This is a genomic window from Allobosea sp. (assembly GCF_030695125.1).
Lineage (GTDB): Bacteria > Pseudomonadota > Alphaproteobacteria > Rhizobiales > Beijerinckiaceae > Allobosea.
Window position 1 is genome coordinate 561,779 of record NZ_JAUYTP010000029.1, and the last position, 43,967, is coordinate 605,745.

Consider the following 43,967-nt stretch of genomic DNA (forward strand, 5'->3'; position numbering starts at 1 on the left):
CGCTCTCCTGCAGCCCGGCGAACCCGCCATCGATGCAGACGATCTGCTGCTGCGCCGACACCTCCCCGCCGATGAAGGGGTAGCGCCGCAGATAGGCCGGCGCGTGCAGGCCGCGCCAGCGGCCGTCCGCATCGACGAGCCCGTTTTCACCCGAGCGCATCCCGACCATGAACAGGGGCGAGACGCTGTCCTGCTCCTCGAGGAACAGGATCGGCATGTCGCGGCAACCGGCTGCGAATTCCGCCATCAGCGCCGGCAGCACATGGCTGCGGGCGGCGAAGGCATAGGGCGCCGCGGTCGGCGCCAGCCGGGACTGGCGGTGCGTGTCGCGGTCGAGCACGGCGATGCTGGAATAGAAGAGCGGCAGGGGGGTCATGATCCGATCCTTGGCGGAAGGCTGAGGGGTTCGATGGTCGGCGGCGTGTGCTCAGAGGCTCTTGCGCAGGCTGAGCCGGACATAGAGTTCGACATCGCGCTGCGAGGCCGAGACACGTTCGAGCGCATGGCCGAAGCCGCCCTCGAGCGTCGCCCAGTCGAGCGGCCGCCAGATCAGGCCGGCGCCGACCGCGGTGGCGCGGGCCGGGGCCACGACGCTGGCATAGGTGATGCCGTGATCGAGAAAGACGAAGGCCTCCAGCTGACGCAGCGGCTCCGGCAGCACGTAATGCAGCTCCGCCTGGGCATAAAAGCCCGAATGGCCGAAGGCCGCCCCGACGGGGTATCCGCGCACCGTGGTCGGGCCGCCGATCTGGAATATCTGGTCCCCCGGCAGCTGCCTATCGCGGCTGTGCTGCCAGGCGCCGACGAGCGAGCCGTAGATGTCGTCGGTGATGCGCCAGACCGTGGTGGTATTGCCGGTCATTAGGACAAAGTCCCGCTTGTCGCCGAAGATCAGGTTCTCATGGGTCACGCTGGCCCAGTTGGCCGTCGAAGAATGCTGGAGGGACGGCAGGCTGACCGTCAGCGCGGCGCCGGCCATGAGGCGGCGATAGCGGCTGTCGACGGTGGCGATGTCGAGCTGCTTGCTGCGTCCGCTGCCCAGCCCGTAGGAGCCGGTCGCCTGCAGCAGGACGAGATCGGTCGCGAAGATGGGCTGCGACAGCGTGAGCGATGCGCTCTCCGAGACGCCTTCGGGTCTCAGCTCGCGGATCTGGCCGGCGACGATGCGATAGGCCGACCGGTTGAAACTCGCTCCCAACCGCGTCCCCCAGGGCGAGACGGGCAGCGTGTAGCTGGCGCTGCCGAGCACGCTGCCCCTGACGCGCGACCCGTAGACGATCAGGCGGTCGTCAATGCCGAGCAGGTTGTGATGCCGCCAGAACAGGGTGCCCTGATAGCGCCCGGTCGAGATCACACCCTGATTGTCGAAGGAGAGCTGGACGATGTTGCGCGCCGGCTCGGTGATCGCGAAGTCGAGATTGGTCAGCCCGAAGCTGGCGCCCGGACCGAGTTGCGCCCGGACCTGAAGATCGTTCAGCCGGTTGAACAGCGAGACGGACCGGTTCAGCGCGGGTGCATCGACCACCTCGCCCTCTCCTGCCGGAATCTGCGCCCGGATGTACCAGGGCCAGGTCTGGACGGCGCCGGAGAGGCCGACCGTGCCGAGGCGTCCTTCGACCAGGCCGATCGTCAGCACGCCGCCATCGAGCTTCTGCGGCGGCAGCACGGCGCTGGCCGTGATCAGCCCCCGCTCCGCATAGAGATCGTTGACCGACTGCACGATCGCGCCGATCGCGGCGAGATCGACCTCGCGACCGACATGCCGGGCGCGGATCGCATCCAGATCGGCCGATGCCAGGAAGTGCGACGGCGCGAAGTCGATGCGGGTCAGCAGGATCTTCGTGCCGCCGGCCGGGAATTCGAGCCGTGGCCCGGGCGCAGGCGCGACCACACCCGGGCCGCTCTGGCGTTGCGGCCGGGTCTGGCGCTCGATGCCCAGCCTCTGGCGTTCCGCTTCGCTCTCGATCGTCCGCGACACGATCTGCGCCCGCACCGACGGCACGATGCCGCCGAATGCGAGCGCGAGAACCGCCAGCCGGGCCAGCCCTCGCGATCGGCTCAAGGCTGATCCTCGGTCTCGTCGAGGTTGACGAGGGGCTGGCCCAGCGGGAGCCCCGGAGCCCGCATTCCGTCGAGGCCCGGCACCGGACCGGGCTGGAACCCGAGGGGACCGAACACGAAGCTGCGCGCGGCATCGCGGAAGGACGGGGCGCTCCCCAGGAGAGGCCCCAGACGTTCGAGATCGAAGGTCAGCGACGCGCCCGAGGAGGGCGGGATATCGGCCACGCTGGCATCGAAACGCACGATGAAGGCGCTGGTCGTCAGGGCCTTGCCATCGATCGTGACGAAATACGACCGGTTGTTCGGGAAGAGCTGGACGTCGAAGCCGGCCCGCGGAACCGGGCTGCGGTTGTTGCTGAGGACGCTCATCACCGGTGTCGTCAGCGTGAGGCTGCCCGGAACGAAAGCGTTGCGGAGGTCGAGCCGTTGCGCGCTCGTCGTCAGACGCGCCTCGGTGGCGTCGAAGCGACCGGTCTCGAAGCGCGGCGCATCGATGCCGAGTTCGACGCTCTCGGCCGTTCGCTCACGCGCCCCCCCGATGTCGACCTGCAGGGGCAGGGTTCCGCCGGAGGGAAGCTGGACGATGTCGGCTGCGATCCGCGTGCCCAGAATGGTGATGCTCTCGCCGGCGCCGAACCGGCCCAGCCGCACCGTATCGGGGGCGGTGAATGTGGCGCGACGCGCCGCCCCGACCCCGATCGCGACGGAGCCGATGCCGCTGCGCCCGGCCTCGACGACGAGCGCGTCGGTTGCCGACAGGCGCTGAGCCGTGATCGCACCGGCCGCAACGAGCGCCGCCGACCCATCGATGGCAGCGTCACCGATAGTCAGATCACCCGATGCCGAAGCAAGGCTCAGATCGCCGCCCGTCGACAGGCTCGCAACATCCAGCCGCCCGCCTGCATCGAGCTTGGCGGAGCCCGCGGCCAGCAGCCGGCCGCCGTCGAGCGTCGCGGCAGCCGACAGCGTCACCGCTCCGGTCGAGGCGAGCGAGCCGATCGCGAGCGAACCCGCCGTCGAGACGGCCAGCACGTCGCGGGCCGCCACGGTGCCGAGAGCCATGTCGCCCGCCGCGGAGAGGGCGGCGTCGCCCGCCGCGTCGAGCTGCGTGGCCGCGATGCCGGCGCGCCGCGAGACGATGGTCAGCCCCCCGGACTCGGCACCGATGGTGCCCAGCACGATGGCCCCGTCAGCATCGATCGCCACCGCGCGCCCGGCCCCGACGGTCCCCATCGAGACCCGCTCGGCCCGGACGATGACATCGCGGCCGGCCCGCGCCGCGGCGAGCGTCATGGCGCCCGACGTCGAGAGGTTCAGCAAGCGCCCTGCCGACAGGGCATCGGCTTCGATGATGGCGCCTGAGACCGACAGGTCGCCCGCCGCGGCCACGTCCGTGCCGAGAACGATCGCTCCGGTGGCCGAAAGGCGCGCATCGTCGCCCGCCTGAAAGCCCGCCAGACGCAACGCACCAGCCCGTGCTGTCAGATTGGCGCGGCCGCCCGCCGCGAAGGAACCCGTGATATCGATATCGACGGCGCTGATCGTCGCCGCACCGGATACGCGGATGCTCCGCGCGATGAGGCTGCTGCCGGTGGACACGACGGACAGGTCGCGCGTCGCGGTCACATCGCCCAGCGTCAGGCCTGCCATTGCGAACAGAATCGCATCCTCGGCCGAATCGAGCGCATCCGCCACGATGCTCGCCCCGGTCGAGGCGATCGTCAGCCTGCCGGCCACCGTCGCCGCACTGGTGAGATCGATGGCACCACGCGCCGACAGGCTGGCCGTTCCTGCACGCAGGCTCGCCAGTTGCAAAGCGCCGTTCTGGGCTGTCAGGGTCGCTGTGCCGCCAGCGGTCAGGGCGCCGGTCATCGTGATGCTCGTCGCGGCGCTCAGGCTCGCATCGCCGGCCGCATCGAGCGCACCGGCCGTGATGCCGTCGCCTGCCGAGGTGATCGTCAGCCCGCCGGCCGTCGTCGTGGCGCCGGTCAGGTCAATCGCGCCGCTCGCCGACAGGCTCGCGTGTCCGACCCGAAGGCTCGCCAGCTGCAGCGCGCCGTTCTGGGCGGTCAGCGTCGCGGTGCCGCCAGCGGTCAGGGCGCCGCTCAGCGTGATGCCCGTCGCGGCGGTCAGGTTCGCATCGCCGGCCGCATCGAGCGCGCCCGCCGTGATGCCGGCTCCGGTCGAGGTGATCGCCAGCCCGCCGGCCGTCGTCGTGGCGCCGGTCAGGGCGACCGCGCCGCTCGCCGTGAGGGTGGCCGCCGCGCCGGACGAGAGCGCGCCGACGGTCAGCGCGCCGCCGGACGTCGCGAGCGTGGCGCTGCCGGCATTCGTCAGCGTATCGACCGTCAGGTCCCCCCCGGCGTCCAGCCGGATTGCGCCTGTGCTGGCGACGAGGGTCATCACATGCGTCGGGCCCGTCGTCGCCAGATGGATGTCCCCGGCCAGGCTGCTCGCCGACACGGATGGCGCGGCAAAGGCCAGGGCTGCCGCCGCACTGCCGATGCCCGCGCCGGCGACGAACGAGATGACGCCGCCGCTCTGGCTGGCATCGATGAGGGCGCCGGCGTCGCCGTTGCCGAGAAGGCTGCCGGCGGCGGTAAGCAGGATCGAGGCGCCGCCCACCGGCGCTACCAGCGCGCTGGTGACCGAGCCCAGGACCATGTCGCTGCCGGACGACAGCGCGACCCGGCCGGCAGCGCTGACGATTGCCCCACTGGCCATCGCGATCCGGCTCCCCGTCAGGTCGAGCGCGCCGCTCGTGGCGCGCGCCCGGCGCAGCACCTCGATGGCACCATCGGCGCTCGCCGTCAGGCTGACACCGGCCTCGAGGTCGCCGATCCTCAGCGCAGCGGGCGCTTGGCCGGCGATGGTCGGCGCCGCGAGCCAGGCCGAACCGCCGATCCGGCCCGAGATCTCGCCGGCCGCGCCGATCTGGACCGCCAGTGCCGCCGACAGGGAGCCGACATCGCCGCTGGTGTTGAGTTGGATCGTGCTGGCCGAAATTGCGACGCCCGGCAGGTAGCTCTGGATTCCCCCCGCCCCGGCAGTGAGCGAGACCGTGCCGGAGGCGAAGATGCGCCCGATCTGCGCGCTTGCCGCATTCGCCACGAGGTGGACGTCGCCCGCGGCAGCCGAAGCCGAGACCAGCCGGCCGCCGATCTGATAGGTCAGCGGCGTCGCGGCGGAGCCGATGCCGCCGCCGCCGGCGACCAGAACGAGGTCGCCGGCGGTCTGGATCTGGACGGCGTTGCGCGGCGTGGTTCCGTCCGCGCCGATCGCGACCGTGATCGCCTGTGGCGCCTGCAGATTGATGGTTCCCGTCGCGGTCACGCGGCCGATCGTCAGCGTGCCGCCGGCCGAGTTCGGGGTCGCGGTCGACTGCACATAGACGTCGCCCTGGGCGGAGCCCGAGAAGGTGCCGCTCGCATTGATGAAGAGCGGCGCCGTCTGCTTGACGTCGACCCGGACCAGCGTGACGCCGGCCGGCACCTGGTTGAGATCGGCGACCTCAACGAGGCTGCCGTCCTGCCGCTGTCCCATGATCCTGACCGTGCCCGGCGTGGTCGCGACGGCCAGCGCCGCGAGCTGGTCGCTGCTGATCGAACCGCTGCGGATATCCGAAAGCGCGACCTGCATGTCGGGCGCCAGCGAACCGATGCTGCCGGCGATGTTCAGCGTGACGTCATGGCCGATGACCAGCGCCGTGCCGTTGCCGACGACGCCGGAGGCCGGCTGCAAGGCCGATTGGTTGATCGCAGAGACGAGCTGCCGATCGGTCCAGACCGCGTCGCCCGCGATGCGGGTGGCAAGCCCCGTCGCCGCGTCGGCATCGGTGGTCCGGAAGCTGTAGTTGCTCTGGAGCGTCGCAGGCTGGAACCGCGCCTGCGTCGACCAGCCGGCGCCATAGGCCGTCTCGAAGGCGCCGGCATAGCTGGCGTAGCGCGCGGTGGCGTAGTCCTTGACCTGCTGGGCGCTGGCGGTGCGGCCGAGCGCGGCGTCGGCGAAGGCCTGGTAGAGCGGGACCGCGGCGTCGCTGAGCCGGAAGACGCCATTGACGTCGACGCTGCCATTGCGGATGAGCGCCGCGTAGAGCCCATAGGCCTGCGTCACCTGCAACTCGAAGGTGGCGATGCTGGCCAGCGCCGCAGCATCCGCACCCTCCGCCGAGGTCAGCTTCAGCGCGCGGGAGACCTGCGAAAGTTGCTCGGCGCTCAGCGCCTGCGCCGCGGTCTGGCCCGTGGCCGAGACGAGCCTGCCGGCATTGACGTCGATGCGGACATTGCCGGCGCCGCTGCTGATCTCGCCGACGCGCAGATCGCCCGTGAGCTGCGCGACGCCGATGTCGCCCAGCGCTGAGACATTGACGACGCCGTCGACGAAGGTGCCGTTCGGGAGCCGTGTCGCGACCGCCTGGAGCTTCATCAGGTTGGTCAGGGAGCCGATGCCGCCATTCTCGCTGGAGAGTGTGATGTTGCGGCCGATGACGTGGGTCGCAACCGAGGTCACGGCCTCGAGGCTGCCGGTGGCATGCACCTTGATGTCGCCATAGGCGTTCGGGTTGCCGTCGGCGCGCAGGGCCAGCACCCGGGCGCCGCCGGTGATGTCGAGATTGATTCCGCCACTGCCGGTGATGGCGCTGAGCTCGGCGCCGCTGGTCAGCGTCGCCTTGATCGCCGCCGATTGCGTGCCGATCGAGTCACGCGCGGTCAGGTTCAGGTTATTGCTGAGGATCGTGGCGTTATTCGTCTGGGTGATGCTGCCACCCGAGGCAACGATCGTCGTCGTGCCGCTCGGATTGACGATGGTACCGTTCTGCAGAACGGAACCGTTCGAGGTGATGTTGACGCGGCCTGCGGCATTGCCGGCGAAGCTGATCCCGAAGGGGTTGTCCGCCTTCACCGAGGCCGTGACCTGCACGAAGGCGCTGGTGGCGTAGTTGTAGTCCCAGACCGCCTGCGATGCGCCGGGCTGGCCGACGAAGCCGCGATCGCAGTAGTTCGGCGAGCCGCCCTGGCAGCCACCATAGCTGGCGGAATTGTTGATGAAATCGAGATGCCCGCCGGTGATCTCCTGGGTCAGGCCGACATGGGTGAGGCCGAGATTGTTGGTCAGGCGTCCCGAGACCCCCGTGGCGCTGGGCGCCTGGGCCGAGCGGGACCACCAGTAGCGCGGATCGGCGCCGGGGTTTGTGCTGGGCGACTGCGCGTCGACATAGACCCAGGGGTTGCTCGACGTGCCAGAGTTGTAGACCCAGTAGGAGACGACGTCGCGCTGGTTGCGGTTGGCGACCGTCAGGCCCACCTTCTCGAGCAGCGCCTGCTGCGTCCATTCGTAGCGCGTGCCGGCGACGGGGGTGTAGCTCGTCGTGTCGCCGGAGACGAAGACGACCGGCGCCGTGGTGCCGAGCACGGGTTGGGCGCCGTTGTTTGTCTTGTAGACGGCGATGCCGGAGCCCGGCGTATAGGCGTAGACCGTCGTGTTCGGCCCCGAGGTGATCAGGCGGTCGACGATGGTGATCTTGCTGACGCTCGCGGCGACGCCGACGCCCGTGCCGGTATTGACGCGGTTGACGACAAGGTCGAGCCCGGAGGTGTTGTTCAGGCTGACATCGCCGAAGCCGCCATTGATCTTGATCGAGCCGAGGGTGTTGGTGCTGATGATCTGGCCATCGAGCAGCACCGAGCCGCCACCCGAGGAGGCATTGACGTCCCAGAGGACCAGGCGATCGTTGGCGAGATCGTAGTAGAGTGGGACCGCGCTCTGGTTTGCCCAGGCGCCGCCCAAGGCCTCCTTGAGGCCGACTTCAACATAGCCGCGATCGAGGTAATCCTGGCGCAAGTTCCGAAGGCGCGCGGCCATGCCGGCATCGACCGTTCCCGACCAGTTGGTGATGCGTCCCGCCTCGATCGAGGCGTTGATGTTGATCGTCGTCGCCTTGATCGCGACCTGCGCGCCGTAGATTTTGGGTAGGCTGCCCGCGACTGTCGGGTTGCTCTCCCGGTAGGTCGGCACCGTCGGGATGACCCTGAAGTTGATGTCGTTGCCGATCGTGTAGCCACCGGTGCAGTTGTAACCGGAATCGGCGATGTAGCCGGCGCAGTTGCCAAAGAACTGCAGCGACCAGTTGCGTGTCGCGCCGTCGGCCTGCGTGCCGTAGAGAAAGTAGTTGAGGTTCGTTGCGCCGGCCGCAACCGCGAGCGCATTGGCAGCGGCGTAGATCGCCTCGTCGGCGCTGAAGCTGGAGGAGCCGGCTCCGCCGCCGGGATAGACGATATAGGCGCCGTATTCGCCCTGCGGCGAGCCCCCCGCATTATACATCCCGTTGGGTCCGTTCGAGGACACGGCCACGGCGCCGTTGGGAACGGTCGCGTTGAACTGGAGCGAGTCGATGCGCTGCCCCGAGAAGCCGAAGGAGCCGAGCGTGTTGTTGATCGAGACCACGCCGGCGAGGTTGGTGATGTCGCCCGCGATCAGCAAAGCCGGCCCCTGGCCGCTGCTGTCGAGCGCGCCCGCATAGGCGTTGTCGACGGTGATGACCGGCGTCGCGTCGGGGTTGCTGTTGCGCGTCAGGCCACCGGTGGCGCCGAAGATCTGGCCGCCCGTCGATTCCGGGATATAGGCCCCGCCATCCAGCACCAGATAGGCGTTGCTGCGGTTGACCACGGTGATTGAGGGACCGCCCCGGGCCGTCAACGTCCCGCTGCCCGAGACCGTGCGGCCGCCGACATAGACATTGCCACCGGCGGCATAGAGCTGGCTCAGCCGCACGGCCTTGACCGGCGCGCCGTTGACGCCTGCGATGAGCGTGCCGGCGACCGAAGCGTCATAGCGCGCATTGATGTAGGACACCGCGTCGAAGGCGGTGTTGTAGTTCGCGGTCACCGGCGCGCCGCTGACGAAGCGGATCGTCGGCGTATCGTTGACGCCGCATTGCTGCGCCGCATGGGTCCCGCAGCCGATCTCGATGCGCTGCGTGTTGTAGATGCCGGCCGTGGCCGTGCCGTTCATCACCAGCGTCGAGGAGGAGGAGGCTCCGGGGCTGCTGCTGCCGTTGGTGACGGGGATGAAATAGAGCTGGTAGCCATGGCCGGTGCCGTCGGCATTGGCGTTCAGAAGCCCGTCATAGCCGCCGAGCGTGACGTTCTGCGCGCTGGAGATGGTCGCGCCGGAGGCGACCTCCACACGGGCATGATTCTGCAGGTCGGTCGAGGCGTCGGCATCCGGCACCGCGATCAGCCCGCGCACATAGCCCAGCGCGGTTGCCCGGCCGGTGAGGCTGTTGGTCTTCAGCCCCGAGCCGTCGCGGCCGGCGGTGACGTTGACGTCGCCGAGGCCGAGCAGCGTCGCATTCGCGCCGATCGTCACGTCGTTGCGCGTCTTCACGGTCACGTTGGCATCGGCGACGCCAACGCCCGCGAGGCCGTAGGTGCTGACATAGGCGTTGGCCCGCACGTCGGCGGTCGTATAGGTGCCGAGATTGATCACGCCGAAGGAGGTCACGGTGCTGCGCAGCCCGAGCGTGACGGCGTTGTCGACTTCCGCGCTGTAGCGGGTGGTGACGCCGGCGCCCTGAAGCAGACCGCCCGTCGTCAGCGTCGCCGTGTCATCGCCGGTGAGTTCGCTCCAGGCCTGGATCAGGATCGGCCCGGGCGCCCCGGTCGGGCTCGTGCCGGCGGCCAGCACGACATCGTCGCCCAGCACGACTCGCGAGGTGCCGGAGAGGGTCGTGGTCGAGGTCGCGCCGGCGCCGTTGATGCCGCCGCCGGCCGCAGCCTGAACGGACGCGCCGAGATCGAGCTGTTCGAAGGCGTTGCGGCTCGTCAGCGAGATGGCTTGCACACAGCTCGACAGGAAGCAGCCCGCCGTGTTGGGACCGGCGGCGACGATGTTGGCGCGGGCGCCGAGCTCGGTCAGCACCGTGACGTTCGCCTCGGTCTTCGCCAGAGCGGCGCTGGCGCCGAGCGCAGCCGCCTGAAGGCTGTCGACGAGCGCGGCATAGCGGGTGGCATGGCTTGCGGCGACCGTGACGAGGCCGGTGTTGATGACGACGTCGCTGCCGAGCGAGGCCGTGACGGCGCCGTTGGCGGAGGTCGTGCCTTCGGCACCGGAGCCGGCGAAAATGCCACCGCTGCCGGCCTGCGCATGCACGATCTGGGTGTCGCTGCCCGTGGCCGCGACCGCGAGGCTGCCGCTGCCGGCGGCGTCCATCCGGACCCCGTCGCCGAGCGAGGCGGTGGTGCCGGTGTCGGCGCTGGCATCGGCCGTGACCGCGCCGATGGCGGCGACGCCGCCAAAGCTCACGCCGCTGGCCGTGGCGCCCTGGGCCGTGGTGTTGCTCGCCGCGACCGTGACGATGGCCGCAGGCAGCCGGACGAGATTGCCGACTGAGGCGGTCACCTGGGCGCCATTGGTGGCCGAGGCCCTGGTGCCGGTCGCGCTGACATAGTTGGAGCCCGACGCCGCGAGCGCCGAAGCGGCCGCCGAGAGGCCGCCGCGCGAGAAGCCCGCCGTCGAAGCGGACAGGTTGACGGCGTCGCCGAGCGTGGTGCCGAAAACCGAGCCGGTGGCGCGGACGGAGAAGGTGCCCGCCGTGAACTGCGCGACCGGGGGAAGGCCCGCATTGCCTTCGATCATCGCCTTCACGACCGGCGTGACCGTGGCGTTGGCGATGGCCGCCCCGACGGCGAGCCCGCCGGACACGGCCACACCCTGGGCCAAGGCCTTGGCGTCGGGCGACGCGTCGGCCCGCACCGCGATCGTGCCCGTACCGACATGGGCGCTGGCCCCGGTGCGGATGACGGCCTCGACGTTGGACGAGTCGGTCGCGTCCGCTCGGGCGCCGGCACCGGCCGCGAGCAGACCGCCCGCGCCCGCCACCGCCGCGGCATGGGCGGCGCCCTGGCTGCTGGCACCAAGGGTCAGCCCCGACCCGCTCAGCTGGGCGCCGGTGGCGAGACTGGCCGAAACCGTGCTGTTCGCCGTGCTCGTCGCCAGCGACACGCCGAGCGCGAGCCCGCCCGCCACCGTCGCGCCGAAGGCATCCGAGCGGCCGGTCTGGCTGTTGGCAGCGTTGACGGAGGTCGCGCCGGTGACGGTCAATGTGCCGCCGAGCCTGGCCGTCACGGTGTTGGTGAGCGAACCGGACGCGACCGCTGCGCCCGCCGCGGCTGCGAGCGCCCCGGCTCCCGCACGCGCCTCGACGCGGGCGGCCGAGCCCGCACCATCGGTCGAACTGGCGCTCAGCGCGATCGAGCCGGTGGTCACGGTGATCTGGTCGAGCGTGGCTGAGACGTTGTCGCCCACATTGGTGTAGGCGGTGGCCGCGCCGACGCCGGCCGCGCCGCCGACCCCGACGCCGGTGGCCAGGTTGGTGGTCGTCGTGAGCGACAGCGCGGTGACGGCGACCGAGCCGCTCGCGATGCTGCCGCCGGTGACGGTCGCCGCGGTGCGCGAACTGGCCGCGTCGAGCAGAGCGCTGGCGCTTTGCGAGACCGGCGCGACGATGCGGCTGCGATTGGCCGTGAAGAAGCTGTATTGCTGCGCCGCATAGCTGCGGACCTCGGCATCGGTCGCCGTCCGGCTAAGGGCCGCGCTCGCCTCGGCGCGATACGCGGCGAGGCCGGCGGTGCTCAGCGTCAGCACGCCGTTCGCGACAGTGCCATTGACGAGGAGACGGGCATAGGCGTCATTGGCGGCGCTGCGAATCTGGTCGTCCGTCGCGTTCGGCAGTGTCGCGGCAACGGTGGCGCGATAGGCGGAGACGCCGGCATCGCTCATCAGATAGGCGACGGTGCCGCCGCTGAGGGCGGCGTAGCGCTGGGCGGCCCAGTTGCGAACCTGCGCGTCGCTGGGGCTGGTGATGCCGAGCGCGGTCGCGGCCGTGCTGCGCAGGCCTGCCACACCCAAGTCGCCGAGCGTCAGCGCCCCGTTCGCCACCGTGTCGTTGGCGAGCAGCAGATCGTATTCGGCCTGCGCCGCGTCGCGCAGAGCCGTGTCCGTCATCGATGCGCCGGCCGTGCCGAGAAGGCTGCGATAGGCGGCGACTCCGCTGGCGCTCAAAACGAGATCGGCGTTACCGGCGGTGAGCTGGCTGACGCGCGCGAGCGTCCCGTCGCCATTGGCGTTGAGCTCTGCACCCGCGCCGGCCGGCGTGCCGGTGCCGACGGAGATCACCGCGACGGAGGCCCCGATGCCGGCCGAGCCGCCGACGCCGAGCGTCACCGTCCGGGCGTCGACGATCCGCTCCGACGTGGCCGAGGCCGAGACAGCGCCCGGCGCCGAGAGCGTCGAGCCTGCGATGTCGGCGAGCACGCGGCTGTCCAGGCTCGCGATGGTGGCGGCGGCGCCGGCGCCCATTCCGCCCGTCGCACCGGTTGCGGTGGTCGGCGTGATGCGCGTCGTCTCGGTCGCGGTGACGGCGACTCCAGCGGCGCTGCTTGGGCGCAGGGTCGCGACGACGCCGTAGAGCCCGGCGCGGGTCTCGTTCTCGACATCGATGAAATTGACCATGCCCGCGACGCCGGCGGAGCCGCCGGCCGCGCCGCCGGTCGCCAGCAGCGTGAAATCGTTGAGGCTACGCGCCGCCACGGCGAGCGCGCCGTTGAGGTTGAGCATGGTCTGGCCGGCGCCGCCGCCGATGGTGGCGAGCGTCGTGTTGCGGCTGGTGCCGACGGTGAAGGCACTGCCGAGCCCGACCCCGACGCCCGCAGCGCCAACCGTCGCCAGCCCGTAGAAGCCGTTGCGGCTCTCGGCGTTGACCGCGACGCGGCCGGCGGTGGCGAGGCCCTGGTCGAGCGTCGCCGCCGTCGTCGCCGCGAAGCTGTTGACGATGCCCGACGCCGCTGCCCCGGCCGCCCCGACGGCGAGGCCGATCACGGTCCCGGTGGCCGATTGCGAGGCGTTCGCCGCGATGTCGAGGGCCGTGACGCCAAGCCCGATGAAGCCCGGCGTCGTGGTGCCGAGCGTGCTGTTGGTCAACGCGGCGCGGGTGCTGCGCTGCATGATCGTGTTGGCGTCGGCGCCCGCCGCCGCGACGCCGCCGATCGAGCCGACGGTGATGAAGGTCGCGGCATAGGAATGGCTCGCGGCCTCGATCGCGACAGCCGTCGAATCCGTTCCCGAAAGACGCGTGTTGACGGCGCTGGCGTGAATCGTCGCGCTGGTGCTGCCGCCGAGCACAGTGCGGACGGGTACGACGGTGATGGCCGCCGAGATCGGGAAGATCGCGACGCCGCCGGTCACGGCATTGGCCAGGACCGATTGCTGGGAGGTGGCGACGACGCCCAGCCCATGAATGGTGCGCGCCGTCATCGCCAGCGAGGGCTGGGCGGCGCTCGGCCCGGTCGCCGTGCTCAGGTCGAACGCTGTGACCAGCTGGCCGGCTTCATAGCTCAGCGAGCCGGAGCCGCCGGCCCGCGCATCGACCGTGCTGCCGGCCCCGATCGAGGCCGCAGTCGTGCCGCCGATCGTGTTGTTGACGACCGACAGGCCGCCCGCGACGGAGGGCGCGCCCAGCGTCGCGCCGAGCGCGCCGGCCGAGACGGTGATGCGGTCCGTGTTGGCGGCAAAGAGGCCGAGATTGTTGCCGGCGAGGATGTCGGCGCCCGTCACCGTGGCGGCGACGTCGGTGGCGATGCTGTTGTTGGCGACGGAGCCGGCCAGCCCGACATTACGCGACATGGCGATGCCGATGGCGAGCGTGTCGATCGTGGCCGTCGAGGTTGCGCGCAGGACGACGTCGCCCGAGGCGCGGATCGTCGCATCGGCGACGGTGGCGTCGGCCTCGTTGGCGATGTCGCTCTCGACCACCGAGAGACCGATCGCTGCCGTGCCGATGCCGATGCCCAGCGAGCCGGCGCTGGCGCGGATCGTCGAGCTGACGGCGCCGGCGACCTCCAGGCCCGCCGCGGTGATGGACGTGGCGCTGCCGGCGATGCCGGCGCGGGCGATGTTTCCGATGGACTGCAGCACGACCGAGGCCGTGCCGGCGAAGGCACCCGTCGCAACGCCGAGCCCCACCGCGACGCCGGTGATGGTGGCGCCGTCCTGCGCGCGCACCCTGACAAAGCCGCCCGCCGTCAGGTCGACCTGGTCGATCGTGGCGAGATGCGACTGGGCGACGCGGTTGACCAGCAGCGAGACGCCGACATTGTTGGTGCCGCCTTGCGCCACGCCGGCGATGGCGACGATCGCCGCGCCGGTCGGGTTGGCGGTCCCGTTATTGGCGGCGGAGCCGGTGAAGTCGATCTGGCGGGTGTCGGTGCGGGCGAAGAGCTGGCGGCCGGTGATCAGCGCGTCGAGGGTGGCGTTACGGCTGCCATCAGACAAGACCAGCACGTCACCGCGCGTCGTGATCAAGGCGGGCGTCGTCGAGCCGCCGTCGATCATGGCCCGGATCGTCGGCGTCACGGTGTTGAAGACCAGCGAGCCTGCCAGCCCGTTGCCGCCGAGGCCTGCGCTGATCGCACTGGAGACGATGCGGCTCGCTCCCGAGGCGGTGACGCTGAGGCTCTGGACCGTGTCCAGCCGCGAGCGCGTCACCTTGGCGCTGACGGCGTCCTCGCCGTCGGGGTCGCCGATCTCGGTATAGGTCAGGGCGACGCCGATGCCGTTCTTCGCGCCGGCATAGGCGGCGCCGCCGCCGATGCCGATATCGGTCGTCTGATAGGCGTTGACCGCGACCGCGTTGGCACCGAGCGAGTAGGTGCCGGCGAGCAGCGTCGAATCCGAGATGGCCGCGGAGACACGGTCGGTCACCAGCCCGAGCGCGACCGACATCGCCGCGGCGCCGTTGCCGCCCGGCGCACCGGCGAAACCGAGCCCGACGGCGGTGATCCGCCCGCCCGCCAGCGCCTGGACGCTGGTGTTGCCGATATTGGTCAGCGTCGAGCCGGCGATATGGGCGTCGGTGCTGTTATCCAGCTTGGCATAGGCGATCGCGCCTGCGAGTGCGGCCGAGGGCGCACTCGCATTGGAGAGGTTAAGCGCGGCCGAGCCCGAGCCGATCTCGACGATGCTCGAATTCAGCGCCCTGACAGCCGTCGAGAGTGACTGAAACTTGTTTTCGATGCGCGCGCCGTCGATCCAGGCCGAGGTGCCGAGCCGGGTCGAGGCCATCGCGGCACTGCCCGCGAGCCCGAGGGAGGGACTGCCCCCGCCTTGTGCCGAGGTCGCCGCGGCGACCTTGGTAAAGAACGGATCGTCGCCGAGGACATCAATGGTTCCGTCGGAGGAGACGGGATCGATCGCCGCCGCCGCGATCGAGGCGGCTGTCAGCCGCCCCGTGGTCGCAGCCTGGATGGTGAGCGAGTCTGTTCGGATCAGCCCCTGTGTGATGCCCGTCCCGCGCAGCCTGTCGTCGGAGAGGTCGCCGGCGTTGTCGCCGATAAAGGCTCGGGTGATCGTGGTCGCATCGAGGCGTGCGACCGAGACGCCGAAGCTGCTGCCGCCGGAGCTCGCTCCCGCCAGGGCGCCGCCGAGCGAGAACAGCGAGACGAACTGCTCGGCGCGCAGATCGACGAGATCGGCGGTGATCAGCGCGCGGTTGCTGATCGAGGCGAGGGTCTGGTTGTTGAGCCCCGCCAAAGAGACCATGCCGTTGAGGGCGACGCCGGCGGAACGACCCGAGGAGGTCGCGACGACGAACATCTTGTCCGAGGTCGTCGCGGTCACCGCCAGCTCCCCGGCCGTGACGGTCGCGCCATCCGCGATGGCGGCGACGGTGCGGCTGCTGCGGCCGATGTCGAGCAGGGTCCCGCCCGCGGCCGAGCCGGCGCCGCCCTGGACACCGCCCGTGAAGCCGAAATTGCCGCCGCCGTCGATGCTGTGGACGGTGGTGTCGGCCGAGACGCTGACGGCCCGGCTCCAGGCCTGCTCGTAGCCGTCCGCCAGCGTCGTCCGCATACCCCCGCCCAGCGCGGCGGCCGTGATCGTCGCCCCGCTGGCGATATAGGCGGAAGTCTCGTTGTTGACGCGGAAATAGTCGACCGAACCGGCCAGCCCGAGCTGCGAAGAGGACGAGCTGGCATTGGCGTAGGTCGTCAGGATGTTGTTGACGACGCCGAGATTGCCGTTGAGGTGCGAGATGGCCTCCGACAGCCCGGCCCAGTCCGTCCAGGTGTTCGAGATCGGCATCTCGTTGGTCGCGCCGACGCCGACGCGGTAGGCGCTCACCGTCGCGTCGGGGCCGATATAGGCGGTCGAGTGGTGATCGTAGTTGCCGACGGCGATGCCGAAGGAGAGCGAGATCTGCGCCTGGGGGTTGGCGGCTGTCGGGTCCTTGGACGTGGAATTGGTCGAACTGTCCGCGATCAGGCGCACGCCGAAATCGGACTGGCGGCTTGCCACCGCGACATTGCCGTTGGCGTAGATGGAGGGCGCCGCTCCGCCCGCATCGGCCCCGATGAAGGCCTTGGCGCTGAGGCCACTCTCGGCGATCGCGATGGCACTGCCGACCTTGGCGGGGACGCTGCTGCTGCCGCTGCTGACCTTGCCGAGGATCTTGGTCAGGAGGTCCGACGCCGTCGAACCGGCATCGCCGGCGTTGAAGAGCGCGTTGTTTCCGACCGTTGTCGTGGCGCTGGTCGCATTCTTGGTGGTGTCGGAGACCGCCTGCACGGTGAGGCTCCCGACCTTGTTGGCGGCGCTGCCGAGCGAGGCGCCAAACTGCGCCTCCGTGGCCGCCTTGTAGTCGGAATAGGCGAAGGCGATGCCGCCGACGCTTCCCGCCGAGGCCATCGCCGTGGCCGAGGTCGAGAAGCTGTTGGTGGTGAGGGCCGAGACGCTGACGTTGGTCGCATAGCCGGCGTTGATGATCGCGCCGGAATGAACTTTGGCCGCGGTCGAGACGTCCACGGCGCCATAGGCGACCGTCGCCGCGACGAGGCTCTGCCCGGTCGTCAGCGTCAGCGCCGTGACGCCGAGCTTGATATCGTTCGACGCTCTGACGTCGAGATTTCCACCGACCGTGATCCGCGCGCCGGAGGCGACGTCCGCCTTCACCTCACCCGCGATCTCGCCGATCGAAACCGCGGCGCCCCAGGGAAAATTGCCCGAGAGCGTGATCGCCGGCAGCGAAGCCTCCTGCCGGCCGCTGGCGCTGACGACGACGTCCCGTCTCGCCTCGATCACCGCGGACGACTGGATCTCGACCTTCGACGAGAGCGTGCTGCCGACATAGGACCCGTTCAGCCCGAACATGGCGCCGCCCAGCGTCTGCGCGGCCAGCGCGACAAGCGTTTCCGCATTCGGATCGATGAAAGACGACACCGCGCGCGCATCGGCCGTCATCACGATGTCGCGGCCCATGATGGTGCCGGAGACCTTGATGCCCGCCTCGGCGTTGGCGGCCCCGGAGAGCAGCGTCTGCGATTGGCTGGCGGTGAGCGTCACATCGCCGGCCGAGAAGGCGCTGCCGGCGCTGACGCCCGCGAGCAGCTGGCCCGCGACCTCGATCTTGGGCGCTTCGAGCGTGATGTTGCCGGAGTTGCCGAGCGACGCATTGGTCGCGGAAAGGGCCCCCGCCTGGCGGTTGAAGTTGCGCGTATCGATGAGGCCGTCGCCCCGGATGGTGATGCTGTTCGTGGCCTCCAGCGACACATCCGTGCCGTTGGTGATCATGTTGGCGTTGCCGCCCGTGCCGATGACGATATTGACCGGGTCGATGTAGAGCAGGCCCGCCTTGCCGTTGCGGGCGGAGAGGTCGACGTCGATGGCGCCGAGCGTGACCGTGTCCCTGGCGCTGAGCTCGAGGAAGCCGCCATCGCCGCTCGTGCCGGCCGTTCCGCGGAAGATCGCACCGTCCGCGACATCGAGATTGGTGCCGGCGAAGACGATGGCCGAGCCCGCCTTGGCGGCGATGTCCCGCGCGGCGCTGACGTCGAGAATCGCGCCGCGATCGATCGAGATCGCGGCATCCGAGGTGATCGAGACCTTGCCGCCGTCTCCCGTGTTGACTGCTGGTTCCGCCGCGGCGGCCAGGCGAGGCAACGGGGCGGTGCCGGTCGCGGTGATCTTCGCCGCCGCGGCGATCGTGACGCCATTGGTCGAGCGGATGCTGACGGTCCCTGCGGCGCGGCGCCCCGTCGCGTTGGCGCTGAGCTGGCCCGACACACGGACCGTGTCGGCGGCGACGATCTCGATGCCGCCGCCCTTGCGGGCGACCATCGCCCCGCCATGCCGCAGCCCGGTCGTGTTGACGCTCTCGGAGAAGGCCGTGCGATGGCGCTGGCGGCGCTCGGCGACGTCGACCGGGGCGGCGTTCGCCCGGATCTGACCGGCGACGCTGACAGAATGGCCGTTCAGCGTCACGCCGCGCCGGGCATTGATCGTCCCGTCGATGGTGATCCGCCCGTCCGGCGATACCGGCACGTCATTCGCCTTGAGGCGGGTCGCCAAAGCCTCGTCGACGACCCCGTTGGGGCCGATCACCCGCTCGAGGAAGTCGCGCGTCGGCGTGTTGACGGTGAGCTGACCCGTGTTGATCACACCGTTGGGGCCGACGGTGAAGCCGGCTGAATCGGAGAAGTAGACATGGCCGCCGATCCGGCCGTTGCGATAGGAATTCAGGATGCCATCGATGACGACCGGCCCGTCCCGGACGATGTTGACCAGCACGCCGGTGTTCTGCGGCAGGTGCAGGTTGACGGTCGTTCCGGCGCCCTGCTCGAAACGCGAGAACGAATTATAGCCCGCCCCGCCGGAGATCGTCTGCGTCGTGATCGTCGTGGTCGTGCCGCTGACGGCGACGTTCGTCTGCGTCCGGCCGTCGGGCGTGATCAGGTTCTGCGCGAAGGCCGGCGCATTCCAGAGCGCCAGCGCCATCGCCTGCCCGACGAGACAGCGCTGCCGCGACGCCCGCAGCACCGAATGCAGCCGCGGCAAGCGCGGCCTGTCGGCCGCGGCGACGGCATGCGCCGCGGTGGTGTCTCGGGAGCGTGGAGCGCGGCGCGACGTCATGGCGTCAGAGCTTCTCTTTCGCGAGCGCGTCGAGGGCCGGGTCGAGCCCGCGGGGCGACAGCGGCAGCGCCACGTCGCGCCCGGCCGCGTCCTTGAACACGATGCGCCCAGCCTCGCTGGCACGGCGCCATTGCCGCAGCACCTCGTCGCCGACAGCCGCATCGGCAAAGCATCCCGCCGGAATGCAGCGCCGCCACCCCAATTCCACCGGCTTGGCGTCCTTGTCAGCCATGATGATTTGGACGCCGCTGGGGAACGACACACTGACCGGCATCACCGCCGTGACACGCAAGGGTTCTCCGGCAGTCAGGCGGCCCAGCGCGACCTGAGCGATCGGAGTTTGCTGGCCTTGTGCCTGCATCGACTGTGCGACCTCGCAGATCCGCGACGCCTTGCCGTTCTCGCCAACGCGCTGGCAGCGCAGCGTCCAGTCGCCAAAACTCGCGGTGGTGACGCTCGGCTCGGTCGGGACAGGCTGGGAAGCCGGAGCGGCAGGCGCCGCGGTAGCGCCCGGTCTCGGCGCCGGCGCCTGGGTCTGGGCGAGGCTGGTGGAGACCAGGGGAGCCAGGGCCATCAGCACCAAGCCGACACGAGTGCGATCCAAAACCCTGCTCCTTGCCCATGCTTCGCGAAGGCGGCGATCAGCGCGCCCGGACGGTTGATTTCTCAAAACCGTGCAGACTGTGCAATATGGGAGTCAAAAATGGTCACTGTGCAGCGCAGCAGGCTGCACCGGGCACAAAGCGCCGCGCTCAGGCCACGGCGAGCCGCGATCGACCTCGCGGACCCGCGGCGGCGATCAGGATCGCACTGAGCCCGAGGGCCAGCGCGATCGGCCCGAACATGCCCCAGACGCCGAGCTTGCTGAGCAGGGCGAAGAAGGCGAGAGGAACGAAAACCGAGACCAGGCGCCCGAGCCCCCAGGCCAGCGACGTCACCGAAGCGCGCGTCTGCGTCGGCACGATCTCCGCGGCGTAGACGCCGAGCACGCTGGCATAGACGGCGCTGCAGAAGGCGAAGGCGATGCCGATTCCGATGAGGACGGCGAAATCCTCGGCCATCGCGAAAGCGAGCCCCATCAGGGCCATCGCGCAGGCAACGGCGATCAGGCAGACGCGACGTTCGATCCGGTCGATCACAGGCGCGACGAGCAGGTTTCCGAGGATCGGCCCGATCATGATCAGGCCGGCTGCAACCACGGAATCGGCGATGCTGAAGCCCTTCTCCACCATCACCGCTCCGCTCATCAGGGGGAATCCGATCGTTGCCCAGGGCGCGAGGGCGTAGACACTGCACAGGAACAGCATGGGTCGCGGCTGTCCTCGCGACGGGTCGGGTTCTGTGGCCGGAGCCGGTGCATCGGGCGCGGGCTGGAGCGGCATCACGCAGCGCGCGCCGGATCTCCCGAAGCGTCGCAAGGCGGCCTCCGCTTCGGCGTGGCGGCCGGCCGCGGCCAGCCAGCGCGGCGATTCGGGCAGCAGCGCGAGCAGCGCCGCAGCGAGCGCGGCCAGAATGGCGCCCGAGCCCAGTGCCCAGCGCCAGCCCTCGATCTCCAGCCATGTCGGCGAGGTCGCGCGCATCAGGAAGATGATTGCGGGAGCGCCGATGAAGGCGAGCCCGGCACAGAGGAAGATCATCGTCCCGCGTCGGCGCGGCGGCATGACATCGGCCAGATAGGCCGCGATCAGAGGCGGGCACGCCCCGATGCCGAGCCCGGAGAGGAAACGGAAGCCGATCAGGGTCGAAGGACTCTGGCTGGCCGCTGCGCCCAGAGACCCGATCGCGACGAAGAGGAGCGCAGCCTGCAGCGACAGGCGCCGGCCGGCCCGGTCTCCCAACCTCCCGAAGACAGGGGCTCCGACGGCACCGCCTGCGAAGATGGCGGCGAGAAACAGCGACAATTCGGTCTGCGTCATCCTGCGCGGCGGAGCCTGGAAGACGGCTCCCAGCGCGTTGCCCAGCGCGACCTCGGCGATGTCGGCGAAGAGCGCCAGCGTCAGGACGGCGAATATCGCCAGCCGCATGCGGCCGAACGGCAGGGCGTCGAGGCGTGCTGCGACCGTCGCATCGGCTGCGGGCGAGGCGTCCCGTTCGGCCTCGCTCGGTCGCTCAAGGGGCGGGACTGCCCCACCCCTCGGCCATGGCGCTGGCGGCGACGATGGCGGTGGCGAGGCTTGGGATCGGGGCGTCTGTCGTTTCACGAAAGGCTTCGTCGATGATTGCGAGTTTGGCGGCCTGGAAGCGAGCATAATCGCCACGGAATGCGCGCGAGAGCCAGAGCCGCGAACGCCCGGGCTGGCCGCTCCATCCGATTGCACCAATCTCGATGGCGGCGGCGAGGATGCGGCCCGTATGCGTACGGGAGATGTTGAACGGGCGTGCCAGCGCCGAAACCGAGGTCACGTCGGTCAGGGCCCTGTCCTCGTGATCGGCGGTGGTGATGTCGAGACCGGCGATCAGCCGGTCCATCAGGTTCCCGCCTTCATCGACCGAGGCGAAAACCGCATAGGTCGCGGGTGGCGTGCGGATCAGGGGGCAAGCGAGGAAACGGTCCGCGACGGCGGGTTCGAGATCGGCCACGAGCGCTGCGCCATCCGCCTGCATGCGGGGGGCACGGCTGCCTCCATCAAGGCCGTCGATCACCGCAAGATGCAGCCGGTACCACTCGCTCAGGCCCCACAGCGTGGCTGCCGCCGGCTCGACCAGCTCGCCGCGCGCGCTGTCGCGCCTCACCGGCTGGATGATGCCGTAATGCAGCGCCTCGGCGAAGGAGGCGGCCGCCGTGTTGCGGCTCGACAGACCGTGGGCGAGCGCAAGATCGACGACGTCGCGGCGGGTGAGGCCGGCCTTGCCGTTGCGCAGCCCACGGAAATAGGCCCCGAGCGTCGCATGCGAGATCAGGCAGCGCTGCTGGGACGAGAACTGGGACGCCAGACGCGGTGCAAGGTTCTGGACCGCCAGAAACCCGCCCGCCAGACGGTGGACCAACCCGGCAAATCGCGGATTGGCCAGTATCTCTGCGACCCGCGCGTCCAATGTCGGCATCCCCCGGCAAGGCGTAGCTTTCAGTGGCCCTAGAACACATGGCGCAGTTTAGAGCAATATGTGAAATTGAAGGTGCGGCCGCAGCGGCCCGTTGGCTGACGCCGTCGCTTGCCGCCTGTCCTCTCCCGGTCGTTCAGGGACGCGGGTGGGCGGAACAATCCGCCATGCCGGTCGCGGTAATGTTGGGATGGGCCATGGCGCGGGGCTCGATCTGCGTTTCCGTCGCTTCCCGAAAGGCTGCTTCGATGGCCGCGAGCTTCGTCGCCTGCACGCGGGCAAAATCCTCCCGGAACGCACGCGAGAGCCAAAGCCGCGACCGCCCGGGAAGGCCGCTCCAGCCGATCGCGCCGCTCTCGATGGCGGCGGCGAGGATGCGGCCGGCATGCGTCCGCGAGATGTTGAACGGGCGCGCCAGGGCCGAAACCGAGGTCACATCCGTGAGGGCCCGCTCCTCATCCCGCGCGGTGGCGACATCGACACCGGTGATGAGCCGGTCCATCAGGCTGCTGCCCTCGTCGACCGAGGCGAAGATCCGATAGGTTGCCGGCGGGGTCCGGATCACGGCGTTGGCCAGGAAGCGCTCCGCCACGGCGGGCTGAAGCCTGGCCAAGAGCGTTGCGCCGTCGGCCTGCAGGCGCGTCGCCCGGTCACCGCCATCGAGGCCGTCGATCGCAGACAGATGCAGCTTGTACCATTCGCTCAGGCCCCAGAGCGTGGCTGCGGCCGGCTCGGCCGGACCGCCGCGGCCGCTGCCGGGCCTCACCGGCTGGATGATCCCGTAATGCAGCGCCTCCGCGAAGAAGGCCGCGGCCGTGTTGCGGCTGGACAGGCCGTGATCGAGCGCGAGATCGACGAAATCCCGTTGGGTGAAGCCGGGCTTGCCGCTGCGGAGGCCGCGGAAATAGGCGCCGAGTACCGCATGCGAGATCAGGCAGCGCTGCTGGGCCGCAAACTGCGAAACCAGCCGCGGCGCGACATTCTGGACCTCCAGAAATCCGCCGGCGAGACGATGGACCAGCCCGGCAAATCGCGGATCGGCCAGCATGTCTGCGACCCGCGCATCCAACGTCGGCATCCGACCCCCCCGGAACGGCACCCTCTGCAGCCACGCCTTGAACACAGGACCCAATCCAGAGCAACACAAGAAATGGTGCGCGGATCAGCGGTCTTATGCGACGTCAGGCTCGCGCCGGATGGCCACGCCACAGCGTCCGCCGCTGGCTTGCAGATCAGCTCCGGGTTTCCAGCAAGCCGTGCAGCAAGGCACCGACCATGGCCCGGTACCGCAGATGGATCTGGTCGGGGGCGATCGGGGGGAGGCTCTGATTGGTCCCGCGCGCGCCATCGGCGAGAAGCTGCGCGACCTCGTCTGCGGAGATGCCGGGTTTGAGCTGCAGCCGGTTCGCCGCCTGGAGTTCGACGAGAAAATCAGCCAGTTGCGACTGGAAGGAAACGGCGGACGCGATCATCAGATCGCGGCAGCGACGGAACGCCTGATCGTTCAGTTCGACCGCATGGGGCGAACTCGCGAGGCGGCGGCGGGTATGGCCGTAGCGGGTATCGAGAATGGTCGCGACGATCGTCACGACATCGCTGCCCTCGGCAAGTGCGGCGCGGCCGGCGGCCATGCCCTGCTCGACGGCCCTGTGGTTGACGTCCTCGATCAGGAGACGGAACGCATCCTCCTTGCCGCTGATGTGATTGTACAGCGTCCTGCGGGTGACATCGATCGCCTTGGCGAGGCCGGTCATGGTGATGTGCTCGTAGCCGTGATCGAGGAAGGCTCGCTCCAGCCGAGATGAGAGTTCCGCGCGTGTCATCATCTCACGTTCCCGATCACGGCCGGTCCATCGGTCAGGGCATCCCCTTCGCCGCGAGAATCCGCCCGGCTGTTCTTGCCCTCCTCCGAGGGGCGAAAGCAATCAATCCCCCAGCCGACCAAGCCATCATCCACTGGATCATGACGATAGGGAAGCGCGACGCCCTGCGCTCCCGGGCTGACGGCCGCTCGCGCAAAAACAGGTCAAGCCACCACGCATCAAAGCAGTCGCCCTGTTGTCGCAGTACATATTCCGGCTTCACACGGATTCCGGAACCTCCGGGCCACACCGCCCAGAGTGACTATTTTTGAATTCTTCGACACGCCCGAGGAACGGCCGTTGACGAAGAGCAGAAGCAAGTGAAATAGCGCGCAGCGTCGTGATGGAACGGCGTTGAACCTAAGGAATCATCATGAATATCAAGATTCTTACGCTGCTTCTCGGCGGCAGCCTTTGCTTGGCCTCGGCCGCCCATTCGCAGAGCGCCGACGACCGCAAATGGGTGGCCCAGTGCCTGAACGACAACCAGGCCGCCAAGGTGAGCACCGCGGTCGTGGCGACCTATTGCACCTGCATGAACAACAAGATGAGCGACGGCGAAACGCGATCGATCACCCAGTGGGAAAAGGCCAATCCGAACGCACGCCGCGCCTGCGAGCAGGAAGCCGGCTGGAACTGAGACACCGTCAAAGCCGCTTCATCGGTCGAGGCGCGCGCGACGCGCGGGCGCCTCTCTGACCCGCCTGACCCATGAAGACCAGCCGAAGACCGAGGCCGCCTGAACCCGACCTCAGGCCGCCAAAGGCGGCTCTGTGCGGGAGTGTCACTGATCGATCGAAAAAAATGGCGCGCCCGAAAGGATTCGAACCTCTGACCCTCAGATTCGTAGTCTGATGCTCTATCCAGCTGAGCTACGGGCGCGTATCGGGGCCACGGCGTTTGCCTGTCGCCCGATGTCGGCGGATTTAGCCGCTCTCCCCCGTCTTGGCAACCCTCAATGTCGCCGGCTCCGGAAAGTTTTGCCCGGGCCTCGCCGTCAGCACGCCTGCGCCCGATCGCGGCGCACTCCGGGGCCTTGCGAAGGCGCCCTGCGCCTCAGCCCTTGAGCGCGAGCAGCGGCAGCGCCGACGTCGCCCGGCGCGCGAGGGCTTTCCCCCGGCTCTTGGGCAGCTTCTCGGCGATGCCGTAGAGTTGCTCGCGGCGGTCCATCTCGCGCCAGACATCCTCCGGCGCGATCCCCATCTCGCTCCAGAGGACCACGAGATTGTAGATCAGATCGGCGCTTTCGAGGATCGTCCGCTGGCGGTCGCCCTGCACCGCCTCGAGCCCGACCTCGAACGCCTCCTCGGCCAGCTTCTTGGCCATTTTCGGCAAGCCTTCGCCTGCCAGCCTCGCGGTGCGCGACAAGGCCGGGTCGAGCGAGCGGGCGCCAAGGATGGCGGCATGCAGCCGGTGGATCGAATCAGCCATGACGGCAGAATCCGCGCGGCCGATGAGGATTTGATGACAAACGCACGACATCAGCCGCGGCGGCGCAGCCCGGCGCTCAATCCTCGATGAATTGCAGCCGGTGAAGCCGCGCATAGGCGCCCTCGCGCGCCAGCAGCGCCTCATGGCTGCCGGTCTCGACGATCCTGCCCTCTTCGAGAACGACGATCAGATCGGCCTCCCGCACGGTCGAGAGCCGGTGGGCGATGACCAGCGTGGTCCGGTTCTTCATCAACCGGCCAAGCGCCTGCTGCACCAGCCGCTCGGATTCCGCATCCAGCGCGCTCGTCGCCTCGTCGAGCAGCAGGATCGGCGCATCCTTGAGGATGGCGCGCGCGATCGCGATGCGCTGGCGCTCACCGCCCGACAGCTTCTGGCCGCGCTCGCCGACGGAGGAAGCATAGCCCTCCGGCATCGCCATGATGAAGTCATGAGCGGCGGCGTCCTTGGCGGCGGCGACGATCTCCGCGTCGCTGGCGCCGGGCCGCCCGAAGGCGATGTTGGCGCGCACAGTGTCGTCGAACAGCACGACATCCTGGCTGACGACGCCAATTTGGGCGCGCAGCGAGGTCAGTGTCAGCCCGCGCAGATCCTGCCCGTCGATCTCGACCCGGCCCGCGGTCGGGTCGTAGAGCCGCGGCACCAGCGCCAGCAGCGTCGATTTCCCCGATCCCGAACGGCCGACCAGCGCCGTGGTCCTGCCGCCCTGCGCCACGAGGTCGATGCCCTCCAGCGCGCGCGCATCGTCGCGATAGCGGAAGCGCAGCTGGCGGAAGGCGACCTCGCCCGGGCCGACCTGCAGCGGCCGGGCGTCCGCAGGCTCGACGATCTGCGGCTTCTCGTCGAGCAGAGCATAATAGCGCTTCAGCGACGCGCCGGCCTCCTGGACGATGGCGTTGAGGTTGCCCAGCGAGCGCAGCGGCTGCGCCGCCAGCAGAAGTGCCGAGACATAGCCGGTGAAATCGCCGACCGTCGAACCGCCGCCGGTGATGCGCACGCCGATCGCCGCCAGCACGCCCGCGACCGCCATTCCGCCGCCGACCTCGAGCAGCGGATCGAGCCGGCCGCGCGCATTGGCGGCTTTCATCTTGAGCGCCCGGATGGTCTCGAAGGCGGTTGCCGCGCGCCGCTCGAGATAGGGCTCGAGCGTGTCGGTCTTGGCGACGCGCGCGCCCTGCAGGCTCTCGGTGACGAGGCTCGCCATCAGCCCGGTCTGCTCCTGCTGCGAGGTCGCCATGCGGCGCAGCTTCCGGCCGATCTTGCCGATCGGATGCGCGACGATGGGCGCGATCAGCATAACGACCAGCGTCATCTGCCAGTCGATCCAGAACATCGCGCCCACCAGCGCGACCGCGGTGAGCACGTCGCGCACCGCAATGTTGATCAGCCGGGTCAGCGCCTCCTTGACGAAGGTGAAATCGGTGGTGAAGCGCTGTGTCAGCGAGGCCGGGTTTTCGCGATGCAGCTGCGCCAGATCGGCGCGGATCAGATGCGAATAGAGCGCCGTCTGCATGTCCGCCTCGATGCGGCTGACGACGCTGTTGGTCATCACAGTCTGGGCCAGCAGCGAAAACCCCTTCACCGCCGTGACGATGACGACGACGACTGCAACCGCGTTGACCACGCCGATCTCGATGCCGAGCGACTTGGAGACCAGCCGCTCCATGCGGCGGACGAAGCCGGTCGCCTCCGCCGTCATCGGGTCGGCGAAGGCATCGAACGCCGCCTTGATCAGCAGCGGGTAGAAGCTCGTCGTCGCCGCGATCACCACGACGAGGCCGAGGATCATCGCCATCTGCGGCAGATAGGCTTTGACCTGCTCGCGCCAGACGCGGAGGAGAAGCGCGAAGGTGTCGTCGGTGACGCGGCCTATCTTCATGGCGCGCGACCTATCATGGCGGTGGCGGGAGCGCTACCGGCGCTGTCGGGCCTTGCCCCGGACAAGAAGCTGGCGTCCCATGGTGGCGACCGATTCAGGAAAGCGCGACAGACCATGCCCTTGCATCCGCCGGCCCAGGCCGGCCAGAGCTTCAACGAGATCGACACCCCCGCCCTGATCCTCGATCTCGACGCCTTCGAGCGCAATCTCGTCACCATGGCGGCCTATACGCAGGGACATGGCGTCCGGCTGCGGCCCCACGCCAAAACCCACAAGAGTCCGGAGATCGCGCTGCGCCAGATCGCCCATGGCGCGGTCGGCCAGTGCGTCCAGAAGGTCTCGGAGGCGGAGATCCTGGTCGAGGGCGGTGTCACGGACGTGCTCGTCAGCAACGAGATCGCGGGCGCAGCCAAGCTCGACCGGCTGGCGAAGCTCGCCCGCCAGGCGAAGATCGGGCTCTGCGTCGATCATCTCGACGGGGTGCGCGAGGCTGCCGAGGCCGCCGCGCGTCAGGACGTGGTCCTCGACGTGCTGGTCGAGATCGATGTCGGTGGCCGCCGCTGCGGCGTCGCGCCGGGCGAGACGGCGGTGAGGCTGGCGGAAGCCATTTCGCGCAGCAACTCGCTGCGCTTCGGGGGCCTTCAGGCCTATCACGGCACCGCCCAGCACATGCGCTCGATCGACGAGCGCCGCGAGGCGATCGAGCGCGCGGCGCTCGGCACCCGCAACACGATCGAGCGGCTGACGCAGGCCGGCCTGAACTGTGCCGTTGTCGGCGGCGCCGGCACCGGCACCTTCGATATCGAGAGCCAGTCGGGCATCTGGAACGAGATCCAGGCGGGGTCCTACATCTTCATGGACGCCGATTATGCCCGCAACCGCACCGCCGACGGCACGCCGTTCCGCACCTTCGAGCACGCCCTCTTCGTTCTGGCGGGGGTGATGAGCAAGCCGGTGCCCGACCGGGCCATCGTCGATGCCGGCCACAAGGCGGCCGCGGTCGATTCCGGCATGCCGACACCCTATCGGCGCGAGGGCATCGTCTACACCAAGCCCTCCGACGAGCATGGCGTGCTGACGGGCGACCCCATCGCCATGCCCCATCGCGGCGACCGGATCCTGCTGGTGCCGGGCCATTGCGACCCCACCGTGAACCTGCACGACTGGTATGTCTGCGTGCGCGGCCTGCACACGGCGGATGCCCATGTCGAGGCGCTCTGGCCGATTGCGGGGCGCGGCGCCCTGACCTGACCTGACGCGCGGACGCGTCTTGCGCCGGCAAAGACGCGTCAACGGTTGAGCCGCACCGCCCCGCTGCTGGACAGATCGTAGCCGCCGAGCTCGCGCGCCCGGGCGGCCATCGCCGTGCCGCGCATCCAGCCCAGCAGGCTCTGAGCGGCCGGCTCGAAATAGCTCCGGCGGCGCATCACCAGATCGACATGCTCCCAGACCAGCGGCAGGAATTCGAGGCCGAATGCGGTCGCGATGGCGCGCGAGGCGACGCCGCAATCGGCGCGACCGGTGCGGATGGCGAGCGCGAGATCCTGGCCCGTGGCACAGATCCCCTCCGTGAGGACCATCGCCGTCGCGGTCAGCGCCTCGCGCTCGACCAGGCTGTTCAGGAGGAGTTGCGCGCCCGCGCCTGCCTGGCGCTGCGCGAACCGTGCCTGCTGGGTGACCGCCGACGCCAGGCCGGACAGGCCCAGCGGATTGCCGGGCGCAACCAGCAGACCCTGCTCGCGGCGCGCGAAGCCGATCACCACGGCATCGTGGAGTCCTGATTCCGCCATCACGGCCGCCGGATTGGCGCCGTCATCGTCGGGCGTGGCATGGAGATGGATGGCCGCGATCGCGACCTCGCCGCGCACCAGCCGGTCGAGCCCGGCTTGTGAGCCTTCGGCCAGCAGGGCCAGCCCGCAGGCGGAATCGCGTACCGCCACCTCGAGCAGGGAATCCTGGCTGCCGCCGATGATCGGCGGAGGCGATACCGGTTGCATCCCTTCCGGCCGGGAGAGCCCCGCCTCGAGCCAGCGGTCGAGCGCGGCGCGCGGAAACAGCCATTTGCCGCTGACCTTGGTGCAGGGCACGGCGCCGCTGGCGACGAGGTCGTAGAGCTTGCGCTCCTTCAGCCGGAGGTAACCCGCAGCCTCCTCAGTCGTCAGATAGATCTGATCCTGCACTGACATGCATTGACCTGCGTTGGTTCCCCTGTTGGCATTTGGTCGCATTGAATTCTAAGAAAGACAAGTCTTTGCAGGGAACCAATAACCAGGGAGCGGGCCAGCTTGGACTTCGGAGCGATCTTTTCGGCCGCCTTCGCCCTGATCGTCGGGCTTGATCCGGCGTTCCTCGCGATTGTCGGCCTGTCGCTGCGGGTCACGCTGACGGCGGTGCTGATCGCGGCTCTGATCGGCCTGCCGCTGGGCGCCGCACTGGCCCTGGCGCGCTTCCGCGGCCGCTCCGCGGTGATCGTCTGTCTCAATGCGCTGATGGGCCTTCCGCCCGTCGTCGCCGGCCTCGTCGTCTTCCTGCTGCTCTCGCGCTCGGGCCCGCTCGGGCCGCTCGGGCTGCTGTTCACGCCGACGGCGATGATCCTGGCGCAGGTCCTCCTCGTGCTGCCGATCGTCATCGCGCTGACCCGCCAGACCGTCGAGGATCTCTGGGGCGAGTATCGCGACCATCTGCGCTCGGTCGGGCTGGAAGGCGTCCGCGCCATCCCGACCCTGCTCTTCGACGGCCGCTTCGCGCTGGCCACCGCCCTGCTCGCCGGCTTCGGCCGCGCCAGCGCCGAGGTCGGCGCCGTGCTGATCGTCGGCGGCAACATCGCCGGCTACACCCGCACCATGACCACGGCGATCACGCTCGAAACCTCCAAGGGCGACCTCCCGCTGGCGCTCGGACTCGGCCTCGTCCTGATCGCCCTGACGCTCGCCATCAATGCGGTTGCCTTCGGCGCCAGCCGGATCGGCGCACGTTATGCCGGGTGAGCTTCATGCGTGACCTCGCCTCGATCCTGCCGCTCGACGTCCGCGCCGTCGCCTTCCATGGCGACGGGCGCCGGCTGGTCGACGGCATCAGCTTCCAGCTTCCGGCCGGCGGGCTGACCGTGATTCTCGGCCCCAACGGAGCCGGCAAGTCGCTGACGCTGCGGCTCTGCCACGGCCTGCTGACGCCGAGCGAGGGCAGGATCGCCTGGGCGCGCGGCGCGGAGGGGCGCAACCGGCGCCACGCCATGGTTTTCCAGAAGCCGATTATGCTGCGCCGCTCGGTCGAGGCGAATGTGCTGCACGCGCTGGCGGCGGCGGGTGTCGCCGGTCCCGAACGTCGCGAGCGCTGCCGCACCGCGCTCGAACGCTTCGGCCTCAGCGAGCGCGCCGGCCAGGCGGCGCGGCTGCTCTCCGGTGGCGAGCAGCAGCGGCTCGCTATCGCCCGCGCCTGGGCCCTGCGGCCCGAACTGCTCTTCCTGGACGAGCCGACCTCGCAGCTCGACCCCGCCGCCACCCGCCAGATCGAGGAACTGCTCTCCGGCCTGGTGGCCGAGGGCATCACGGTGCTGATGTCGACGCATGATCTCGGCCAGGCGCGGCGGCTGGCCTCGCGCGTCCTGTTCCTGCATCGCGGCCGGCTGATCGCGAATGCGCCGGCCGCCGACTTCTTCGCCGGCCCGGCCTCCCCCGAGGCGCGCGCCTTCCTCGCCGGAGAGCTGATCTGGTGACCCCTGCCATGACCCACAAGAACCCCAAGGAGACGACCATGACCACGACCCGACGCCTGCTCCTCGCCACGGGCTTCAGCGCCGCCCTGACCGGCCTCGCGCTAGCCCAGACCACGACCGCGACGCCGCCGGCCGCCTCGACCCCGGCCGCGACTGGTACCCGCTTCATCACGGTCTCTTCGACCACCTCGACCCAGGATTCCGGCCTGTTTGGCCACATCCTGCCGCTATTCAAGGCGAAGACCGGCATCGAGGTCCGCGTCGTCTCGCAGGGCACGGGCCAGGCGCTCGACACCGGCCGGCGCGGCGATGCCGACGTCGTCTTCGTCCATGCCAAGGCGCAGGAAGAGAAATTCGTCGCCGAGGGCTTCGGGCTCGAGCGCAAGCCGGTGATGTACAACGACTTCGTGCTGATCGGCCCGAAGGCCGACCCGGCCGGCATCAGTGGCACCAAGGACATCGCCGCCGCGCTGGTGAAGATCGCCGAGAAGGGCGCACCCTTCGTCTCGCGTGGCGACAAGTCGGGCACGCATTCGGCCGAACTCGCGCTCTGGAAGGTCGCGGGCGTCGATCTCGCCGCCAAGAAGGGCGCCTGGTACCGCGAGATCGGCCAGGGCATGGGTGCGGCGCTCAACACCGCCGGCGGCATGGGCGCCTATGTGCTGGCCGACCGCGGCACCTGGATCTCCTTCAAGAACCGTGGCGACCTCACGATTGCGGTCGAGGGCGACCGTCGCCTGTTCAACCAGTATGGCGTCATCGCGGTGAACCCGGCCAAGCACCCGCATGTGAAGATCAATGACGGGCAGGCCTTCGTGAACTGGCTGGTCGGCCCCGAGGGGCAGAAGGCGATCGCCGACTACAAGATCGAAGGGCAGCAGCTGTTCTTCCCGAATGCGACGCAGGCGGGCGCGTGATCCCATGCGCCACAGCCTTCTTGCAGGCCTGCTCCTGATGGGCGGCCTCGCCGCGAGCTCCGCCGCCCGCGCGCAGGAGCCCGTCCTCCTGCATGCGGCCGGCAGCCTGCGGGCCGCGCTCACCGAGGTGACTCAGGCCTTCACCGCCCAGAGCGGCCTTGCCGTGAAGCCGGCCTTCGGCGCCTCGGGCCTGCTGCGCGAGCGCATCGCCAAGGGCGAGGCGGCGGAGGTCTTCGCATCCGCCGATCTAGGCAACCCCCGCGCTCTGGCGAGGGAGGGGCGCAGCGGCGCGGTCGTGCTCTTCGCCCGCAATGAACTCTGCGCCTTCGTCCGTCCCGGCGTCGCCGCGACATCGGAGACGCTGCTGGAGCGCATGCTCGACGCGAACCTCAAGCTGGGCACCTCGACCCCGCGCGCCGACCCGTCAGGCGACTATGCCTTCCAGGTGTTCGCGCGGGCCGAGACGGTGAAACCCGGCGCCCGGGCGGCGCTGGAAGCGAAGGCTCTGCAGCTCACCGGTGGGCCGGGCAGCGCGCCGGCGCCGGACGGGCTCAATGTCTACGGTCACAACCTTGCCAACGGCACGGCCGACATCTTCCTCGCCTATTGCACCAATGCGGCGCCGATCGCGAAGGAGCAGACCGGGATCCGCCTCGTCAGGCTGCCGCCGGAGCTGGCGGTGGGCGCCGAATACGGGCTCACCGTCATGAACGGGGCCTCGCCAAATGCGGGGCGCCTCGCCATGTTCATCCTCGCGCAGGAGGGCCAGGCGATCCTGGCCCGGCACGGCTTCGCCGCGCCGACGCTCCCGCGCGAAGGCGGCTGACCGGAGACACCCATGGACTGGCAGGCGACGCGACCGGGCGAAACCAGCGCGCCCTTGCCCGACCGGCGGGACGCGCATCTCGTCTTCATCGGCCGCCTGCGCACGCCCTTCACCACGCGCAACCAGTGCCCGCGGCAGGGGGACGCCGAGAACGGCCCGGTCTGCCGCGCAGAGATCGACGACCCCTGGCAGGCCGCGCTCGCCGGCATCGAGGGCTTCGCCTGGCTCGACCTGCTCTACTGGATGCATCAGGCACGGCGCGACCTCGTCACCCAGACGCCGCGGGGCGGCGCGCCGCTCGGCACTTTTGCGCTGCGCTCCCCCGTGCGGCCCAACCCGATCGCGCTGTCGCGTGTGCGGCTGCTGGGCGTCGAGGACGGCGCGCTGCTGGTGCGCGGGCTCGACTGCCTCGACGGCACGCCGCTGCTCGACATCAAGCCGCATCGCTGCCTGCACAGCGCGAGACCGGAGCCCGGCCATGCCCCGTCCTGACCGCCGCGCCCTGCTGACCGGCCTCGCCGCGCTCGCGGCGTGGCCCCGCGCGGCGCAGGCGGCGACGGTGCGAGATGGCGCAGGCAGGGACGTCGCCGTCCCCGCCACCGTGACGCGCGTCTTTCCCGCCGGGCCGCCTGCCGCGATCCAGCTCTACACGCTCGCGCCCGATTTGCTGCTGGGCTGGCCGCGCGCCAACCGGCCCGAGGAGCGCGAATTCCTGCTGCCGGGCATCGGCGATCGCCCCGAGATCGGCCGCATCACCGGACGCGGCAACAGCGCCAATCTCGAAGCCGTGCTCCAGCTCAAGCCCGACCTGATCGTCGATTCCGGCTCGACGGGCAGAACCTATGTCGAGCTCGCCGAGCGGGTGCAGGGCCAGACCGGCATCCCCTATGCGCTGCTCGACGGCCGCTTCGGCGCGATCCCCGAGAGCTATCGCGTCCTCGGCCGGCTGACCGGCCGCAGCGAGCGTGCCGAGACGCTCGCGACCTGGTGCGAGACGACGATGCCGGCGATCCGCGGACGCATCGCCGGCATCCCGGCGCAACAGCGGCCCTCCGTCTACTATGCCCGCGGGCCGCGCGGTCTCGAGACGGGGCTCGGCGGCTCGATCAATGTCGAGACGCTCTCCTTCCTCGGCGCCCGCAACGTCGCCGACCAGCCCGGAAGCGGGCTCGCGCAGGTTTCGCTCGAACAGGTGCTGGCCTGGGACCCGGAGGTGATCGTCACCATCGACCTCGCCTTCTCCGAGAGCGTGCGCCGCGATCCCGCCTGGGCCAGTGTGCGGGCGGTAAAGACAGGCCGCGTCCATCTCTCGCCCAAGATCCCCTTCGGCTGGGTCGACTTCCCGCCCTCGGTCAACCGCATGGTCGGGCTCTGGTGGCTGGCCAAGCTGCTCTATCCGCAAGCCTTCCCCGAAGACATCCGCGCCATCGCGCGCGACTTCCACACGCTGTTCTATCAGGTCACGCCGAGCGAGCCGCAGCTCGATCGCATCCTCGCGGGGCGGGGGTGATGGCCGTGACACCGTCTGGGCGGCTCTGACCCCATGCGCCCCTCGCTCCTGCGCGGCAACGCCATCGCGCTCGCTTTGCTGGCGCTGGCCATCCTGCTCGCCTTCGGGGTCGGGCGCTTCCCGGTCGCGCCTGGCGATCTCGCGCGCATCCTCTGGTCGGGCCTGAGCGGCCAGCCCTCGGGCCTGTCGCCGCAGGTCGAGACGGTGATCTGGAACATCCGCGGCCCGCGCGTGCTGGCAGCGCTGCTCTGCGGCGCCGCGCTGGCGGTGGCGGGCACCGCCTTCCAGGGCCTGTTCCGCAACCCGCTCGTCTCTCCCGACATCCTCGGCGCCTCCTCGGGAGCCGCGCTCGGGGCCGTGCTCGGCATCTATCTCTCGCTCGGGCTCTTCGCGATCCAGCTCGCGGCCTTCGCCGGCGGGCTGCTGGCGGTGGGCGCCGTCTATGCGGTCGGCTCGACGATCCGGCGCGGCGACCCCGTCCTCGTCCTCGTCCTGACCGGTGTGGTCGTCGGCTCGCTGCTCGGCGCCGGCATCGGGCTGATCAAATACTGGGCCGACCCCTACAACCAGCTGCCGGCCATGACCTTCTGGCTGCTCGGCAGCCTGGCCGGCACCGACCGCTCGGATCTCGTGCCGCTGCTCGGCCCGGTCCTGGCGGGCTCGGCGGTGCTCATGGCGTTGCGCTGGCGCATGAACGCGATGTCGCTGCCGGAGGAGGAGGCCCGCGCGCTCGGCCTGCGCACCGGCCCGTTGCGGCTGGCCATCGTCGTCGCCGCGACGCTGGTGACGGCGGCGAGCGTCGCCGCGGCCGGCATCATCGGCTGGGTCGGGCTCGTCGTGCCCCATCTCGCCCGCTTCCTCGTCGGGCCCGACTTCAGCCGGTTGCTGCCGACGGCGGCCCTGCTCGGCGGCGGCTATCTGCTGGTCATCGACACGCTGGCGCGCACGGCAGGCCCGGTCGAGACGCCGCTCGGCATCCTCACCGCCGTGATCGGCACGCCCTTCTTCATCTGGCTGCTCGCCTCGGCCCGCGGAGGCTGGTCGTGAGCCTCGCCGCCGCCGATCTGGTCTACGGCTATCGCGAGCGCGTCATCGGCCGCGACATCGCGTTGTCGCTTGCCCACGGCGAGGTTCTGGCCCTGCTCGGCCCCAATGGCAGCGGCAAGACCACGCTGCTGAAGACCCTGCTCGGGCTGCTGCCGGCGCGCGGCGGGACGCTGCTGCTCGACGACCGCCCCCTCGCCACGCTCTCGCCGCCGGAACGGGCGCGGGCGCTTGGCTATGTCCCGCAGGCCCATGCCGGCACGTTCGCCTTCACCGTCGAGGCCGTGGTGCTGATGGGCCGCAGCGCCCATGCCGGGCTGTTTGCGGCGCCCTCCGCGCGCGACCACACTGTTGCCGCCGCGATGCTGGAGCGCCTCGGCATCGCGCGGCTGGCGCAGCGGCCCTATACGGAGATTTCCGGCGGAGAGCGCCAGCTCGTGCTGATCGCCCGCGCTTTGGCGCAGGAGCCGGCCTATGTCGTGCTCGACGAGCCGACCGCGAGCCTCGATTTCGGCAATCAGGGCCGGGTGATGCAGGAGATCCGGCGGCTCGCGGCGGAAGGGCTCGGCGTGCTGTTCACCACGCATGATCCCAACCAGGCGCTGCGCCACGCCGACCGCGTCATGATGATCCGCGACGGGCAGGCCATCGCCAACGGCCGGGCGGACGCGTTGCTGACGCCGGAGCGGCTGGAACAGCTCTACGGCGTACCGATCGAGACCGTGCAGGACGGCGACGGCCGCATCGCCTTCCTGCCGGGCTAGCAGAAGGGGGCTGAACCGGCGCGGACAGCCCGGCTTCAGAAGTCGCTGGCGAGGCCCTTGACCTCCCAGTCATTGTAGCGGACCGGCTCGAGCCCACCGCGGCCGTCGATCTCGCGTGCGCCGGCAAGCTCGGCCGCGCGGGCGTCGATCGCCGCGCGGCGCGCCTGCGCCTCCGCCAGGGCCCGCTCGGCGGCTGGCGACAAGGTTTTGACGAGCGCGTCTCCGGCAACCGCGGCAGCAACGGCCTGTGCGCTGGTCTCGTTCATCATCACAGCCTCTCTCGTCGCAGCCTCTCTTGCAGGATCGGCATCGCCTTCACCACATAAGCTGCAAATCCGCATCCGGGGAGAGGCATGACGCCGCGTTGCCCGTCGATGTGAACCATGGGGATGACGATGAACTATGTCCGCACCGGCATGCTGATGGCCGGTCTCACCGCGCTGTTCGGCGTGGTCGGCTATCTGCTCGGCGGCAGCGGCGGCATGCTGATGGCGCTGGGCTTCGCCGCCGTCACCAACCTGTTCAGCTACTGGAACTCCGACCGGCTGGCGCTCGCCGCCCACAACGCCCATGAGGTCGACGAGCGGAGCGCGCCGGAGCTCTACGGCATGGTGCGCGACCTCGCGGCACGCGCCAACATGCCGATGCCGCGCGTCTACCTCATCGATGAGGACCAGCCCAACGCCTTCGCCACCGGCCGCAACCCGCAAAATGCCGCCGTCGCGGCCACGACCGGCATCATGCGCACGCTGAGCTATGAGGAGCTGGCGGGCGTGATGGCCCACGAGCTCGCCCACATCAAGAACCACGACACGCTGACGATGACGATCACCGCGACCATGGCCGGCGCGATCTCCTCGCTGGTCACGTTCGGCATGATGTTCGGCTCGCGCGAGAACCGTCCCAACATGATCGTCCAGATCCTGCTCTCGATCCTGGCGCCGATGGCGGCGATGGTGATCCAGATGGCGATTTCGCGCTCGCGCGAATACGAGGCCGACAAGCTCGGGGCCGAGATCTGCGGCAATCCGGTCTGGCTGGCCGATGCGCTCGCCAAGATCGCCGGCGGCGTGGCGCATACGCCAAACGAGACGGCGGAGGCGAAGCCTGCTACGGCGCATATGTTCATCATCAATCCCTTGACTGGCGGCGGCATGGATTCCCTGTTTTCGACACATCCCGACACCGGCAATCGCATCGCCGCGCTGATGGAGCAGGCCCGCGCCATGGGCATCGGCCGCAGCGGCGGCGGCTTCATGAGCCAGGCGGCCCAGAGCCCCTGGGCCGGCGGTGGCGCGGGCCGCGAACCCGGGCCCTGGGGCTGATCCGGTGGCGAAGGCACTGAAAACGGACGATCTCCCCCACGATGCGCGGCAGGACGAGCCTGCCGACAGCGGCACCGGGCCCGCCCCGGGCCTGCCGGCCCGCAAGCTCGCCGCCGCCGTCATCGACGAGGTGCTCCGGGCGAAGCTTTCGCTCGACGACACGCATGAGCGGCTCGCGCCGGCCTATCATCTCGATGCCGCCGACAGCGCGCTGGCGCGGGCCATCGCGATCACCGCCTTTCGCCGCCTCGGCACGATCCAGGACGCGATCAACGCCAGGCTCGAGCGCGGCAGCCCGCGCAATTCCGGGCCCTTCGAGCCGATCATGGTGGCGGCCGCCGCCCAGATCCTCTTTCTCGACGTGCCCGACCATGCCGCCGTCGACCTCGCCATCCGCCACCTCCACGAGGATGCGCGGTCATCCCGCTATGTCTCGCTCGGCAATGCGCTGCTGCGGCGGCTCGCCCGCGAACGCGAGGCGATCCTGGCGGAAGCGGTCGATCCGTTTCTCGATACGCCGGAATGGCTGACCGAGAGCTGGATGGAGAGCTATGGCGAGGACACGGCCGCTGCCATCGCGGCCAGCCATCGCGACGAACCCCCGCTCGACATCTCGGTGAAGAATTCTGCCGAGGACTGGGCGCTCAAGCTCGACGGGCTGCTGCTGCCGACGGGCTCGATCCGCCTGCGCGAGCGCCAGGGCATCACCGGCCTGCCCGGCTTCGACGAAGGCGCCTGGTGGGTTCAGGACGCCGCCGCCGCGCTGCCGGTGCGCCTGCTCGCGCCCCAGCCGGGTGAGCGCATCGCCGATCTCTGTGCCGCACCGGGCGGCAAGACCGCGCAGATCGCCGCGCTCGGGGCGATGGTCACCGCCGTCGATCGGTCCGGCCCGCGCCTGCGTCGCCTCAGGGCCAATCTGGAGCGGCTCGGTCTGTCGGCGGAGATCGTCACCAAGGATGCGACCCTCTGGGAGGTGGAGCCTTTCGACGCCGTGCTGCTCGATGCCCCCTGCAGCGCCACCGGCACCATTCGCCGTCACCCCGACGTCGCCTGGACGAAATCGCCCGACGACCGCGACAAGCTCGTCGCCCTCCAGGCCCGCCTGCTCGAAGCGGCGGCCCGGCTGACGAAGCCGGGCGGACGGCTGGTCTATTGCACCTGCTCGCTCGAGCCGCAGGAGGGCGAGGCCCAGATCGAAGCGTTCCTGCAAGCCCATCCGAACTTCGTCAGAAAGCCGATCGAAGCGGCAGAAATCGGCGGTCTCGGCGAAGCGATCGACCGCAATGGCGATCTGCGCACCCTGCCCCACCAGCTGCGCAACGACACGCCGCGCCTTTCGGGATGGAGCGGATTTTACGCAACCCGCCTGATCAGGCTATGACGGAGCGGGGATTCGCTTTCGCAGTCAGCACCAGGCGTAATGGGTACGGGGCGTATCGGGGCATTGAACGGCTGGTCGGAGCGCAGGGGTCTGGCGCAAGCCGCGATCGCACGGGCGGCGCGGCGGACTCGCGGCCAATGCATCGGCATCCTGCGCCGGCTCTGGCCCTTCGGCCGTAACCCGGCGACGCGGCTGCTGTTTGCACCGCATGATCTGCGCACCGCGGACCCGACCAACGCCGGCGACATCTATGCCGGCTATTATGCCTTTGCCGGCCGCACCCTTCGCACCCATGGCGAAACGCCCTTTGACAGCGAGCCGCCGAGCGAGGCCTGGGCCGAGGCCCTGCATGGCTTCGGCTGGCTGCGCCACCTCCACGCGGCCGACACGGCGATCGCCCGCGCCAACGCCCGCGCGCTCGTCGAGGACTTCATCGCCAAGAAGCGCGAGCGCGGCGAGATCGCCCGCCGCCCGGCCGTGGCGGCCCGACGGCTGATCTCGCTGCTGTCCCATTCGCCTCTCCTGCTCGAGGGGGCCGACCATGTCTTCTACGAGCGCTTCCTGCGGCATGTCTCCCGCCTCGCCGACCGACTGAACCTGGCGCTGTCGGGCGCCGTCGAGGGTGCGACGCGGCTCAACTGCCTGATCGCCGTCACCTTCGCCGCCATCTGCCTCGACGGCCAGGACGGGCGTCGGCGGCGGCTGGAATATGCGCTCTCCGACGAGCTCGATCACCAGATCCTGCCCGATGGCGGCCATCTCAGCCGCAATCCCCGCCTGCTGATCGAATTGCTGCTCGACCTGTTGCCCCTGCGCGAAACCTTCATGGCCCGCGGCATCGAGCCGCCGCGCGGTGTCCTGATGGGAATCGAGCGGATGATGCCGCATCTGCGGCTGTTCCGGCATGGCGACGGCGCGCTCGCCTTGTTCAACGGCATGGGCACGACGCCGCCGGACCTGATGGCGACGCTCGCCGCTTACGACGATGCCCGGGCCCGCCCGATCGAGCAGGCGACCTATTCCGGCTACAGCCGGCTGACGGGCGAGCGCAGCATCGTCATGGTCGATGCCGGCGCGCCGCCGCGCGGCGCCCATTCGGTCGAGGCCCATGCCGGCTGCCTCGCCTTCGAATTCTCCAGCGGCGCGCAGCGTCTCATCGTCAACTGCGGCACCAGCCGCCACGGCTCGGCGGAGTTGCGGCTGGCGGCGCGCAGCACCGCCGCCCATTCGACCGTGACGCTCGATGATCGCTCATCGGCCAGCTTCGGCCGGGTGCTGGGCGAGATGAGAATCGTCGCCGGGCCTTCCGACGTCCGCGTCGCCCGCCAGGACACGCCGGCCGGGCAGGAATGGGTCGGCAGTCATGACGGCTACAGGCGCGGCCTGGGTGCGGTTCATACCCGCCGCCTGCTGCTGGCCCGCGACGGCGCCTCGCTCTCGGGCGAGGACGAGATCACGCTCACCGAAACGCCGGCGACCCTGCACGCCATCGCCCGTTTCCATCTGCACCCGCTCGTCAAACCCAGCCTGATCCAGGAGGGGAAAGGCGTCCTGCTGACACTGCCCAATGACGAGGTCTGGGCCTTCGAGGCCTCGGGCCTGATGGTGTCGATCGAGGAAAGCATCTTCCTGGCGGCCGCCGACGGCCGGCGGCGCAGCGAACAGCTCAGCGTCGTGTTCGATGCCGTCGCGACACCGCAGATCCAGTGGCGCTTCAGCCGGATCGGCGCTGCGGCGCCCGCGAGCGGCCGGTTCAGGCCGCCCCCTCCCGGCGCCGATCCTCAGCCGGAACCGACCGGCGAGACATAGGTCACAGGCGCCCGCCTCTTTGCTTTGCGCAGCGCAGCATGATAGCTCGCCCGCAACTGCCGCCGACAGACCGCGTCTGCCTCATCACACTGGACATATCCCGATGCCGACCGAGCTCCGCCGCGTCGAACGCGCCCTTCTTTCCGTCTCCGACAAGACCGGGCTGATCGACTTCGCCCGCGCCTTGCACGCGCACGGCATCGCGCTGGTCTCGACCGGCGGCACCGCCAAGGCGCTCAGCGAGGCCGGGCTGCCGGTCACCGACGTCTCCGATCTCACCGGATTTCCCGAGATGATGGACGGGCGCGTCAAGACCCTGCACCCCAAGGTCCATGGCGGCCTGCTCGCCATCCGCTCCCATCCCGAGCACCAAGCCTCGATGCTGGGCCACGGCATCGCGCCGATCGACCTGCTCGTCGTCAACCTCTACCCCTTCGAGGCGACGGTCGCGGCCGGCAAGCCCTATGACGACTGCATCGAGAACATCGACATTGGCGGGCCGGCGATGATCCGCGCCGCCGCCAAGAACCACAACGACGTCGCGGTGGTCGTCGACGCCTCCGACTATGCCGCCGTGCTGGGCGATCTCGCGGCCCAGAAGGGCGCCACCACGCTGACCCTGCGCCGCAAGCTCGCCCAGAAGGCCTATGCCCGCACGGCGGCCTATGACGCCGCGATCTCGAACTGGTTCGCCAACGAACTGGGCGACACCGCGCCGACCTATCGCGCGCTCGGCGGCCAGTTGGCCGAGACGATGCGCTACGGCGAGAACCCGCATCAATGGGCGGCCTTCTACCGCACGCCCGGCAGCCGCCCCGGCGTCTCGACGGCGCGCCAGGTCCAGGGCAAGCAGCTCTCCTACAACAACATCAACGACACTGACGCCGCCTTCGAATGCGTCGCCGAGTTCGATCCCTCCACCTCGGCCGCCTGCGTCATCGTCAAGCACGCCAATCCGTGCGGCGTGGCAACCGGCGCCTCGCTGCTGCAGGCCTATGAGCGCGCGCTCGCCTGCGACCCGGTCTCGGCCTTCGGCGGCATCGTGGCGCTGAACCGCAGGCTGGATGCTGAAGCCGCCCGCAAGATCGTCGAGGTCTTCACCGAGGTGATCATCGCGCCCGATGCCGACGAGGAGGCGATCGCGCTGATCGCGGCCAAGAAGAACCTGCGCCTGCTCCTGACTGGCGGCCTGCCGGATGTGCGCGCGCCCGGCCTCTCGCTGCGCACCGTCTCCGGCGGCTTCCTCGCCCAGGCGCGCGACAATGCCGTCGTCGACGACATGGAGCTCCGGGTCGTGACCAAGCGCCAGCCGAGCGAAGCCGAGCTTGCCGATCTGCGCTTCGCCTTCCGCGTCGCCAAGCACGTCAAGTCGAATGCGATCGTCTATGTGAAGGACGGCGCCACCGTCGGCATCGGCGCCGGCCAGATGAGCCGCGTCGATTCCTCCCGTATCGCCGCCTGGAAGGCAGCCGAAGCCGCCAGGGCGGCAGGCCTTCCGGAGACGCTGGCCACGGGTTCGGTCGTCGCCTCCGACGCGTTCTTCCCCTTCGCCGACGGCCTGCTGGCCGCGGCCGAAGCCGGCGCGACCGCTGTGATCCAGCCCGGCGGCTCGATGCGCGACGACGAGGTGATCAGGGCCGCCGACGAGGCCGGCCTCGCCATGGTCTTCACCGGCCACCGCCATTTCCGCCACTGAGGACGGCGCGGCGATGGCGAGGGCGCAACGGCGAATGCGGGCGGAGCCTCTGGCGCGTCGTCAGCGGCGGGTGGCGCGATGAGTCTCGAATCCGTTCGCGCCTTTTTCGCGCAGCGCGCGCCCGACATCGCGATCATCGAGACGCCTGACAGCAGCGCCACCGTGGCCCAGGCCGCGGCCGCCCATGGTGTCGAACCCGCGCGGATCGCCAAGACCTTGTCGCTGCGGATCGGCGACCGCGTCGTGCTGGTGGTGGCGCGCGGCGATGCGCGTCTCGACAACCGCAAGGCCAGGGCTGCACTCGGCGGCAAGCCGCGCATGCTCGACGCCGACGAGGTTGCGGCCATCACGGGCCATCCGATCGGCGGCGTCTGCCCCTTCGGGCTGGCGACACCCTTGCCGGTGTACTGCGACGTCTCGCTCGGGGCGTTCGACGAGGTCGTGCCGGCGGCAGGCTCGACCCACAGCGCGGTTCGCATCGCACCCGAACGGATGGCGGCGCTGACCGATGCGGAATGGGTCGATGTCTGCCAGGATTTCGCCGGACAGGAGACCCGCGGACAGGATCCAGGCGCGTAAGCGACCCGGAGCCGGATCGTCGCGCCTCCACACTCAGCCTTTGGCCGCCAACCGCTGCGTCAATGCCATGGCTGCGGCCGGATTGCGGACCTTGTCGCCGCTGATGACATAGAGGAAGACGTCGCGGGGCTGGCGCTTCGGCGGGTCGGGAGCCACTGGCTCGAGATCGCCGGGCATCGCGCCTTCGGCCCAGGTCCGGGCGCGCTGCGCCCAGTGGTCCAGTTCTGCGGGGGCATACCCCTCCGGCTGCGCTTCGGTCGTGCCCATGATCCGGGCATAGACGAAGGGCGCTGTGAGATCGGCAATCTTGGTGTAGTCGCTGTCGGCAGCGACGATCGCGGCGACGCCGTGATGGCGTAACAGCGCGATGAAATCGGGCGTCCGGAAGCTGTCATGGCGAACCTCGACCGCATGACGGATCGTGACGCCATTGACCGTGTTCGGCAGGAGCTTGAGGAAAGCCTCGAAATCGTCCGGGTCGAACTGTTTCGTCGGCATGAACTGCCAGTTGATCGGCCCGAGCTTCTCCTTCAGCTCCATCACCCCTCCAGCGAAGAACCTCTCGATGGAGGCGCCGGCCTCGGCCAGCACCCGCCGGTTGGTGATGTAGCGCGAGCCCTTGACGGCAAAGACGAAGTGGTCGGGCGTCTCTGCATGCCAGCGCGCAAAGCTCTCGGGCTTCTGCGAGCCGTAATAGGTCCCGTTGATCTCGATCGAGCCCAGCCGCTGTGCGGCATATTCGAGCTCGCGCTTCTGGGGCCATTTGTCGGGATAGAAGGCGCCGCGCCAGGGCTCGAACACCCAGCCGCCGATGCCGACCCTTATGGTGCCGCGTGGCGTCGTCATCGTCGATCTCCCAACTGAGTTGCAGCGTGCCGGCAGCAAGAAGCGCGGTCGGCACGGTGCGCGAGGGAGACTCTATCAGAGTGGCCGGGGGACTGGACGCGCCCACGTGACAGAGGGTGGCAGCAGTCGCCATTCCGGCAGCAAGGCCCTCTCCCCGGTCGCGCCTGAACGCAAAACCCCCGCCTCTGTTTGAGACGGGGGTTTGTGTGTTTTGGTTGCGGGGGCCAGATTTGAACTGACGACCTTCAGGTTATGAGCCTGACGAGCTACCGGGCTGCTCCACCCCGCGGTGAGTTCTGGTGC

Annotated in this window: 28 protein-coding genes and 2 tRNA genes (1 of these 30 cut by a window edge); 15 read left to right on the forward strand and 15 right to left on the reverse strand. The window is 69.8% G+C overall.

The window, feature by feature from the left end; translation table 11 throughout:
• From Q8S38_RS11095 to Q8S38_RS11130, 8 genes are all read right to left on the reverse strand, one after another.
• Positions 1–376, reverse strand: partial view of a SapC family protein gene (locus tag Q8S38_RS11095; protein WP_305680471.1) — the 5' portion only. The gene continues 347 nt to the left of window position 1, outside the view; the window shows 376 of its 723 coding nt (coding positions 1–376); its start codon is at positions 374–376; its stop codon lies beyond the left edge, outside the window.
• A gap of 51 nt (positions 377–427) precedes the next feature.
• Positions 428–2,062, reverse strand: a complete 1,635-nt coding sequence (locus Q8S38_RS11100) for a ShlB/FhaC/HecB family hemolysin secretion/activation protein (RefSeq protein ID WP_305680472.1) — start codon at positions 2,060–2,062, stop codon at positions 428–430.
• Positions 2,059–19,020 (reverse strand): leukotoxin LktA family filamentous adhesin, encoded by a 16,962-nt coding sequence (locus Q8S38_RS11105; protein WP_305680473.1) that lies wholly within the window; start codon positions 19,018–19,020, stop codon positions 2,059–2,061. Before Q8S38_RS11105 ends, Q8S38_RS11100 begins: the two co-directional genes overlap by 4 nt.
• Positions 19,021–19,024: 4 nt before the next feature.
• On the reverse strand, positions 19,025–19,594 hold the full coding sequence (locus Q8S38_RS11110; protein ID WP_305680517.1) for an invasion associated locus B family protein: 570 nt from the start codon (positions 19,592–19,594) through the stop codon (positions 19,025–19,027).
• A 178-nt stretch (positions 19,595–19,772) separates the two neighbouring features.
• Positions 19,773–21,044 (reverse strand): MFS transporter, encoded by a 1,272-nt coding sequence (locus Q8S38_RS11115; RefSeq protein ID WP_305680474.1) that lies wholly within the window; start codon positions 21,042–21,044, stop codon positions 19,773–19,775.
• Between the two features lie 85 nt (positions 21,045–21,129).
• On the reverse strand, positions 21,130–22,008 hold the full coding sequence (locus tag Q8S38_RS11120; protein ID WP_305680475.1) for a hypothetical protein: 879 nt from the start codon (positions 22,006–22,008) through the stop codon (positions 21,130–21,132).
• A 190-nt stretch (positions 22,009–22,198) separates the two neighbouring features.
• Positions 22,199–23,140, reverse strand: coding sequence for a hypothetical protein (locus Q8S38_RS11125; protein WP_305680476.1), 942 nt, complete (start codon positions 23,138–23,140; stop codon positions 22,199–22,201).
• Positions 23,141–23,294: 154 nt separating this feature from the next.
• Positions 23,295–23,888 carry a TetR/AcrR family transcriptional regulator gene (locus Q8S38_RS11130; protein ID WP_371125868.1) on the reverse strand — a complete coding sequence of 198 codons (594 nt, stop codon included), beginning with the start codon at positions 23,886–23,888 and terminating at the stop codon, positions 23,295–23,297.
• 409 nt (positions 23,889–24,297) lie between these two features.
• Here Q8S38_RS11130 and Q8S38_RS11135 point away from each other — a divergent pair, with 409 nt between their 5' ends.
• Positions 24,298–24,564, forward strand: a complete 267-nt coding sequence (locus Q8S38_RS11135) for a hypothetical protein (protein WP_305680477.1) — start codon at positions 24,298–24,300, stop codon at positions 24,562–24,564.
• A gap of 165 nt (positions 24,565–24,729) precedes the next feature.
• Here the strand turns inward: Q8S38_RS11135 and Q8S38_RS11140 are convergent.
• From Q8S38_RS11140 to Q8S38_RS11150, 3 genes are all read right to left on the reverse strand, one after another.
• A tRNA-Arg gene (locus Q8S38_RS11140) sits at positions 24,730–24,806 on the reverse strand.
• A gap of 174 nt (positions 24,807–24,980) precedes the next feature.
• Entirely contained in the window at positions 24,981–25,355 is a 375-nt protein-coding gene (gene hisE / locus Q8S38_RS11145) for a phosphoribosyl-ATP diphosphatase (protein WP_305680478.1), read from the reverse strand.
• A gap of 76 nt (positions 25,356–25,431) precedes the next feature.
• Positions 25,432–27,252 (reverse strand): ABC transporter ATP-binding protein, encoded by a 1,821-nt coding sequence (locus tag Q8S38_RS11150; protein WP_305680479.1) that lies wholly within the window; start codon positions 27,250–27,252, stop codon positions 25,432–25,434.
• A 114-nt stretch (positions 27,253–27,366) separates the two neighbouring features.
• Between Q8S38_RS11150 and Q8S38_RS11155 the strand changes: the two genes are divergently transcribed.
• On the forward strand, positions 27,367–28,503 hold the full coding sequence (locus Q8S38_RS11155; protein WP_305680480.1) for a DSD1 family PLP-dependent enzyme: 1,137 nt from the start codon (positions 27,367–27,369) through the stop codon (positions 28,501–28,503).
• 38 nt (positions 28,504–28,541) lie between these two features.
• Here Q8S38_RS11155 and Q8S38_RS11160 read toward each other — a convergent pair whose 3' ends face one another.
• Positions 28,542–29,438 (reverse strand): helix-turn-helix transcriptional regulator, encoded by an 897-nt coding sequence (locus tag Q8S38_RS11160; RefSeq protein WP_305680481.1) that lies wholly within the window; start codon positions 29,436–29,438, stop codon positions 28,542–28,544.
• A gap of 99 nt (positions 29,439–29,537) precedes the next feature.
• On the opposite strand from Q8S38_RS11160, the gene Q8S38_RS11165 reads away from it, so the two are divergent.
• Genes Q8S38_RS11165 through Q8S38_RS11200 form a run of 8 tightly spaced genes read left to right on the forward strand, consistent with a single transcriptional unit; the run spans position 29,538 to position 36,028 of the window.
• Positions 29,538–30,239, forward strand: a complete 702-nt coding sequence (locus tag Q8S38_RS11165) for an ABC transporter permease (protein ID WP_371125866.1) — start codon at positions 29,538–29,540, stop codon at positions 30,237–30,239.
• A gap of 5 nt (positions 30,240–30,244) precedes the next feature.
• On the forward strand, positions 30,245–30,967 hold the full coding sequence (locus Q8S38_RS11170; protein WP_305680482.1) for an ATP-binding cassette domain-containing protein: 723 nt from the start codon (positions 30,245–30,247) through the stop codon (positions 30,965–30,967).
• Positions 30,968–31,005: 38 nt separating this feature from the next.
• Positions 31,006–31,884, forward strand: a complete 879-nt coding sequence (locus Q8S38_RS11175; RefSeq protein WP_305680483.1) for an ABC transporter substrate-binding protein — start codon at positions 31,006–31,008, stop codon at positions 31,882–31,884.
• A gap of 4 nt (positions 31,885–31,888) precedes the next feature.
• Positions 31,889–32,710, forward strand: a complete 822-nt coding sequence (locus Q8S38_RS11180; protein ID WP_305680484.1) for a molybdate ABC transporter substrate-binding protein — start codon at positions 31,889–31,891, stop codon at positions 32,708–32,710.
• Positions 32,711–32,722: 12 nt separating this feature from the next.
• Entirely contained in the window at positions 32,723–33,202 is a 480-nt protein-coding gene (tsaA, locus tag Q8S38_RS11185) for a tRNA (N6-threonylcarbamoyladenosine(37)-N6)-methyltransferase TrmO (RefSeq protein ID WP_305680485.1), read from the forward strand.
• Positions 33,189–34,220: an iron ABC transporter substrate-binding protein gene (locus Q8S38_RS11190; RefSeq protein ID WP_305680486.1), complete on the forward strand. Its 1,032-nt coding sequence runs from the start codon at positions 33,189–33,191 to the stop codon at positions 34,218–34,220. Before tsaA ends, Q8S38_RS11190 begins: the two co-directional genes overlap by 14 nt.
• A gap of 33 nt (positions 34,221–34,253) precedes the next feature.
• Positions 34,254–35,267, forward strand: coding sequence for a FecCD family ABC transporter permease (locus tag Q8S38_RS11195; RefSeq protein WP_305680487.1), 1,014 nt, complete (start codon positions 34,254–34,256; stop codon positions 35,265–35,267).
• Positions 35,264–36,028, forward strand: coding sequence for an ABC transporter ATP-binding protein (locus Q8S38_RS11200; RefSeq protein WP_305680488.1), 765 nt, complete (start codon positions 35,264–35,266; stop codon positions 36,026–36,028). Before Q8S38_RS11195 ends, Q8S38_RS11200 begins: the two co-directional genes overlap by 4 nt.
• 35 nt (positions 36,029–36,063) lie before the next feature.
• Here Q8S38_RS11200 and Q8S38_RS11205 read toward each other — a convergent pair whose 3' ends face one another.
• Positions 36,064–36,294, reverse strand: coding sequence for a DUF1674 domain-containing protein (locus tag Q8S38_RS11205; protein ID WP_371125869.1), 231 nt, complete (start codon positions 36,292–36,294; stop codon positions 36,064–36,066).
• A gap of 129 nt (positions 36,295–36,423) precedes the next feature.
• On the opposite strand from Q8S38_RS11205, the gene htpX reads away from it, so the two are divergent.
• From htpX to Q8S38_RS11230, 5 genes are all read left to right on the forward strand, one after another.
• A complete protein-coding gene (gene htpX / locus Q8S38_RS11210; RefSeq protein ID WP_305680520.1) occupies positions 36,424–37,353 on the forward strand; it encodes a zinc metalloprotease HtpX in 930 nt (309 codons plus the stop codon).
• Positions 37,354–37,357: 4 nt separating this feature from the next.
• Positions 37,358–38,734: an RsmB/NOP family class I SAM-dependent RNA methyltransferase gene (locus Q8S38_RS11215; protein WP_305680490.1), complete on the forward strand. Its 1,377-nt coding sequence runs from the start codon at positions 37,358–37,360 to the stop codon at positions 38,732–38,734.
• A gap of 39 nt (positions 38,735–38,773) precedes the next feature.
• Entirely contained in the window at positions 38,774–40,543 is a 1,770-nt protein-coding gene (locus tag Q8S38_RS11220; protein WP_305680491.1) for a heparinase II/III family protein, read from the forward strand.
• Between the two features lie 103 nt (positions 40,544–40,646).
• Entirely contained in the window at positions 40,647–42,239 is a 1,593-nt protein-coding gene (gene purH / locus Q8S38_RS11225; protein WP_305680492.1) for a bifunctional phosphoribosylaminoimidazolecarboxamide formyltransferase/IMP cyclohydrolase, read from the forward strand.
• Positions 42,240–42,317: 78 nt separating this feature from the next.
• Entirely contained in the window at positions 42,318–42,818 is a 501-nt protein-coding gene (locus Q8S38_RS11230) for a YbaK/EbsC family protein (protein WP_305680493.1), read from the forward strand.
• A 33-nt stretch (positions 42,819–42,851) separates the two neighbouring features.
• Here Q8S38_RS11230 and Q8S38_RS11235 read toward each other — a convergent pair whose 3' ends face one another.
• Together Q8S38_RS11235 and Q8S38_RS11240 are read right to left on the reverse strand one after the other, a co-directional pair.
• Positions 42,852–43,664, reverse strand: a complete 813-nt coding sequence (locus tag Q8S38_RS11235) for a DUF72 domain-containing protein (RefSeq protein WP_305680494.1) — start codon at positions 43,662–43,664, stop codon at positions 42,852–42,854.
• Positions 43,665–43,876: 212 nt separating this feature from the next.
• Positions 43,877–43,953, reverse strand: a tRNA-Met gene (locus tag Q8S38_RS11240).
• Between the last annotated feature and the right edge of the window lie 14 nt (positions 43,954–43,967).

Bases quoted from the DNA above. Each gene is read 5' to 3' on its own strand.
- Q8S38_RS11150 (WP_305680479.1), bottom strand. From the start codon at position 27,252: ATGAAGATAGGCCGCGTCACCGACGACACCTTCGCGCTTCTCCTCCGC.
- Q8S38_RS11135 (WP_305680477.1), top strand. From the start codon at position 24,298: ATGAATATCAAGATTCTTACGCTGCTTCTCGGCGGCAGCCTTTGCTTG.
- Q8S38_RS11115 (WP_305680474.1), bottom strand. From the start codon at position 21,044: ATGCGGCTGGCGATATTCGCCGTCCTGACGCTGGCGCTCTTCGCCGAC.
- Q8S38_RS11205 (WP_371125869.1), bottom strand. From the start codon at position 36,294: ATGAACGAGACCAGCGCACAGGCCGTTGCTGCCGCGGTTGCCGGAGAC.
- Q8S38_RS11105 (WP_305680473.1), bottom strand. From the start codon at position 19,020: ATGACGTCGCGCCGCGCTCCACGCTCCCGAGACACCACCGCGGCGCAT.
- Q8S38_RS11130 (WP_371125868.1), bottom strand. From the start codon at position 23,888: ATGATGACACGCGCGGAACTCTCATCTCGGCTGGAGCGAGCCTTCCTC.
- Q8S38_RS11230 (WP_305680493.1), top strand. From the start codon at position 42,318: ATGAGTCTCGAATCCGTTCGCGCCTTTTTCGCGCAGCGCGCGCCCGAC.
- htpX (WP_305680520.1), top strand. From the start codon at position 36,424: ATGAACTATGTCCGCACCGGCATGCTGATGGCCGGTCTCACCGCGCTG.
- hisE (WP_305680478.1), bottom strand. From the start codon at position 25,355: ATGGCTGATTCGATCCACCGGCTGCATGCCGCCATCCTTGGCGCCCGC.
- Q8S38_RS11190 (WP_305680486.1), top strand. From the start codon at position 33,189: ATGCCCCGTCCTGACCGCCGCGCCCTGCTGACCGGCCTCGCCGCGCTC.
- Q8S38_RS11235 (WP_305680494.1), bottom strand. From the start codon at position 43,664: ATGACGACGCCACGCGGCACCATAAGGGTCGGCATCGGCGGCTGGGTG.
- Q8S38_RS11195 (WP_305680487.1), top strand. From the start codon at position 34,254: ATGCGCCCCTCGCTCCTGCGCGGCAACGCCATCGCGCTCGCTTTGCTG.
- Q8S38_RS11170 (WP_305680482.1), top strand. From the start codon at position 30,245: ATGCGTGACCTCGCCTCGATCCTGCCGCTCGACGTCCGCGCCGTCGCC.
- Q8S38_RS11160 (WP_305680481.1), bottom strand. From the start codon at position 29,438: ATGTCAGTGCAGGATCAGATCTATCTGACGACTGAGGAGGCTGCGGGT.
- Q8S38_RS11180 (WP_305680484.1), top strand. From the start codon at position 31,889: ATGCGCCACAGCCTTCTTGCAGGCCTGCTCCTGATGGGCGGCCTCGCC.
- Q8S38_RS11125 (WP_305680476.1), bottom strand. From the start codon at position 23,140: ATGCCGACGTTGGATGCGCGGGTCGCAGACATGCTGGCCGATCCGCGA.
- Q8S38_RS11155 (WP_305680480.1), top strand. From the start codon at position 27,367: ATGCCCTTGCATCCGCCGGCCCAGGCCGGCCAGAGCTTCAACGAGATC.
- Q8S38_RS11110 (WP_305680517.1), bottom strand. From the start codon at position 19,594: ATGGCCCTGGCTCCCCTGGTCTCCACCAGCCTCGCCCAGACCCAGGCG.
- Q8S38_RS11175 (WP_305680483.1), top strand. From the start codon at position 31,006: ATGACCACGACCCGACGCCTGCTCCTCGCCACGGGCTTCAGCGCCGCC.
- tsaA (WP_305680485.1), top strand. From the start codon at position 32,723: ATGGACTGGCAGGCGACGCGACCGGGCGAAACCAGCGCGCCCTTGCCC.
- Q8S38_RS11220 (WP_305680491.1), top strand. From the start codon at position 38,774: ATGGGTACGGGGCGTATCGGGGCATTGAACGGCTGGTCGGAGCGCAGG.
- purH (WP_305680492.1), top strand. From the start codon at position 40,647: ATGCCGACCGAGCTCCGCCGCGTCGAACGCGCCCTTCTTTCCGTCTCC.